Genomic DNA, 56,646 nt, shown 5'->3' with positions numbered 1-56,646 from the left:
CCCGTCATCGAGTCGCCCCACGACGTGATCGTCCGTGTCGAAGGCGCCGGTGTCTGCCGTACAGATCTGCACATCATCGAAGGCCAGTGGGAGCAGAAGAGCAATGTGGCGTTGCCGTACACGATCGGCCACGAGAACGCCGGCACCGTCGTCGAGATCGGTTCCGCGGTCACCAATGTCGCAGTCGGCGACAAGGTGATCCTGCATCCGCTCGCCACCTGCGGTCTGTGTGCCGCATGCCGCAGTGGCGACGACGTGCACTGTGACACCTCCGATTTCCCGGGAGTGGACGCCGACGGCGGGATGGCGGAGAAGCTCCGGACGTCGGCGCGCAGCGTCGTCAAGCTCGATCCGTCACTGGAACCGTCCGACGTCGCCGCGCTCGCCGACGCGGGCCTGACCGCCTACCACGCGGCACGGAAGGCCGCGGTGCTGCTCAGCCCGGGGACGACAGTCGTGATCATCGGCGCGGGCGGGCTCGGTCACATCGGGATCCAGGTGGTCAAGTCGCTGACGGCGGCTCGCATCGTCGTCGTCGACCAGTCGGAGGCGGCGCTCGAACTCGCGAAGAGCATCGGCGCCGACGTCACCGTGCTCGCCGACGGCAGCGAGGTGGAGGCTGTCGCGGAACTGACCGGCGGGGCAGGGGCCGAGGTGGTCCTCGATTTCGTCGGGGAGGGCACCGCGATCGCGGCCGGTATCGGCATGCTGCGGCGGGCCGGCAGCTACTTCGTGATCGGCTACGGCGGCGAACTCGTCGTGCCGACGATCGACGTGATCAGCTCGGAGATCAACTTCGTCGGCAACCTCGTCGGCACCTACAACGACCTCGTGGAGTTGATGGCGTTGGCCGCCGAGAGCAAGGTTCGCCTGCACACGGTCAAGTACGCCTTCTCGGACTTCCAGCGGGCGCTCGACGACCTGCACCATGGCCGTGTGCGGGGGCGAGCAGTCCTGGTGCCCGACGCCGCGCTGGCTGTCTGAGATCCGGTTCGTGCCGATCGGGGGCGACGGTAGTCTGACGGGGTGCGCAGGATGAACACGAGTGACGACCCGGACCGCGTTCCCGAGTCGACCGATCCTGCCGTCGTCGAACTCGACGCGCTCGACCACAGCATCCTGTCGATGCTGCAGGCCGACGGTCGGATGCCCTACCGACAGATCGCCCGTGAGGTCGGGACGTCGGAGGGCACCGTCCGGGCCCGGGTCGGTCGTATGCAGAGTTCCGGTGTTCTCAACATCGTCGCGATCGCCGACCCGTTTCGGCTCGGCTACAACGTTCTCGCATTCGTCCTTCTGCGGTCCCGATCGGCCGACCACGGCCGCATCATCGACGAGCTGACATCGTGGACCGAGACGACCTACGTGTCGTCGTGCGTCGGCAGCGCCGACATCTACATGCAGATCGTCTGCCGCGACAACGCGCACCTCGGGACCCTGCTGCATTCGCGACTTCCCGCCATCGATGGCGTCGAGAGTGTCGAGACGTTTGTCGAGCTGAAGATGCACAAGGTGTCGTACACCTACAACGAAGACTGACTCAGCTCTACTTCATTCACCCATTCACAGGCGCGTCCCGAACACGGGACACGGCTGCGCCAGAACATATCCACGTTCCGGCAATCCCATTCTGAACGGAGGACCGACAATGACCGGTCGCGTAGAAGGAAAAGTCGCATTCATCACCGGTGCTGCGCGTGGGCAGGGCCGCAGCCACGCGGTTCGGCTCGCGGAAGAAGGCGCCGACATCATCGCGTTGGACATCTGCGGAGAAGTCGGCGGCACTGCGAGGTTCTATCCGCCTGCCACGCTCGCCGATCTGGAGCACACCGCGGAACTCGTTCGCGCGGCCGGCCGTCGGGTGGTGACGATCGTCGCCGACGTCCGCGACTACGACGCGATGGAGAAGGGGCTCGCCGCGGCCGTCGCAGAACTCGGCCGGCTCGACATCGTGTTGGCCAATGCGGGTGTCTTCCAGTTCGGTGATCGAGTCGTCGACACGTCGCCCCAAGACTGGAGTGACGTCATGGCAGTGAACGTCACCGGTGTGTTCCACACCTGCAAGGCGGCGATTCCGCATGTCATCGCGGGCGGCCGTGGAGGTACCGTCGTCATGACCGCCTCCGACGCATCTACGAAGGGCTTCGACCGCTTCGGGCACTACGTGGCCTCGAAGCATGCGTTGCTCGGCCTTATGAAGACGCTTCTCATGGAGGTGTCCGAATACTCGATCCGCGTGAACTGTGTATCGCCGACCAACTGCAACACGACGATGATTCAGAACGAAGCCGTGTACAAGCTGTTCCGGCCCGACCTGGAATCGCCGACCCCAGAGGAGTTCGCCGAATCGTCGGGCACCTTGCTGGCACTGCCCGGTCCGTGGGTGGAGCCTGTCGACGTGTCGAACGCCATCGTCTTCCTGGCGTCTGACGAGGCACGCTTCGTCACCGGTCTCAATATGACGGTCGACGGCGGATCGGCCTGGATCTGAACCGAGAGTTCGAACGACTCGGACTCGGTCGGGTGGGGCGCGGTGCTTTCGCGACGGCCGCAGGGTGACCAGCCGCGCAGTCGACGTGCGAAATCGAGTAGTCGACTACGCGGCTGTGTCACTGAAGTCGGTACAGCATGGATTCAGGCCGGGCGTCGGGCCGGCCGGAATCGGAGGACGTCATCATGCGGAGCATCACGAGGAATGCCCTGGCAGTCGCGGCGACGGGAGGCCTGCTGGTGGCCGGGGTCGCAGGCGAGGCGAGTGCATGGAAGGCGGTGGGCGGCCACGTCGGACTATCGGCGACCGCCGTCGACGGGAAGGTCACGGCGAAGGTCATGAGCAATCGAGGCAGCCAGATCCGCTGTTCGATTCGGATCTACGACGAGGCGGAGTACTCCCCATTGAAGGGCGCCGCGGACAAGGTCGCGGACGGGCAGACGAAACAGCGAAGTCAGGATTCGTCGGGAGGGGCCCTCGTGCAGGCAGGCCTCGACGTCGTGACGAACCATCACGCGTTGGCCGGAGAACTCGTCACGATGCCCGCAGGCGGATCGGGAGAGTCGACGATGACCGTCGCGCCCAGTGGTTCGACCTTTGCGGTCATCGCGCTGTGCGACGTGATGCAGGACGGCGCTGAAGCCGATCTGGTGGTCGTCAAGACTCCAGGTTCCGTCCAACGGACGGGCAGCGATGTGAACTCGTCGCCGTGGGGTTCGCTGGGTGGCATCTTCGGTTCGTGACCGAAGGCGGCGTCATAGCGTGACGAGCTGCAACGCGGCCTGCGGTTGGCCGAAGAGCTGAGCGTCGGCCTGTGCTCGTTTGAAGAAGAGCCCGATGTCGTGCTCCCAGGTGATGCCGATGCCGCCGTGCAGTTGGACGGCTTCGCCGGTGATGCTCATGTACTGCTCAGAGCAGTAGACGTGAGCGGTGGCAGCGAGTTCGGCCGCGTCCGCGCGGCCTGCGACGACGGCGTCGATCGCCGCGGCCGAGATCGACCGCATCGCTTCGACACCGACATACATGTCGGCCATCCGATGCTTCAACGCCTGGAACGAGGCGAGGGTGCGCCCGAACTGTTTGCGGGCCGAGGTGTACTCGGCTGTCAGGGCGAGAGCGCGTGCAGCGCCGCCGACCTGTTCCGCCGACAGCAGCGCCCAGGCGAGCGTCCGGATGCGCTCGGCGATGTCGCCGGGCGCGGTGATCGCAGTCGACGGCGTCTCGTCGAACGACACGCGGGCGATCGCGCGAGTCGGGTCGAGCAGTGGCAGCGGCGTGACAGTGACACCCGGCGCGGATGAGTCGACCTCATGGAGTGTCAGGTGCGACGACAGCGCGCCGTCCCGGCCTGCGAGCACGATGAACGTGTCGGCTGTCTCACCGTCGAGAACGTATTCGGCGGTGCCGGACAGAAGTCCGGCTTCGGCGGTCACTCCGGGCACAGCCCATCCGGCGTGCGACGCCCAGCAGAGAGCCCCGATCGTCTCACCGGAAGCGAGACCCGGCAGCAGGCGAGCTGCGGCCTCAGCGTCGCCGGACGCCAGAATGGCGCCCGCGGCGAGGACGCCGGAGGAGAACACCGGCACCGGCGAGAGCGTGGCGCCGAGTTCCTCCACGGCCAGGGCGGCCTCGGCCCACGACGCGCCCGCACCGTCGTATTCTTCGGGAACAGCGAGGGCTGCGACGCCGATCTCGGCGCACAGCGTTCCCCACAGATCGCGGTCGATGCGACCGTCGGCCTGCATGGCCCGACGGACGGCCTCGGAGTCGGAACGCTTCCGCAGCACGTCACGGATCGAGTCGGCCAGTGCCGCGCGGTCTTCCGCGCTGATCGGGGATGTCACAACGTCTCCAGAATCCGTGCGCGGTGGTACGAGGGGGTGCCCCAGGCGGACAACAGCGCACGGGTCTTCGTCAGATAGAGCGAGAGATCGTGCTCGGCGGTGTACCCGATCGCGCCGAGCACCTGAAGCCCGCGGCGCGAGGCCAGGTAGGCGGCTTCGCCCGCTGCGACCTTCGCCGCCGCGATGTCGCGCGCGACGTCGGTGCCCTCGGGCGCCTGGCCGTCGAGGCCGACTGCGGCGCCGTGGACGAGTGGGCGGGCCATCTCGATGGCGATCGCCACGTCGGCGAGATGGTGCTTCACAGCCTGGAACGAACCGATCTCGCGCCCGAACTGCTTGCGCGATTTCGCGTAGTCGGCGGCCATGTCGAGCATGGCCGAACCGAGCCCGAGGAACTGTGCGGCGGTGGCGAGCGCGCCGAGGTCGGCGGCCGCTGTGGTGTCGGCGTCGCCGATGCGGTCGCCCGCGGTCAGTTCGGCCACGCGTCGGGTCGGGTCCACCGACTCGAGGAGCTCACCGTGCGACGCAGTGAACACCGCGCCGTCGGCCAGCACGTACGGCGTCGCGATGTCGGGGTTCGTGGCGCGCGGTGCGACCGGTGCGAGGGCGCACGTCGCGGGCGTTCCGGACAGCAGTGCGTCCAATTGCGGTGAGTTGCCGAGCACCGAGGGCACGACGGCGAAGGTCTCGCTGACCGGGCCCGGCAGTGCAGCGCGTCCGACGCGTTCGAGGGCGACCACCATCTCGGTGGCTCCGGCGCCGCTGCCGCCGAGTTCGTCGGGGACGATCAGGCCGGTGATGCCGGCGTCGGCGAGGTGGCGGTAGACGGCGAGCGCCGGTGCGGTGTCGCCGTTGTCGGCCCACGCGCGTGCGACGGCGATGCCGCCCGCGCGTTCGAGGATGTCGTCGACCGTCTGGGCGAGATCGGTGTGGATGTCGTTGAGCAGGAAGTCCATGACTATCGATCTCCGCGGGGCAGGCCGAGGAGTCGCTCGGCGATCACATTGCGTTGAATCTCGTTGGTGCCGGCGTAGATCGGGCCCGACAGCGAGAAGAGGTATCCGTCCGACCACGATCCGGCGAGTTCGGCGTCGGCGCCGAGCAGATCGAGCGCGGTCTCGTGGGCGGCGATGTCCCACTGCGACCAGAACACCTTGTTGATGGACGATTCGAGGCCGAGTTGTCCGCCCGCGGCCAGTCGGCTCACCGTCTGGTAGGTGGAGAGCTCATAGGCCCGAGCCCCGATCCACGCATCCGCGACAGCTTCGTCGGACGTGGGGACCTCGTCGCGCCGGCTACTCCACAGCGCGACGAGGCGGTCGGTGGCGGCGAGGAAGCGGCCGGGGGAGCGCAGCGAGAGGCCGCGCTCGTTGGCGGCGGTGCTCATCGCCACCTTCCAGCCGTTGTTCACATCGCCGATCACCCCGGACTCGCCGGGGTTGGACGGGTCGTCGGGGACGAACACGTTCTCGAGGAACAGTTCGGCGAAGCCCGCCTCGCCGTCGAGCTGTGCGATCGGCCGGACGGTGACGCCCGGCGCGCGCAGGTCGAACATGAAGTACGTGATGCCCTTGTGGCGCTGGGCGTCCTTGTCCGAACGGAACAGGCCGAAGCCCCAGTCGGCGAAGCTCGACCGCGAGCTCCAGGTCTTCTGGCCGTTGAGCAGCCAGCCGCCTTCGGTGCGGGTGGCAGTCGACCGCAACGACGCGAGGTCGCTGCCCGCTTCGGGCTCGCTCCACGCCTGACCCCAGATGTCTTCCGACCTGGCCATGCGCGGCATGATCCGGGCGAGCTGCTCGGGGCTCGCGTGCTCGAACAGCGTCGGCGCCAGCAGGAAGATGCCGTTCTGGCTCACGCGTCCGGGAGCGCCCGAACGGTAGTACTCCTCTTCGAAGATCAGCCAGTGCAGCAGAGGGACGTCCCGGCCGCCGAACTCCTCCGGCCAGGAGACCACCGACAGTTTGGCGTCGGCCATCTTCTGCTCCCACGCGCGGTGGGCCTCGAAACCTTCCGCGGTGTCCATCGAGGGGAGCGGCTCAGTCGGAACGTTGGCGTCGAGCCACGTCCGGACTTCGGTGCGGAACGCCTGCGCGGCGTCGTCGAACAGCAGATCCATGACGATCAGCCCTTCTTCTCGGCGCTGGCCTTCATGGACTTCGCATCCATGCCGCCGAGCGAGTCGCCGGAGTCGGCGTCGTTTGCGGCGTGAGCGAAGTGATGCCAGCCGAATACGGAGTCCATCGCGTTGCGCATGCCCATCTGGTCTTCGCAGATGTTCACGGCCTTCTTGGACAGGAACAGTCCCTGCATCGGCATCTCGGTCATCTGTGCGCAGACCTCGTCGACCTTTGCCTGCAGTTCGTCGCGCGGGACGACGTGGTTGACCATGCCCCAGTCGAGCGCCTGCGCCGCGGTGAACCGCTGGCCGGTGAAGAGGATCTCCTTGGCGCGGCGGGCGCCGAGGACGTAGGCGTGCGCGAAGTACTCGACACCCGGGATGCCCATGCGGGCGACGGGATCGGAGAAGAACGCGTCGTCGGACGCGACGATGAAGTCGGCGGCCCACGCCAGCATCAGGCCGCCCGCGATGCACGCACCGTGCACCTGGGCGATGACCGGCTTGGGGATGTCCCGCCAGCGGCGGCACATGCCCATGTAGACCTCGATCTCGCGAGCGAGTCGCTGGTTGCTGTCGAGCGCGGCGCCGTCCTGCCGGGTGTGATCCCAGTGCAGCGTCGCAGTGTTCGGGTAGAAGGTGTTGAAGTCGCGTTCCGGCGTGCCGATGTCGTGGCCCGCGGAGAAGTGCTTCCCGTTGGCGCGGAGCACGATCACCTTGACGGACGCGTCGTCGACGGCCTTCCCGAAGGCGGCGTCGAGCGAATACGTCATCACCGAGTTCTGCGCGTTGCGGTAGTCGGGACGATTCAGCGTCACGTAGGCGACGGCCCCGTCGGTCTCGTATGCGACAGGCGACGTGTCGGGGCCGAGGTCGTCGGGCCCGAGGGCGGGAGGAATCACGACGTTGGTCATACCTGCGACTCTAACCTAGCAAGTGCTTGGTTGGTAGTCCGGGTGAGCGATGAGTGATGGCTTCGTGTCGGTGGCCGGGATCAAATGGGGCCGACGGCGCGGAGGGCTATTTGATCTGAGGAGCGCTCTAGATCAAATAGACCGACTGCGCGGCGGTCCATCTGGTGTGATGCCCGTTCGGGAGAGCTCTGCGGGGCGGCACAGTGTGTAGGGCCTGGAGCTCAGGGGCTCGGCGGTGACTCGATCGTCAGGGTCGGTTCGCGGTGGGTGTGGATCGTCAGGTAGCTGAGGCCGTCGTCGCCCGCGGTGATCGATCGGTGTGATCGACGTGGGAGCCACAGGAGATCACCCGCGACGACGTCGAGTTCGCGGTCACCCGAACCGATGCGACCCGATCCGGCGACGACGTGCACGATCACGTCCACCTCGCCGCCGACGTGCCCGCCGATCTCGCCGTGGGCGGGAAGCCGGATCAAATTCGAATCGAGGCCGCGGGGCGCCTCGTCGAGCTTCCATGCAACGGTGTTCGCATCAACGGGTTCGAGGGTCAGGTCGGCGGTGTTGGTGAGTTTGTGCGGCATGTTTTCTCTTATACGCCGACGGACGCGGCCGCCGCGACGGTCTGCGCTCCCCATTCGCGCAGTAGGCGGCCAGACATCGTGGTGTGCGGGCACGACACGATCGCGCCGATCACTCGACCGTCATCGACTATCGGGGCGCCGATGGTGACCGCGCCTACCTCGGCGTCGTCGGTCAACTCGGCGGCCACGTAGTCGATGGCGGACAGTTCGGCGAGTAGGCCGCCGACACGTTCACGCAGGGTGCTCGGCACCGAGTCGAGTCCGGCGAGTGTGTCGATGACGGCCCGATGGCCGTCGGTGATCCGCTCGATCGAGTATCCGCGGTGGCGGATCTCGGCGAGCACCGCACGCAGGCGTGGGCGGTCGGTTTGGGGGGCGCGGGCGATCCATGCCTCCCGGGCTGCGGGTTCCGACCACGCCACGAACTCGCGGCAGATCGGCGGCCGCAGACGGATCGGCCGGTTCGGCTTCATCCACTCGACGTCTGTCGTTGATCCCCGAGCGGCGTCTCCTTCTGATCCCCGAGCGGAGTCGAGGGGCCAGCAGTACTCGACGACGGTGATCGTCTCGTCGTCGATGCGGCGGGCGAGGAAGCAGGGCGCACCGGTCTGAGCGACGAGGCCTTCCATCGCGGGGCGAGCCTCCACGACGAGGCGATCGGCGCCGACGGCGCGGCGGGCGGTGTGCAGGAACGCGGCACCGAGGCCGACTCCGCCGGTGTCGGATCGCCGTGTCAGCCACCCGGCGTCGACCAGTTCAGCGACGATCGCGTGCACGGTTGCGCGCGGCAGGTGTGTGTCGCGCACGATGTCGGCCAGAGTGGGAGGGCGACCCGCATGCGCGACGATGTAGTCGAGCACAACGGTCACCCGCCTGGTCGGTGGGGAAGGTTGACGCGCACTTCCACTTTCGCTTACCGTCGGTGACACATTTGCAACACTAGGTGTCGAATATTCGACACGTCAAGGAGGCTTCTCGCAGTGATCGCCGAACTCGAAGCCGAATCGGTCCACATCTTCCGCGAGGTCGCGGCGCAGTTCGAGCACCCGGTGATGCTGTTCTCCGGCGGCAAAGACTCCGTCGTCATGTTCCACCTCGCACGCAAGGCCTTCTGGCCGGCGCCCGTGCCGTTCCCCCTCATGCACATCGACACCGGTCACAACTTCGACGAGGTCATCGAATTCCGCGACCGCCTCGTCGAGCAGACCGGAGCGCGGCTCGTCGTCAGCAGCGTGCAGGACGACATCGACGCCGGTCGTGTCGTCGAGCAGACCGGCCCCGGCACCTCGCGCAACCGGCTGCAGACCGCGGCGCTGCTGCGCGGCATCCGCGAGGGAAAGTACGACGCGGTGTTCGGCGGCGCCCGGAGAGACGAGGAGAAGGCGCGCGCGAAGGAACGGGTGTTCAGCTTCCGTGACTCGTTCGGCGCGTGGGACCCGCGGAACCAGCGACCTGAACTGTGGAATCTCTACAACGGACGACACGCGCGCGGTGAGCACATCCGCGTGTTCCCGCTGAGCAACTGGACCGAGCACGACATCTGGGAGTACATCGCCGCCGAGCAGATCGAGCTTCCGTCGATCTACTACGCACACGAACGGCCGGTGGTTCCGCGCGACGGCATGCTGCTCGCCGACACGAGGTTTCTCGAGAAGTATCCCGGTGAGACGGCGCATGTGGAGCGGGTGCGTTTCCGAACAGTCGGCGACGCGACGTGCACAGGCTGCGTCGAGAGCGACGCCGACACCCCGGAGAAGGTGATCGAAGAGGTCGCCGCCACCCGCGTGACCGAACGCGGCGCGACCCGCGCCGACGACCGCATCTCCGAAGCAGGCATGGAAGACCGCAAGAAGGAGGGGTACTTCTGATGAGCACCGCCCACAACGCCGAGCGAGGCCGCAACGATCTGCTGCGCATCGCCACCGCAGGCAGCGTCGACGACGGCAAGTCGACGCTCATCGGACGTCTTCTCTACGACTCGAAGTCGATCTTCACCGACCAACTCGAAGCGGTCGAGCGGACCAGTGCGCAGCGAGGCGACGAGACCGCCGACCTCTCCTTGCTCACCGACGGTCTTCGCGCCGAACGTGAGCAGGGCATCACGATCGACGTCGCCTACCGCTACTTCTCGACGCCTGCGCGGAAGTTCATCATCGCCGATTCGCCGGGGCACGTGCAGTACACCCGCAACATGGTCACCGGGGCCTCGACTGCGGACCTCGCGATCATTCTCGTCGACGCACGCAAGGGCGTGCTCGAACAGACACGCCGCCATGCGTTCCTGTCGTCCTTGCTCGGGATCCCGCACTTGACGGTGTGCGTCAACAAGATGGATCTTGTCGACTACTCACAGGACAGGTACGAGGAGATCGTCGACGAGTTCACCGCTTTCGCGGCCAAGCTCAACGTCACCGACGTCATGTTCATCCCGATCTCCGCGCTCCGCGGCGACAACGTCGTCGACAAGTCCGAGGTGATGGACTGGTACACGGGCCGACCGCTCCTCGGACACCTCGAGACGGTGCACATCGCGTCCGACCGCAATCTCATCGACGCGCGTTTCCCCGTTCAGTACGTGATCCGCCCACAGCGCGGCGACGGCTTCGACCACCGCGCGTTCGCCGGAACCGTTGCGGGCGGAGCGCTCGCCGTCGGCGACAAAGTCGTCGCGCTGCCCGGCGGCTTCGGCACCGAGGTGTCGAAGATCTGGGGGCCGGGAGGCCGCGAGATGGCGGAGGCGGTCGCGGGGGCGGCCGTGTCGATCGAACTGGCCGACGAGATCGACATCGTCCGAGGAGACATGCTGGTCCGACCGGGCAACCGGCCGCACGTCGGCCGGGACATGGACGCGATGGTGTGCTGGTTCTCCGAGTCGGCGGCGCTGGCGGAGGGCGACACCTACCTGATGCTGTGCGGCACCCGGCAGACGCGGGTGTCCGTCACCTCGCTGACCTACCGACTCGACGTCAACACCCTGCACCGGGACGCCGACGCCGACCTGATCGAGCTCAACGAGATCGCTCGGGTGGCGCTCCACTGTCAACATCCGATGATGTTCGACGAGTACCGACGCAACCGCCAGACGGGCAGTTTCATTCTGATCGACGAGTCGACCAACGCCACGGTCGCGGCCGGCATGATCGGGGCGCCCGTCAGCCACGACACCAACGTGGTGTGGCAGGCGACGAAGGTGTCCCGCGAGCATCGGTCGTACCGCGGCGCGACGATCTGGCTCACCGGGCTGTCGGGCTCGGGCAAGTCGACGCTGGCGACAGAACTGGAACGACGGTTCGTCGCCGAAGGCCGTCCGGCGTATCTGCTGGACGGTGACAATCTCCGGCACGGCCTCAACGCGGATCTCGGATTCGGCGACGACGACCGGCGCGAGAACATCCGCCGAACAGCGGAGGTCGCATCACTCTTCGCGGACTCGGGCGCAGTTGCACTTGTGTCACTGATCAGCCCGTTCGCCGCCGAACGGCAACGCGCCCGCGAGATCCACGCCGCGCGGGACATCCCGTTCTACGAAGTCTTCGTGGACACTCCGCTCGACGACTGTGAAGCCCGCGATCCCAAGGGGCTCTACGCGCGGGCGCGGGCCGGCGAGATCACGCAGTTCACCGGCATCGACTCGCCGTACGAACGTCCCGTGACGCCGGAACTGGTGATCCGTCCCTCCGACGGCTCCCCGGTCGACATCGCCGACCTCATCCTCGAGAGACTGGGTCTCTAGGGGCGCGCGACACCGGGCAACGGTGGGATACGTCCGAGCTACGGCATGCCGTCCAGTTCGCGAGCTTGGGCGAGAAGACGCGAGCGGCGGCGATAGACAAGGGTTGCCGCGACGACGGGGATGATCACGAAGAGTGCTGCGGCGATCAGGTAACCGGTCAGGTAGGCGGTGCCTCCCGACGCCGGATTCTCGGCGCTTCGGGCGGCCATGCTGAGCCGCGACGCTGCGAAGAAGACGCCGACCGCGCCGATGATCCAGATCCAGACCGTCAACGTCTTCGCCTTGGCCCGAAGTCGCTGAGCCTCGCTGTTTGCGTCATATGTCATGTTCTGACTGTAACGGACCTGGCTAACCGACAGCGACACGTGCGAGGGCGGCTCGAACGTCGGATGCGGTGAGGGTCATGAGGTCGACGGCCGTCAACGAGTCGAGATCGTCCGACGCAGCGAGTCGGTGTTCGCGTTCTTCCTCGGCGGCCTCGATCAGGTTGCGGGCGTGCCTGCCGTTGCCTGCGACGTCGATCGCCGGACGTGATCCGATGTTCGAGGAGCAGAGTGCGTCGAACGACTCCTCGAGGACGCGGACCGCTCCGGGGTCGAGGCGTGAGTCGCGCGACTGCGCGATCGACTCGGCGATCCGCACCAACTCGGCCGGTGTGTACGAGTCGAATCGGAGGCGGCGGGAGAAACGCGACGCGAGGCCCTCGTTGGCGGCGAGAAGGCGATTGATCTCGTCGTCGTACCCGGCGATGATCACCACCAGCCGGTCGCGGTCGTTCTCCATCCGGGCGAGGAGCGTGTCGACGGCCTCACGCCCGAAGGCGTCGCCGCCGGACAGTCCTTCTTGAATCAACGTGTACGCCTCGTCGATCAGCAGGACGCCACCGACTGCAGAGTCGATGACCGCCGACGTCTTGGGCGCCGTCGAACCGAGATGAGTGCCGACGAGGTCTTTCCGACTGACTTCGACGACGGCGTGGGAGTCGAGGACGCCGAGCGCCCGGAACAGTCGGCCCACAAGTCGCGCGACGGTCGTCTTGCCGGTTCCGGGTGGACCGGTGAATGCCAGATGCAGGCTCCGTGACTGCGTGCGCAGTCCCTTCTCCGATCGGACCTGTGCCAGGCGAGCCGCCGACCGGAGTCGGTCCACCTGATCCTTCACCGCCGCCAAACCGATCTGCGCGTCGAGTTCGTCGATGACGGCGAGCGCCGCGGCGTCGTCCGGTGAGGCGTGCGACGCGGAAGGCGTTGTCGTCGTGCCCTCGACGGCCAGTCGATACCGGGGATCGGCGATTGCGCGGGCCGCCTCGGCGAGCGTCGGGTCGACGGCGTACGCCTCTTGGAAGCATGGCAGCGCGGAGTCCTCATCGCCTTTCGTCCGCAGAGTCATGCCCATCATGAACAGCGACTGCGCACGGGCGTTGACCAGGACGGAGTCGCGCACCGACTCCAGGCGGCGCAGGCCTTCGTCGAACAACCCGAGATGGGCGCACGCCGTTCCGGCGAGGAAGTCGCAGGCCGCGCGCAGATACTCGTCCGACGACGTCGTCTCCGACAAGGCTTCGAGGACGTCCCGCCACTGCTGGCGGGTCAACGCGATCAGCGCCCGGCAGTACTGCGTCGACGGTCCGTCGGCGTCGGCGTCGAGGACGTCGGCTGCGCCGTCCGGGTCGCCTCCGGCGAGCAATGACGCCGCGTAGACGACTGCGGCGTCCGACGCCGTCGACACCGGAAGATCGATGAACATGCCTGTCGGCAGATGTCCGACGAGGTGTCCGGCAGGCAGGCCGATACGCCGCTGGTCTGCGCCGATCCGTGTCCGCGAGCGGTACAGGCCGAGCACACATGCTCCCGACCGGTCACCCGCTGCCGCGCGCCCGAGCCAGGCGTCGCCCATCGTCGGGTCGACGTCGGTGGCGAATGTGAACGCGGCCAGCGCCCGATCTCGGTCGGGTGGTGTCTCGGCGACGAGCACGCCGAGAGCTCCGAGGCCCGCTGTGAAATAGTCGCGCGCAGTACCGACATTCATCGTGATCCCCCCGAATCGACTGTCTGATACGACACTAGTGGCGACGCCTCCCCGATGCAGTCGATCGAGCCGTATTGGGTGATGGACCGGAGCGCTCGCCCGCTGACATAGAATGTCTGCTGTGAGCGCCCAGGTAGATACCGTTTCCCACGCCGCCGAGACCCCCGACACACCGCAGCCGTATGCCGAGCTCGGTTTGAAGGACGACGAGTACGCGCGTATCCGCGAGATCCTGGGCCGTCGCCCCACGGACGCGGAACTCGCGATGTACTCGGTGATGTGGTCCGAGCACTGCAGTTACAAGTCGTCGAAGGTGCACCTGCGCTACTTCGGTGAGACCACCACCGACGAGATGCGGTCGAGCATGCTCGCGGGCATCGGTGAGAACGCGGGCGTCGTCGACGTGGGCGACGGCTGGGCGGTGACGTTCAAGGTCGAGTCGCACAATCACCCGAGCTACGTGGAGCCGTACCAGGGCGCGGCCACCGGCGTCGGCGGCATCGTCCGCGACATCATGGCGATGGGCGCCCGCCCGATCGCGGTGATGGACCAGCTGCGTTTCGGTGCGGCCGATCATCCGGACACCCGTCGTGTGGTCGACGGCGTGGTGCGCGGCGTCGGCGGTTACGGCAACTCGCTCGGCCTGCCGAACATCGGCGGCGAGACCGTCTTCGACGCAAGCTACCAGGGCAACCCGCTGGTCAACGCACTGTGCGCCGGCGTCCTCCGCGCCGAAGACCTGCACCTCGCCTTCGCGTCGGGTGCGGGCAACAAGATCATCCTGTTCGGCGCCCGCACCGGCCTCGACGGCATCGGCGGCGTGTCGGTCCTCGCTTCGGAGACTTTCGACGATTCCGAAGAGAACGGCCCGAACCGCAAGAAGCTGCCGAGCGTCCAGGTCGGCGACCCGTTCACCGAGAAGGTCCTCATCGAGTGCTGCCTCGACCTGTACCGCGAAGGGCTCGTCGTCGGCATCCAGGACCTCGGCGGCGCCGGACTGTCGTGCGCCACGAGCGAGCTCGCCGCAGCGGGCGACGGCGGCATGCACATCGACCTCGAGAAGGTCCCGATGCGTGCCGTCGGCATGACGCCGGCCGAGGTGCTCTCGAGCGAGTCGCAGGAGCGCATGTGCGCCGTCGTCACACCCGAGAACGTCGACAAGTTCATGGAGGTGTGCCGCAAGTGGGACGCCCTCGCCACCGTGATCGGCGAGGTCACCGACGGTGAGCACCTCCAGATCACCTGGCACGGCGAGACTGTCGTCGACGTCCTGCCGCGCACCGTCGCCCACGACGGCCCGGTGTACAACCGTCCCGTCGAGCGCCCCGACTGGCAGGACGACGTCATCGCGTCGACCACCGCCGGCCTGAAGCGCCCGGAGACCGGCGACGAACTGCGCGAGACGTTCCTGAAGATGGTCGCCAGCCCCGCGCTGTGCAGCCGCAAGTTCATCACCGAGCAGTACGACCGTTACGTCCGCGGCAACACGGTTCTCGCCGAGCACGCCGACTCCGGCATGGTCCGCATCGACGAGGAGACCGGGCGCGGCGTCGCGATCTCGACCGACGCGTCGGGGCGCTACACGTACCTCGACCCGTACAACGGCGCGCAGCTCGCTCTCGCCGAAGCGTTCCGCAACGTCGCGGTGTCGGGCGCCAAGCCGAGTGCGGTGAGCAACTGCCTCAACTTCGGTTCGCCGGAGGACCCGGCCGTGATGTGGCAGTTCAGCCAGGCCGTCCGCGGTCTCGCCGACGGCTGTGCCGAATTGGGCATCCCGGTGACCGGCGGCAACGTCAGCTTCTACAACCAGACCGGCTCGACCGCGATCCTGCCGACTCCGGTGGTGGCGGTGCTCGGTGTGATCGACGACGTCCGTCGCCGTATCCCGAACGGCATCGGCACCGAGCCGGGCGAGACGCTGATCCTGATGGGCGACACCCTCGACGAGTTCGACGGTTCGATCTGGTCGCAGGTGGAGCACGATCACCTCGGTGGCGTTCCGCCGAAGGTCGACCTCCAGCGTGAGCGCCTGCTCAGCGACATCCTGATCGCCGCGTCGCGTGACGGTCTCGTGTCGGCGGCGCACGACCTCTCCGAAGGCGGCCTGATCCAGGCGGTCGCCGAGGCTGCTCTCGCCGGTGAGACGGGCTGCCGCATCCTGCTGCCGGAAGGTGCGGACCCGTTCGTGTGGCTCTTCTCGGAGTCGACCGGACGTGTGCTCGTCGCCGTTCCGCGGTCGGAGGAGACCCGGTTCACGGGCATGCTGACGGCGCGTCAGATGCCGTGGACTCGCATCGGCGTCGTCGACCAGGGCAGTGACGAGCTGGAGGTCCAGGACCAGTTCTCCGTGAAGCTCACCGAACTGCGGGAAGCACACGAAGGCACACTGCCGGAGCTCTTCGGCTGAGTCTCCTCGATCTTCGCGCGCTTCCTTCGCCTGCTCGTCGCGCGGCAGACTCCATCGGCTCGCTCCTGCGGGTCCCGACAGCGGGGCTCGTGGGGGCGACGCTGTTCTTGTGGATGTCGCTGACGCCGTCCCTCCTGCCGCGTGACTGGATGTTCCAAGGTCTCATCGGCGGGATCAGTGCTGCGATCGGCCACGGAATCGGGATCGTCGTCGCTGCAGCGGCGCGACGCTGGCTGGCTCCGAGACTGGTGTTCTGGCCGCCGTCGACGCTCGTGCAGACGAGGATCCGTTTGGGGATCTACACGATCTGTGCCGTTGGCACGGTGCTCATGCTGGTCGCGGCGGTTCGGTGGCAGAGCCAGATCGCCGACTACATGGGCACTGTCCCGCCCACCGTCCTCGGTTACTCCAGGACGATCGTGTTGAGCGCAGTCATCGGCCTGGGGATTCTGGCGACCGCCCGCGGCCTACGTGACGAGAGCAGGTGGGTCGCCGGGCTGCTGATCAGGCGGTGGCGCTTTCCGCGACGTGCAGCCGTCGCCGTCGGCGTGGTCGTCGTTGCACTCGTCACCTATCTGTTCGTCGCGGGCATCGGCGTCCGCGTGGGCTATGCCGCGTTGAACTGGGCGTTCGGTGCACAGAACGACACCACTCGCGACGGTGCGGTTCGACCGACCCTGCCGGAGAAGTCGGGGAGCCCGGCGTCGAAGGCGTCGTGGGAGTCGCTCGGCTTCGAGGGCCGGAACTTCGTCTCAGGTGGAGTCCGAGCGTCCGAGTTGAGTCGGTTGACAGGCCGCCCGGCGAAGGAGCCGATCCGGGTCTACGCAGGCTTGGAGACCGCTGACGACACCGATGCGCGGATGAGGGTGATCGTCGACGAACTCGAACGTACCGGCGCATTCGACCGGAAGACTCTCGTCGTCATCCCGACGACGGGCACAGGATGGGTCAATCCGACGGCCGCGCAGACGATGGAACTCGTCGCGGACGGCGACTCGGCACTCGTCGCCGCGCAGTATTCGTATCTGCCGAGTTGGCTGTCGTTCGTCGCCGATCGACAGGCCGCGGCCGATGCCGGACGAGCGTTGGTGACGGCCGTCCACGATCGGTGGCTCACCAAACCCGCAGAGCATCGCCCGAAGCTGTTCGTCTACGGCGAGAGCTTGGGAACGCAGGCGGGCGAGGGGGCGTTCGACGGCCTCGCCGAGATCCGGGACACCGTCGACGGCGTTCTGTGGGTGGGCCCGCCGAACTCGAATCCGCTGTGGCGCAGTCTCACCGACAGGCGCGATCCCGGCACGCCGGAGACGGAACCGACGTACGCGGACGGCCTGGTGGTTCGGTTCGCGAACGACGCGGAAGGCATCACACGGAATCCACGAGAGTGGTTGTCGCCGCGGGTCCTGTACATCCAGCATCCGTCCGACCCGGTCGTCTGGTGGTCCACGGATCTGCTGTTCTCCGAACCGGACTGGCTCGCCGAACGGACGGCCGGTGACGCCTCCGCGATGCGGTGGTATCCGATCGTCACGTTCTGGCAGGTCAGCGCCGATCTCGGCAACGCGGCAGGCGTTCCGGACGGCCACGGACACAATTACGGCACACAGATCCTCGACGGATGGGTCGCGGTGACAAATCCCGACGGTTGGACCGCCGCCGACACTCAGCGGATTCGGAACGCGCTGAACGAACTCCGCGGCCACGACGGGCCGGAGAAGTAGGCGCACGCTCGACCGGCGTCCATAGCGTCCTCTGACCAGATGAAGTGTGGCGGAAGTGCAGGTATCGTCACCCTGGCCCGGCCGTGCTCAGACGAGAACGTGTCTCCATGATCCGAACCGAACAGGACGACCATGACTTACCCGCCTCAGAACCCCGGCGATCCGAACGCGCAGCCGGATCCGTTCGGCCAGACCCAGTTCGGCCAGACTCCGAACTTCGACAAGGGTCAGCCGCAGACTCCGCCTCCGGCGTACGGCGCGCCGCAGGGCCAGCCGCAGTACGGCCAGCAGCCGCCTGCATACGGGCAGCCGCCGCAGCCCGAGTTCGGTCAGCAGCCGGGCGGATACGCGCCGCAGCCGCAATACGGTCAGAACCCGTACGGCGCGGCAGGTGTCCCGCAGTCCGGTGACCCCGGAACTCTCAACCTTCCTTGGTATGGAATCGGCTTCGCGGACGCTGCCCGTCGCGTCTTCCAGAAGTACGCACGATTCGACGGGCGAGCGAGCCGTGGCGAGTACTGGTGGTGGGTGCTGGCGAACTTCGCCGTCGTCGCTGTTCTGTACATCCTCGTTCTCATTGGAATCGTCGGCATCGGGGGCACTGTTGGCGATGCCCTCGGCGGCATCGTTGCACTTCTCCTGCTCGTGTGGAGCCTTGGTGTGCTCGTTCCCACCATCGCCGTGGCGGTGCGTCGACTCCATGACGCCGGCTACAGCGGCTGGATGTACCTCATCGGTTTCGTCCCTGTTGTCGGCGGAATCGCTCTGATCGTCTTCCTGTGCATGGACAGCAAGCCGGAAGGTGCTCGCTTCGACGAGAATCGCTGACGAGGCGGCATTGCGCACTGACTTGGCCGCGCCGGGGAGACTCCCCGGCGCGGTTTTGTCGTGTGCGCCGTGGGCGCCCGTATGGGATTGCACCGTGATTCGCGAAGACTGGTTCGCCATTCGTGTCGCTCGACCGAATGACTGTTGCCGCTGTCTTCGAGTGGACGTCACAAACGAGCGCTGGGTACAGGTACCATCACTTCGCCTCGACCCGAATTGCTAAGGACACACCAAATGACGAATCCGCCGGGAAATCCTGGAGACCCGAACGCTCAGCCTGACCCGTACGGTGCGACGCAGTTCGGTCAGACTCCCAATTTCGAGAAGCAGCCGCAGACACCTCCCGCGTCTCCCGACTACGGCCAGCAGCCGCCCGCATACGGTCAGCCGGTGCCGCCGGCGTACGGTCAGCCCGGTCAGCCTGCGTACGGGCAGCAGCCGTACGGCGCTTTCGGCCAGGAGAATGCGGGCTTCGCAGGCCAGCAAGGAGGCGAGTGGAACCGCCAGCCAGACGGGTCGGTCTCCCCGGGCACGGTTCCGGCAGGATTCACTCCTCAGGCCAACACCGGCTATGTCGACATCGTTGGACTGGGGCGCGTGCAGGTCGCGGACATCGGCAAGCGCTTTCTCGCTCGCCTCATCGACGGTGTCATCTACGGCGTGATCTACGGAATCATGTTCGGGGTCGGCGCGGCGTCGATCGTTGCCGATCCCATCGAGTGCAGCACCAACTCGTTCGGGACCACAACGTGTGACGGCGGCGGTGCCGGAGTCATGGGATTCTTCGTCGTCATGCTGCTGGCAATGGCCTTCGGACTGCTCTACGAGTGGTTGATGATCGGAATCAAGGGTGCGACGCTCGGCAAGATGGCGATGCACATCAAGGTCGTCGACCAGTTGTCGGGTCAGCCGATCGGTCTCGGTCGTGCTTTTGTTCGGCAGATCATTCCGTTCGCAGGTGCGATCGCGTGCTACGTCGGCGCGATCGTCGTGTACCTCTCTCCGCTGTTCGACAACTCGGGCCGCATGCAGGGATGGCACGACAAGGCCGCCAATGATCTGGTGATCATCAGCGGCTAGAGGCTCTTCGATTCGACGGCCGCCGAGGGGCACATGACTGTGACTCTTGGCGGCCGTCGCCGTTCTCGGCCGCGGTGGACCAAAACGGTCCCAGGATCGACAGCCTGGCCATAGCGTGGGGTCCATGACATTGCGAGTTGTGGAATGGTCCACCGGAACCGTTGGCCGACATGCGATCACGGGAATCGACGCGCACCCCGATCTCGAACTCGTCGGCGTGTGGGTGTCGGATCCGGTGAAGGTGGGGCAGGACGCGGGGCGTCTCGCCGGACTGGATCGAGACCTCGGCGTCGTCGCGACCAACGACAAGGACGCCCTCCTCGCGCTCAGGCCGGATGCGATCGTTCACACGGCCATGACCGACGATCGAGTGGCCGAGGCGATCGCCGACCTCACGTCTTTCGTCGCGGCCGGAATCAACGTCGTGTCGTCTGGGCCGGTGATCCTGCAGTTCCCGTACGGTGTGCTGCCCGAGTCGATGATCGAGTCCGTCGAGAATGCTGCGCAGACGGGCGGCGCGAGTATTCACGTCAACGGCATCGACCCGGGATTCGCGAACGATGTGCTTCCACTGTCGATGACAAGCCTGTCGCAGGAGATCGACGAAGTCCGCTGCATGGAGATCGCCGACTACTCCACGTATTTCCAACCCGTTGTCATGGCTGAGTTGTTCGGCTTCGGAAAGCCTCTCGACCACACCCCGATGCTCTTGATGCCGGGCGTCCTGTCATTGGCGTGGGGCAGCGTTGTTCGTCAGATCGCGGCGGGGCTCGGTGTGACGCTCGACGAGCCGCTTGTCGAGCGGCATGACAAGGTCGCGGCGTCGGCCGACGTCGACACCGTGTCGGTGCAGATTCCAGCGGGCACGATGGCCGCGCTGCACTTCGAGGTGGTCGGGCAGGTCGACGGCGTCGACCGGATTGTGCTCGAGCATTACACCCGCACACACCGCGACCAGTGTCCAGAGTGGCCACGCCCGGCCGAAGGGGACGGCTGCTACCGCATCGTCATCTCCGGCGAACCCCACATGAATGTCGAGATGACTCACCGCGGCCGCGACGGCGACCACAACGTGTCGGGCATGATTGTGACCGCGCAGCGACTTGTGAACGCAGTGCCGGCTGTCGTCGCCGCCCGTCCGGGACTGGTCACGGCGTTGGATCTGCCGCTCGTGACGGGACGGGGCCTGATCGTCGGTTCCAAGTGACGTGGCCCCGAACGGCAGACGGCGAATATTCAGCTAACTGAACTAGAGTGTGAACATCAGAACTGAGGGGAATATCGAACGGTGATGACTGATCCCGACGGCGTCGAGCCTGACAAAACGAACACGCCCCCTGGTGAGGGCGCGCCCGAGTCGAGTGATTCGAAGGTTCCCGACCCGCAGTTCGGGCAGGGGCAGTTCGGTGCGCCGCAGCAGGGATACGCCCAGCAGGGATACGTTCCGGTTCCAGGGCAGGGCTACGTCCAACCCGGATTCGCGCAGCCGGGTTACCCGGTGGGGCCTCCTCGTGCCGCGCAGCCCGACGACTATCTCGTGTGGGCGATCCTGTCGACCGTGCTCTGCTGCCTGCCGCTCGGGGTTGTCTCGATCGTCAAGTCGACATCGGTCGGCAAGTTGTGGGCCATGGGCGACTACGCAGGCGCTCAACGGGCCTCTGACGATGCGAAGAAGTTTGCGATCTGGAGCGCCGTCGCAACCGCGGTGATCTACGTCGTTGTGATCGTCGTGTACGTCGTGTTTTTCCTCGTCCTGTTCGAGACCGGAAGACGCTCGGGCACGTCGCTTTGAGTGTCATGCCCAACGGGAGTCGGCCGTCCACGCTTCACCGTCGAATGTCGGCGATCGCCAATCATCGAGTGCTCACGCCCGTCCTCGGGGTGGGAGTGGCCGCAGGGGTCTCGGCGCTGGTGATGATCGGCGATCCGACGACAGCCGGTGGGTTTCTGCCTCCGTGTCCGACGAATGCCCTTCTACATGTCAACTGCCCCGGATGTGGATCGACGAGAGCGCTCTACAGCCTGCTGCACGGCGACGTTCCGGCCGCACTGCACTACAACGCGCTCGGAGTGATCGCGATGGTGTTGATCGTCGTGGCCTTCGTGATGCATGTCGTCGGTCTCTGGCGTGGCCGAAAGCTGCGCAGCTGGCAGCATCTGCGATACACGCCGTGGATTGCACTGGCGGCGACGGTCGTCTGGTTCGTCATCCGAAATCTTCCGTTTGCGCCCTTCTCTGACCTGAAAGTATGAACGCACATGACTGAACCGAACCACCCGTTGGACAAAGACGCTGAGAAGCAGCCGGACGACGGCTGGGCCGCATACGACGAGACCCAAGTCGGCAAGCTCTCGCTGGAGAAGAACGAGTCGGCTGACCCCGAGGCATACGCGCAGACCATGTTCAACGAGGTGCCGCCGGTGGCCCCGCCTTACACTCCGGCACCCGACCCGTTCGCCCAACCGGAGAGCGCTGCCCCGCCTCAGTACGGCCAGCCGCAGCCGCAGCCGCAGTACGGCGTTCCCCAACCTCAATTCGCTCAGCCACAGTACGTTCAACCCCAGTTCGTGCAGCAGTATCAGCCGATGGGGTTCGGCCAGCCGATGCCACGCACCGCGCAGACGTCGGCGATTCTCGCCACGGTGTTCGGGGGTCTCCTGGTCGTCGGCTGCTACACGACACTCATCGGGCTCGCCCCGCTGATTCTCGGCATCATCGGGATAACCAAGTCCAGCTCGGTGACGAGCTTGTGGGGCATGGGCCAGTACGACGCCGCGCGCCATGCCGCACTCGAATCAGAGAAGTACGCGCGCTGGGCGTGGATCAGCATGGCGATCGGGTTCGCCGTGGTTGTCCTGATCATCGTCGTCGTCATCGCGATAGCAGCCGCGAACTCCAATTGACCAGGTCGGGTGGCGTCGATCAGTACTGGACGCCGCTGAGATTGCGGGCGTACGCGACCCGGTTGTAGACGTCCATGACGTTCGACGGGTCGAAGACCGGGACTGACGTCGTGTGCATGAATCCGCCGCTGGTCACCGTCACCTGGACGAAACCAGTCGTCCGGCGTTCCTTCGCGAGTAGGAAGAAGAGGCTGAACAGGCAGACCACGAACGCGCCGACGACTGCACAGACGATCGCCCACGTCGGAATCTCCTCCGATGTGTGCGACATGTCGGTCACGTGCCAACTCGCGCCGGCGATCGGCGCGGTCCCGCTCGGCGTGACGATGTGCGTCTGAGTGCACGAGATGTCGCCGATGGCCACCAGCGGAGGAGCCTGCGGAGTCGGCTGCTGGAAGCCGTTGTTCTTCTCCCACGGATTCGGCGGGTACGGGCTGGTCATGGCGGCTATCGTACGGCCTGCGCTCCTCCGGCCGGATGACAACCCGTTCTACAGTGGCCAGTTGTGCACCGGCTCGCCTTCGTGCATCAAGGTCTTGTAGTCGAGCAGCATGCCGTGGAGTGCTTGTCGGCGCGTCTCGCCCGCCTCCTCGCGAGCGAGCACGGCGCGACGCTGCCACACCGAGCCCGTCTGTTTCGTGACGCACCGACCCTCGATGACGCCGAGATAGCGGCGCTTGGCCTTCTCCGACACCCCGAACGACGTCAGGCCCTTCTCGGCGAGCGGGAGGAGGCGGCGCAGCGTCAACTCGTCGGGGCTCACCCACCCGATGTTTGGCCAGTACAACTGGGAGTCGAGGCCCCACTGGGCTCCGGCGGCGAGGTTCTCGCGTGCCGCGTCGAACGACATCTGCGACCAGAGCGGACGGTCCGACTCGACGAGCCCGCGCACCAGACCGTAGTAGAACGCGGAGTTGGCCATGATGTCGACGACCGTCGGGCCGGCCGGCAGCACACGATTCTCGACCCGAAGATGCGCTTGCCCGTCGACGACGTCGTATACCGGCCGGTTCCACCGGTACACGGTTCCGTTGTGCATCCGCAGTTCGTCGAGGGCGGGGATGCGGCCCGCATCGAGTTCGTCGATCGGGTCGATGTCGGTCGACACCGGCAGCAGTGCCGGGAAGTAGCGGGTGTTCTCCTCGAAGAGGTCGAAGATCGTGTTGATCCATCGTTCGCCGAACCACACGCGCGGCCGAACACCCTGGTTGCGGAGCTCGAGTGGTCGGGTGTCGGTGGCCTGTTCGAACACTGGGATACGGGTCTCGTGCCACAGCGCCTTGCCGGAGAGGAACGGAGAATTTCCCGCCAAAGCCACCTGGATCCCCGCGATGGCCTGCGCTGCGTTCCAGTGAGCAGCGAAGTCCTCCGGGGCCACACGCAGGTGCAACTGCAGTGACGTGCACGCCGCTTCCGGCAGGATCGAGTCGGTTGTCGTCAACAGCCTCTCGGCGTTGAACGGCTCCGACAGCGGGACGCCGGTGATGTCGAGTTCGAGGTCCTCGCCGCGAGCGGCGAAGATCTGCTCGTTGAGCAGGCTGTAGCGAGGATTCGTCGAGATCCACTGCCCGGCGAAATGCTCGTGCCGCAATGTCGGCAGCATGCCGATCATCAGCAGGTGATTGCCCGTCGACGCGGCACGTGCCTCAGCGCGGTTCAACGACGTGCGCAACATCTGCTCCAGGCTCACCGTGTCGCCGCCGACAAAAGGTCGAGGCGACACGTTGATCTCGATGTTGAACTGACCCAGCTCGGTCTGGAAGTCGGGGTCGGCGATCGCCTCGAGAACACGGGTGTTCGCCATCGACGGCTCCGCGTTCTCGTCGATCAGATTCAGCTCCACCTCCATACCGAGAAGCGGTTCCGGGGGCCGACCGTGGTCGGTGAACAGGCCGTCGGCCAGCATCCGCGCGATCGCGTCGGTGCCCTTCGACACCTGCGACCGGAACCGCACCCGATCGGCACCGCTGAACTTCTGATGGTCGACTTCCGCACCCATGACGTCATGGTGCCGGAAACGGGGACGCCGACGCGGCCGTTCGCCCTAACCTGTCGTGGGGGGGGGGCACGGGGCACCCCACCACACCGGGGGGGGGGGGCGGGGGGGAATAGCATTCGAGGAATGATGACCGCGGACCTGCACGTGCACACTCACTTCTCCGACGGCACCGACACTCCGGAGGAGTTGTTCGCCGCGGCGCAGGCGGCGGGGCTGACGACGCTCGGGCTCACTGATCACGACACGTCCAAGGGGTGGGAGCCGGTCGCCGCGGCCGTGCCCGCAGGTATGCGAGTCCTGCCCGGAGCGGAGTTCTCCACGAAGCACCCGGCGGCCGACGGGTCGTTGGTGTCCGTCCACCTGCTCGGGTACCTGTTCGATCCGGCATCGCCCGCGATCGTCGCGGAATGGCAGCGGATGAAGGACGACCGACGACTTCGTGGCGAGAGGATCGTCGAGAAGCTGATCGCCGCCGACTACACGATCGACCTCGCTCGGGTTCGTGAGATCGCCGGCCCGAGCAACATCGGACGACCGCACATCGCTCGTGCGCTCGTCGAGGCCGGTGTGATCTCCACGGTCGGGGAGGCGTTCAGCGGACTGCTCGACGACGACGGCGACTTCTACGTCGCTCTGCGCTCCACGACGCTGCTCGAAGGCATCACGATGATCAGCGAGGCCGGGGGAGTCCCCGTCGTCGCGCACCCCCGTGCCCGCGCGGCGGCCGAGGTGTTGACAGCGGAGGTGCTCGAAGAACTCGCCGACCGGGGACTGCAGGGCATCGAAGTCCGCCACCCCGACCACGACGACGCCGCGCGCGCGGAGCTCGGCGGAATCGCAACCGACCTGCGTCTGTTGCAGACCGGATCGAGCGACTATCACGGCGGTAACAAGACGCTCGTCATCGGACAGGAACGCACGTCCGACGACGTCGTCGACGCGATCATCGAACGCGGCGCCGTGGCGCCGTTCGTCGGCTGACGACGATGGGGCCGAGGGACAAGGTCGACGCGGCGCAGACCAGGGCCGCGGTGCTCGCCGTCGCCGACTGGTTGCGCGACGGCACGCTGCCGACTCCGCCGCGTCCCGCGCTCGCCGCAGCCGTTCGAACCACCGCGCGGACCGTGGCGCAGGACGCGCCGGGCAACTCCGTCGAGCTTCGGGTGCCGCCGTTCGTCGCGGTGCAGTGCATCGAAGGCGTCCGCCATACCCGGGGAACACCGCCGAACGTCATCGAGACCACGCCCCGAACGTGGCTGCTCCTGGCGACCGGACTCGCCCGGTTCGACCACGCCGTGGACACCCACGAGGTGAGCGTGTCCGGGCATCGGGCAGGCGACGTCGCAGCATTCCTGCCCGTGGTCCCCCTCAAACCTCAGGTGTGACGTTCCCGGCTGAACTTCTGTGGAACACCGGGTGGAAGGTACCCTTGGGAAACGCCCGTCCAGCCCACGAAACCGGAGCGTCGCATCGTGACTGACCTGTCGATTCATTCTCGCAATCTGCTGGATACGCAGCAGCCTGACGACGTCTCCGAGAACGAACCCCGCGAAGAATGCGGAGTGTTCGGTGTCTGGGCGCCGGGCGAGGACGTCGCAAAGCTCACCTACTACGGGCTGTACGCGCTGCAGCATCGCGGTCAAGAAGCCGCAGGCATCGCCGTCGGCGACGGCTCGCAGGTCCTCGTGTTCAAAGACCTCGGACTCGTCAGCCAGGTGTTCGACGAGCAGACGCTCGCGTCGATGATCGGCCACGTCGCCGTCGGACACTGCCGCTACTCGACCACCGGCTCGACCACGTGGGAGAACTCGCAGCCCATCTTCCGGCACACCGACGCGGGCAGCGGCGTTGCGCTCGGCCACAACGGCAACCTCGTCAACACCGCAGAGCTCGCGTCGCGCGCCCGCGACCTCGGCCTGTACGGCCCGTCCGACCGCGCGGCCGCATCGTCGGACTCCGACGTCGTCGGCGCACTCCTCGCGCACGGCGCGGCGGACAAGACACTCGAGCAGGCCGCCGTCGAACTGCTGCCGACGCTCAAGGGCGCGTTCTGCCTGACGTTCCAGGACGAGACCACGCTGTACGCGGCACGCGATCCGCACGGCATCCGCCCGCTGTCCCTCGGCCGGCTCGATCGCGGTTGGGTCGTCGCGTCGGAGACCGCGGCCTTCGACATCGTCGGCGCGTCGTTCGTACGCGACATCGAACCCGGCGAGCTGCTCGCCATCGACAACAACGGTGTCCGCAGCACTCGTTTCGCCGAGGCCACACCCAAACTGTGCGTCTTCGAGCACGTCTACCTGGCTCGCCCGGACAGCGTGATCCACGGTCGCTCCGTTCACTCGGCGCGCGTCGACATCGGCCGCCGTCTCGCCCGCGAACAGCCTGCTGTCGGAGACCTCGTGATCCCCGTCCCCGAGTCGGGCACCCCGGCCGCGGTCGGATTCGCGCAGGAGTCCGGGATCCCTTACGGCCAGGGCCTGATGAAGAACGCCTACGTGGGTCGCACGTTCATCCAGCCGTCGCAGACCATCCGTCAGCTCGGCATCCGGCTCAAGTTGAATCCGCTCCGCGAAGTGATCCGCGGCCGGCGTCTGGTGGTCGTCGACGACTCGATCGTGCGCGGCAACACCCAGCGAGCTCTCATCCGCATGCTCCGTGAGGCGGGTGCCGCCGAGGTCCACGTCCGCATCGCGTCCGCGCCCGTCCGGTGGCCCTGCTTCTACGGCATCGACTTCGCGTCTCCCGCGGAGCTGATCGCCAACGGCATGGAGTCGGAAGAGCACATGGTCGACGGCGTCCGTCAGGCGATCGGTGCCGACAGCCTCGGCTACATCAGCGTCGACGAGATGATCGCCGCGACCGGCGAGGAGCGTTCCAACCTCTGCGCTGCCTGCTTCGACGGCAAGTACCCGATCGAACTGCCCGGCGAGACCGCGATGGGCAAGGCAGTTCTCGAAACGATGATGTCGAGCGATGCCGCCCCCGCAGATCCGCTGATCGCGCAGAACGACAACGTCAGCGCCGTGATGCGGCCGTGACCGTAGTCGGTCACGACAAGAGATTCCACCGAGCACTCGGGTAGCGTGAGTGCGATGAGCACGGCGGACGGCCTTGACGGTCGGCGTCGAAGAACACGATGTGTAGGAGAAGTACGACGATGACGGACGGGTCTGCCGCCAACCAGGCATCCGGGGGCGGTGCGTCGTACGCGGCCGCCGGTGTGGACATCGATGCGGGTGAGCGCGCAGTCGAGCTGTTCCTGCCGCACGCGAAGCGGGCGACGCGACCCGAGGTCCTCGGCGGCCTCGGCGGATTCGCCGGACTGTTCTCGCTGAAGGGCGACTACCGTGAGCCGGTGCTCGCAGCGTCGAGTGACGGTGTCGGCACCAAGCTGGCCGTCGCACAGGCGATGGGCATCCACCACACCGTGGGCCGCGACCTGGTCGCCATGGTCGTCGACGATCTCGTCGTCTGCGGCGCCGAGCCCCTGTTCCTCCAGGACTACATCGCCGTCGGCAAGGTGATCCCGGAGATGGTCGCCGACATCGTCAAGGGCATCGCCGACGGCTGTGTCGACGCGGGCTGCGCACTCCTCGGCGGAGAGACGGCCGAACACCCGGGCGTCATGGAAGACGGCCACTACGACATCTCGGCGACCGGCGTCGGTGTTGTCGAAGCCGACGACATCCTCGGTCCCGACCGCGTGCGGCCGGGTGACGTCGTGATCGCGATGGGCTCGTCGGGTCTGCACTCGAACGGCTACTCGCTCGCCCGCAACGTGCTCCTCGAACTCGGTCACCTCGACCTCGAGGGCCACGTCGAGGAGTTCGGACGCACGCTCGGTGAAGAGCTCCTCGAACCGACCCGCATCTACGCCAAGGACTGCCTGGCACTCGCCGCAGAAGCCGATGTCCGCACGTTTGCGCACATCACCGGTGGCGGGCTCGCCGACAACCTCGGGCGAGTGCTCCCGGTCGGCCTCGAGGCGGTCCTCGAACGCAACTCGTGGACGCCCGCCCCGATCTTCTCGATGATCGCGCAGCGCGGCCGCGTCGAGCGCCTCGAGATGGAGCGCACGTTCAACATGGGCGTCGGCATGGTCGCGATCGTCGCGCCTGAAGACACCGACCGCGCTCAGGCCGTTCTCACGGCGCGCCACGTCGACAACTGGGTGCTCGGATCGATCACTCGCGGCACCGATGGGGACGCAGGCCGCGCCGAGCTCGTCGGCGACCACGCGCGCTTCTGAGCGTTCGGTCCTACCGGCGCTTCGACTCGCTCCGCGGGTCTTGAGCGAGCTTGCGAGTCGAAAGGCGCTCAACGAGCAGGGGCTTTGACGGAGACGAGAGCGGGCCCGGTCGGAATGACCGGGCCCGCTCTCGTATGCATGACTGTTCCGTTCAGCACTCACCACGGGACGTTCGGGCGCGCGGAAACGAGAATTCTCATCGCGTCAGAAGGTGTGGAACGAGGTGAGGGGAGGAATCGAGTGTGCGCGCCTCAGGCGCGGTGCCACTCGTCTTCGCTGTTCCGGGAGTCGTCGTCCGACCAAGTGTCGGTCGTGTACGACTGCCCTTCACCGTTGGACAACTCGCGCTGCAAGCTGTCGAAGTCGGTGTTCGGAGCAGAGTACTTCAGCTGTCGAGCAACCTTCGTCTGCTTTGCCTTAGCCCGGCCGCGGCCCATATGGGACCCCCTCGCACAATGACGGGGCGGCCATCGTGGTGGCGGCCCCGTTCTATTCGTTAGTAATTCTCGTACCAGCAGTCTAGCGCGTGCTGACGACAAAAGCTCCTCAGGCCCTAGTGCGGGGTGGCGAGAGACGTCACATCTGGGACGAGAGCGAGGTCAGGACCGCCCGCGGAGGCGATCCTGCGCCGCGCGACCTGCCGGAACCGAGTCGTCTGGCACAAACAGGTCGTCGTCGATGCGGACCGCGGTTCCCGATTCCGGGTCGCCTGCGATCAGATCTGCGTCGACCGGGACTGCCCGTTTGACCAGAGCGAGCGCGATCGGGCCGAGCTCGTAGTGATCGATCACGGTGCCGACGCGTCCGACGCTGCGTCCGCCGACAGACACCGGATCGCCTGTCGCGGGCCTGGTGTCGGTGGCGCCGTCGAGATGCAGGAGCACCAGGCGTCGTGGTGCGCGTCCGATGTTCGCAACGCGCGAGACCGTCTCCTGGCCGCGGTAGCAGCCCTTCTCCAGGTGGACGGCGCCCTGTTGGTCGGGTCCGCCGATCCAATCGGCCTCATGCGGAATGGTCCGATCGTCGGTGTCGATGCCGAGCCGCGCACGTCCGGCGGCCACCCGCAGCGCGTCGTGCGCCCACATTCCAGCCGGCCGCGCGCCTGCGCCGGTGATCGCGGTCCACCAGGCCGAGACGTCGTCTCGCGGCACGACGACGTCGACGACGGGGGTGGTGCGTCCTTCGCCGATCGGCGGCATCACGCGCCAGAATCCGAGCGGCTCCTCGTCGTGGTGTCGTTCGGGAAGGTCGCCCGCCGCGTACACGTCGGCGTCGGCCGGGATCTCGAGGAGTTCGGCGACGGCACCGGTGCGTGCTGCCGGTCCGATCAGTGTCAGGACTGCCATGTCGGCGCGTGCTGCGGGTGTGACCTGCGCCCAGAACACCATCTTCGTGAGGAAGTCGGCGAGAGCGGCGCCGCGGAACTGCTCGGTGTCGATCCACGTGACGTCGTTGATGTCGGTGATGACGAAATGGTCCTCGACACGGCCGTTCAGGTCGAGCGACAGGTTTTCTGCGCTACGTCGGTCGGGGAGTGCCGACACGTGCTGGGAGGAGATCGTGTGCAGCCATGTGAGTCGCTCGGGACCCGCGAGTTCGATGACGCTGCGGTCGCTGCGGTCGACGACGACCACTCCGTGCGACGCGGTTCGCTGCTCTCCGAGCGGGTCGCCGTAATGCCAGGCGACCCCGGGGCTGAGGTCCCCGTCCGGTGTGGGGACCGCGTCGGCGGACGCGGTCAGAATCGCAGAGCTCACGGGTCGAGAAGAATCCGCAGACATGCAGCCAGTCTACGGTGGGGGATGTGATCGTGGTGGACGGCGAGGGCCGGGTGCGAGACGCGGACGCTCCGCTGCTGTTCGCGGACGATCTGGCAGCGCTGAGGGGTGACGGAGTATTCGAGACCATCCTCATCCGAGATCGGGAATCGAGGCTGGTCGACGACCACTTGCGCCGGCTGGGCGACGGTGCACGGGCCCTCGACCTGCCTGCCCCCGACGCAGGTGCGCTGCGTCGGGCGATCGCTGTGGCCGAGCGTGAATGGGCGTCGCCGGACGACGCGTGCCTGCGCATTCTGTACTCGCGTGGGCGAGAGTCGGGCGGGCCGCCGACCTGCTACCTCACGGTCACCCCGGTCCCGGAGCGCTCGGCGATCGCCCGGCGTGACGGGGTGCGAGTGACCCTGCTGCCACGTGGCGTCGAACCGTCGTCGGCGCAGCCGTGGGAGCTGGCGGACGCCAAGGCGCTCAGTTATGCGCGGAACGTGGCCGCGCTTCGTCACGTGCAGCGGTCCGGGTTCGACGACGCGATCTACGTCTCCGCGGACGGGCTGATCCTCGAGAGCCCGCGGGCGTCGGTCGTCGCCGTCGTCGACGGGACTCTCACGACCCCGCCTCGTGACCAGGGCATCCTGCCGGGCACAACGCAGCAGGCGCTGTTCCGGGTGGCGGCGTCCTTCGATGTGCCGGTTCGCGAAGCCCGGATGACGTCGTCGGACGTTCTGGCGGCGGACGGCGTCTGGTTGTTGTCGTCGCTGACGCTCGCCGCGAGGGTCGCAGCCGTCGACACCACGGTGCTCCCGGTTCCTTCAGCGGCCGCGCCGGATGTGCCGAATCTGGTGTCTCGGGCCATCTCAGAGCGGATGATGTGACTGTGAATACAGGGCGGATGTCCTGGTAGGGGAGGGTCTTTCGTCTCCTGCGTCACGATGGTCTTGTATTCCAGGCGATCGCTACTACGCTCTGTAGTAACGCTCCGGAACAGAGCTCAACGACGAGCTCGGGACAACACGATTGTGAGGCGAGCGTGAATGTCGTAGACATCTCCAGGTGGCAGTTCGGAATCACGACGGTCTACCACTTCATCCTGGTGCCGCTGACGATCGGACTGGCGCCGCTCATCGCGGTGATGCAGACCGTCTGGCACGTGACTGGCAACGAGCAGTGGCTGCGGGCCACCAAATTCTTCGCGAAGATCTTTCTCATCAACTTCGCGCTCGGTGTCGCGACCGGCATCGTCCAGGAGTTCCAGTTCGGAATGAACTGGAGTGAGTACAGCCGATACGTCGCCGACGTCTTCGGCGCGCCGCTCGCCATGGAAGGCCTTGTCGCGTTCTTCCTGGAGTCGACGTTCATCGGACTCTGGATGTTCGGCTGGGGCAGGCTACCGCGTCGAATACACCTCGCCTGCATCTGGCTGGTCGCGATCGGCGTCAACGCATCCGCGTACTTCATCATCGCCGCCAACTCGTGGATGCAGCATCCGGTCGGAGTCGAATGGGATCCCGTCCGTGAACGCCCACAGATGACGAACTTCGTCGCGCTGATCACCAACAACACAACTCTTGTCGCCTTCCCACACGTCATCGCGGGCGCGTTCCTGACGGCGGCGACGCTCGTCGCGATCGTCGGCATCTGGTGGATGGCACGCAACACCGTGCGTGCGCGCCAACTCGACGAGGCGATCGCGTCCGGCGACCACTCGGGCGTTCCCGAGACCTCGTCGCCGAGTCAGATCGACCGCACACCCGAGCAACTGCGTCACGACAACGCGACGCTGTGGAGACCGGTCACCCGGATGGCTCTGTGGGTGACGATCGCGGCCGGCGCGGCACTGTTCATCACCGGCGACATGCAGGGCCAGCTGATGTTCAAACAGCAGCCGATGAAGATGGCCGCCGCCGAATCGCTGTGTGAGACCGAGACCGGTGCGTCGTTCTCGGTGCTGAGCATCGGGCGGCAGAACAACTGCGATTCGATCGAGCACGTCATCGCCATCCCCAACATGCTCTCGTTCCTGTCCGACCACACCTTCGACAGCGAGGTCAAGGGCGTCAACGAGTTGCAGGAGATTTACCGCGAGAAGCTCAACATGCCGAACCAGAACTTCGCGCCGAACCTGTTCGTCACGTACTGGAGTTTCCGCGCGATGATCACGTGGGCCCTCGGGTCCGTGGTTGTCGCTCTCGGCGGCCTCTGGTTCCTCCGCAAGGGCCGAAGCGAAGTGCCGCACAAGTTCGGCCGCCTCGCGCTGTGGATGCTGCCGACGCCGTTCCTGGCGAATGCGTCCGGCTGGATCTTCACCGAGATGGGGCGACAACCGTGGGTGGTGGTGCCCAACTGGGCCGATGCGGACGGTGACCCGCTGCGCATCCACATGCTCGTCCAAGACGGCGTCTCCAATCACACGCCGCCCATGGTGTGGACCACGCTCATCGGTTTCACACTTCTCTACGGAGCGCTCGGCGTCATCTGGTTCTACCTGGAACGCAAGTACGTCATCGCCGGACCTAGCGAGAAGGACGCCCAGGCACCCGACGTCGGAGCCGACGACGACTCCGACAAACCCCTGTCGTTCGCGTACTGAGGAGGCTGAGAAAGATGACTCTGGAACACTTCTGGTTCGCGACGATCGCGGTCCTGTTCGTCATGTACTTCGTCCTCGAGGGCTTCGACTTCGGCGTCGGAATGCTGCTGCCGTTCCTCGGCCGATCGGCAGAACCCGACGGTGACAAGCGCCGTCGACTCCTCTTGAACACGATCGGGCCGGTGTGGGACGCCAACGAGGTGTGGCTGCTGACCGGCGGCGGCGCGATGTTCGCGGCTTTCGGCGGCTGGTACGCGACGATGTTCTCCGCGTTCTACTTCCCGCTGTTCCTGATCCTGATCGGGCTGATCGTGCGTGTGGTCGCCATCGAATGGCGAGGCAAGATCAACAACCCGCGGTGGCGTGCATGGTGCGACGTCGGCATCGGTATCGGTTCGTGGGTTCCCGCGATCCTCTGGGGTGTCGCGTTCGCCAACGTCGTTCGCGGACTGCCGATCGACGCCGACCACCAGTACACGGGGGGCTTCTTCAACCTGCTCAACCCGTACGCGCTGCTCGGCGGCGCCACGACGTTGCTCGCCTTCTTGACTCACGGTGCGCTGTTCATCGGGCTCAAGACGAGCGGAGTGGTGCGCGACGAAGCGCAGACTCTCGCGTGGCGTCTGTCGATCCCGACGGCGGCGGTTGCCGCGGGCTTCCTGTTGTGGACGCAGATCTCCTACGGCAAGCCGTGGACATGGGCGATCGTCGCTGTCGCGGCCGTCGCCGCAGTGGTGCTCGTCGTGGCTGCCTACGCTCGACGCGAAGGCATCGCGTTCGCCGCGACCTCGGTGGCGATCATCGGCACCGTGTCGATGCTGTTCAGCGTGCTGTTTCCGAACGTCCTGCCGTCGACCACCGACGCCGCGTTCAACCTCACGATCGAGAACACGTCGTCGAGCCATTACACACTCGTCATCATGACGTGGGCAGCAGGCTTCATGACCCCGGTCGTGATCGCCTACCAGGCGTGGAGCTACTGGGTGTTCCGCAAGCGGCTCTCCGTCGATCAGATCCCGCCGTCCATCGGGCTGCCGTTGTGACCCCTCGACTGCGCTCGGGGAGCAGGGAGGAACGCTCGGGGAGCAGGGGAGAACGCTCGGGGAGCAGGGGTGAGTGAGCGCTCGGGGGGCCGCGTGCAGGCGCCGTTCGATCGGCGACTTCTGACCTACTCGCCGTCGGCGCGCAGGTACACGATCGCACTCGCGCTCTTCGCGATCGTCGACGTGATCGCGGTGATCGCGGGGGCCGTCGCGATCGCTGGCCTGCTGTCGGATGTGGTGACCGACCCGTCGGCACGGTCGTTCGGAGCGCAGGGAGTGCACCTCGCGGTGATCGTCGGCGCCTTCGCGACCCGCGCCGCGACGACGTTTCTACGCGACAGGTTCGCGCACCGTGCGGCGCTGCAGACGATCGCCGAACTGCGGTCGGCGGCAGTCGACGCACTGACCGATCCCACGCGCACATCCCCGCATCGGTTGGCGGCCGAGCGGGACCGGGCATCGACGGTGCTTCTTCGTGGCCTCGACGCACTCGTCGACTATCTCGCCGACTACGTTCCCGCGCTGCTGTCGACGGTTGTCATCACGCCGTTGGTGATCGCGGTGGTGTGGTGGGCCGACTGGCCGTCAGCAGTGATCATCGTCGTCACAATGCCGCTGATTCCGGTGTTCATGGTGTTGATCGGCATGCTGACCCGGGACCGGACGCGCCGCAAACTAGACGCGATGAGCAGGCAGAGCGCTCAGCTTCTGGACCTGCTGACCGGCCTGCCGACATTGAAGGCGCTCGGGCGCGCAAACGGCCCGGCGGCGCGCGTCGACTCGCTCGGCGCGAGTCTGACCCGCAGCACGATGTCGTCGCTGCGCATCGCGTTTCTGTCGGGTGCGGTCCTGGAACTACTCGCGACCCTGTGTGTCGCCCTCGTCGCCGTCGGTATCGGTCTCCGCCTCGTGTTCGGTGACATGAGCCTGTACGCGGGTGTACTCGCTCTGGTCCTGGCGCCGGAGGCGTACCTGCCGCTCCGTCGGATCGGCGCAGCGTTCCACGCCGCAGAAGACGGCAAGGAGGCCTCCCACGAAGTGCTCGCGCTCCTGTCATCCGCTGCCGACGCGACCCCGGCCGATCGTCGAGACCACACAGTGGCATCACCGCTCACCGTGACGCTGGACGATCTCGGGGTCCGCGGTCGAGACGGGTGGACGCCACGGCGTCTCTCCGCGATGTTGCGGCCGGGCGAGGTGACCGTCTTGACCGGTGCCAACGGTGCCGGAAAGTCGACTGTGTTGGCGGCGATCCTCGGCCTGGAGACGGCAGATGAGGGCTGCGTCAGAATCAACGATGTCGAGGTCGGCACGCTTGATCTCGACGCCTTCCACAGGCATGTCGCGTGGCTGCCGCAGAATCCGGTGATCGAACCGGGGACGGTCTCGGACAATCTGGCGCTCTTCGGTGACCTCGATCCGGATCTCGTCGCCGAGGTCTCTCGTGCGGTCGCCTTCGACTCCGTTGTCGCGGAGCTTCCCGCCGGACTCGCCACGACTATCGGCGCGGGAGGCAACGGCATCTCAGCGGGACAGCGGCAGCGGCTCGCGTTGGTCCGGACGCTGGCGTCGAACGCGCCACTTGTCCTGCTCGACGAACCGACAGCACACCTCGACGACCAGACCGCCGCCCGCGTCATGGCCACGATCGATCGACGCGCCGCCGCGGGAGCGACAGTGGTGATCGTCTCGCATCGGGCCGATGTGCTCGATGCGGACGCGGGCACACACGGCGTCGTGAACGTGGCAGGCGAGGCGGTGGCGCGATGATGCGCAACGACCCGCTCCTGCGGGCGTTCGACTTCGTCGGTCTGCGTCGGAGTTCCTTGGTGGCCGCGATCTGCCTCGGGGCGGCCGGCGCGTTGTCGGCGCTCGGCCTGGCTGCACTGTCGGCATGGCTGATCACGCGGGCCTGGCAGATGCCGCCCGTCCTGTACCTGTCGGTCGCGGTGACGGCGGTCCGCGCGCTGGGCATCTCGCGGGCGTTGTTCCGCTATCTCGAGCGACTGGCGTCGCACCGCGTCGCACTGGACGCGATGGCGTCCGCCCGCGGCCGCGTGTATCGCGCCCTAGCAGGCGGATCGGGAGTCGGTGCACAGCGATCGGAGTTGCTCGCTCGCACAGCCGACGACGTCGACGAGATCGGCGACGCCCTGGTTCGCGGCGTCGTCCCGATGGCGGTCGGCGCCGTGACGGGAGTGGCCGCAGTCGTGATCATGGCCGTCGTGTCGCCGCTGTCGGCCGTTGTGCTGGCCGGCGCACTGCTGATCAGCGGGGTACTCGCTCCATGGTGGGCGGCGCGAGCGTCGGCGACAGTGATCACCGACGGCGCCGCGGCCCGGCAGCGGACGGGCCACGCGGTGACCACTGCGCTGTGGCACGGCCCGGAACTTGTGGTGGCGCGCCGACGTGGCGTGGCCCTCGAACGACTCCGCGATTCGGAGAACGATCACGCTCAGGCCGTCGATGCGGGAATGGCCCGGCAGGCTGTCGCCGCGTCGATGACCCCCGTGGCGATGCTTGTCAGCGTGGTAGCGGCCGCGGTGATCGCCGTCGACCTCGCGTCGGGGCTGAGCGGCTCGCTCGCCGGTGCGTCGTCGTCCGACTCAGTGATCACGCCGATGCTGTTCGGCGTCCTGATCCTGCTGCCGCTGTCGGCGTTCGAGACGACCGGTCCGCTGACCGATGCCGCGATCGCCTGGCAGCGCGGGCGGCAGGCCGGGGCGCGCGTCATGGCATTGGTCGACGACGAGGGGTCGGCGCTCGACCTCGACAGACAGTCGCACCTCCTGCTCGTCGAGCGAGCGGAGCGAGTCGAAGCGTCGCGAGAAGACCCCGTGTTCAGCCCTGCTCCGCAGACCCTTATCGCGCGCGGCCTGCAATGGGGACACGATCGGCCGCTCGGTCCCGACGGGGGCATCGATCTCGATCTCGCTCCGGGCGCACGGTTGATCGTGGTCGGACGCAGTGGTGCAGGCAAGTCGACGCTGGCTGCCACGATCGCAGGCCAGCTCCGTCCGCTCGCAGGTTCGGTCGATTCTGAGCCTGCCTCCCTGCCGTGCAGCGTGGCCTACTTCGCGGAAGAAGGGCACCTCTTCTCGACGTCGCTCCGAGAGAACCTTCGCGTGGCGCGAGGAGACGCAACTGACGTCGAGTTGATCGAGGCTCTCACGGCCGTCGGGCTGGGGGAGTGGCTCCTCGCACTGCCTGACGGTCTCGACACGGATCTGGTCGGCGGAGGCTCCGCGCTCAGCGGTGGTCAGCGACGGCGGATCCTGCTCGCACGAGCCGTCGTTCATCCGGCGCGGGTCGTTGTCCTCGACGAGCCGACCGAGCACGTGGACTCGAGCGACGCACCTGCTCTGCTACGGCGGATTCTTGATGTCGATGGCCTCTTCGGATCAGAGCGGACGGTTGTTGTCGTCACCCACCAGAATGTCGACGAATTCGATGTGCAAATCGTTTCCGTTGGTGTGTAGCCTTCCCTTTCTCTTATGAAGTTAGGCTGGGCTTTCCGCAGGTAGTCGTCGGTTTAGGCATGCCGAACCTCGCTGGAATCATTCCAGAAAATGGCTATTCTGGATTGAGTCAGAAGCCGTAGGAAATCGTCACACCAGCGAAAGGTAAGGCAATCCAAATGAAGATGAGCGAAGAGCTGGAAGTCGAATTCGCCAAGCAGATCACTCGCGAATACGAGTCGTCGTTCCTCTACCGTCAGCTTGCGATCGAGGTGGAGCTCCGCGACCTGCCCGGTATGGCGTCGTGGCTGCGCGCGCAGTCGGCAGAGGAGCTGACCCACGCCGACCGTCTGATCAAGCACCTCACCGACCGGGACAACCATCCGGTGATCGGTGACATCAGCATTCCGTCGATCAAGGTGGAAGAAGTCGCGGACGTCTTCGAGATCGCACTCGAGGCCGAGCGCGCCGTCTCCGAAGGGATCCGGAACCTCTACATCCAGGCCGAAGCCGAGCACGACCTCGATTCGCGGCCCACGATCGACTGGTTCATCTCCGAGCAGGTGGAGGAGGAAGCGACCGTCAGCGAGATCCTCGGCCGCCTCCGGCTGGTTCACGGCGACGGATCGGGCCTCCTGCGCATCGATGCGGAACTCTCCGCCGCCTGAGGTACCTGGGTAGCAGAACAGCGTCGGCACTCCCGTGGAGTGCCGACGCTGTGTCGTTTCAGAAGGTCAGCCGATGACGCGGCGAAGTTTCGCGGAGAGACGCGGGGTGAGTTCGCCGTCGGCGTCGACGCGCTCCTCGACATAAGCGAGGTCGCCGTCGGGAACGAGGCCGTAGAGACGCTTCGCGCCGCCGGTGTGCACGCCGGTCTCTGTGCGCAGTGTGACGTCGGTGGTGAGGTTCCAGGACGTCTGCGTCAGCGGACGACCGTAGAACAGCTCGATCACACCTTCGGCGTGGGTGAGCAGCAGTTCGATCTCGTCGTCTTCACTGATCCGCCAGAAACCGGACTCGCGCTGGTCGGGCTGCACGTATGCGCCGTCGTCGTCGACGACCCAGGAGCGCGACTGCCACACGAGGTAGTTCCCGCCGTCGTGAGTGACGGTGATCTGCTGGCCGAACTGGTAGTCGTCGCCGGTCAGAGGGTTGTGGCCTTCGCCTGACCCTTCCCAGACGCCGACAAGCGGCAGCAGTGCGAGGAGGCCCGCATGCAGATCGGGGCCTTCGCGGAGGTTGGCGGTGTCGATCGGGAGCGGAAGGTCGCCGATCGTGGGCACGTTGAGGGATGCGGTCTCCTGAGCGCGCTGCTCGGCGTCGGAGATCGCTTCATTGCCCGAACGGGTCATGACTCGTCGTTCACCAGACGGTAGACGGTGTAGAGCGCGAACCACACGATGAGGAGCGACGCCAGACCCAGGAGGATTTCGAAGAAGAGGACCACGACTCGACTTTACCTCGCTGGGGTGGGCGCCGATAACTCTCCCCGGACGAGTGGCTGATAGATCACACCTTCCGACTTGCACGCCCCACTGATCCTTGAGCGGACGGCTCGCCTTTCTGCTCCTTGAGCGAGCGGAGCGAGTCGAAAGGCCGAGACGACGAACCCAGCCCGCCCGCGGGATTGCTCGGGGTGCGGACCTTTCGACTCGCAAGCTCGCTCAAGGAGCAGTGGACGCGCGCGCTCAAGGATCAGTGGAGGGGCGAGGGCGCAGACGACGAAACCCCGGCCCGCTCGAGGCGGACCGGGGTTCCGGCGAAAGACGTTGTCGTATTACTTGGCGACGACCACGTCGTGGTTGTGGACTCCGGGTCCTTCCGGCGAGACCGCGATGTCACCGTTGCCCTGTGCGCTGAGGGCGCGAAGCGTCCAGTTGCCGGGGGCGGCGAAGAAGCGGAAGTCGCCGGTGGCCGAGGCCACGACCTCAGCCGTGAACTCGCCCGTGCCGTCGAGCAGACGCACGAACGCGCCTGCGACAGGATTGCCCGAACCGTCGAGCACCTGGCCCGTCAGGACGGTCTCCTTCTCGACGTCGACGCCTGCGGGAAGGGTCTGTCCCTGCTTGGGTGCACCACACATGATGAAAAGTTCCTCTCAGAAAAGTCTCGCCGGAAAGGCGAATCAGAGCTCGATCGGGGCGCCGACCAGCGAGCCGTACTCGACCCAGCTGCCGTCGTAGTTCTTGACGTTGGTCTTGCCGAGCAGTTCCTGCAGCACGAACCAGGTGTGGCTCGAGCGCTCGCCGATGCGGCAGTACGCGATGGTGTTCTTCGAGTCGTCGAAGCCCTTCTCCGCGTACAGGGCGTTCAGGTCCTCGTCCGACTTGAAGGTGCCGTCTTCGTTCGCGGTGGTCGACCACGGGATGTTGATGGCGCCGGGGACATGGCCGCGCTGCTGAGCCTGCTCCTGCGGGAGGTGTGCGGGTGCGGCGATCTTGCCTGCGAACTCGTCAGGGCTGCGGACGTCGACCAGGTTCACCGAACCGATCGAGTCGATGACCTCGTCGCGGAAAGCACGGATCGAGGTGTCTGCTGCCTGCGCGGTGTAGGTGGTGGCCTCGCGGGTGACGGTGTCCGAGCTGAGCTCACGGCCGTCGAGTTCCCACTTCTTGCGGCCGCCGTCGAGCAGGCGGACGTCCTTGTGGCCGTAGATCTTGAAGTACCAGTATGCGTAGGCGGCGAACCAGTTGTTGTTGCCGCCGTAGAGGACGACGGTGTCGTCGTTCGCGACGCCGCGCTCGGACAGGAGCGCACCGAACTGCTCGGCGTTCAGGAAGTCGCGACGCAGGCCGTCCTGCAGGTCCTTCTTCCAGTCCAGGCGGATGGCGCCCGGGATGTGGTTCAGGTCGTAGATCGAGGTGTCCTCGTCGACCTCGACGAAGACGACCTTGTCGGTGTTCAGGTTCTGCTCAGCCCAATCGGCGCTGACCAGGACGTCGGAGCGTGCCATGTGTGTTCCTTTCACAGGGAGACGTATGCGACACCGACGAGGGATGTCGGGCGCATGCCAGGGTGGAGAAGTGCCGAAATGCCGGGATCGCCGACGCGGCGGAAGGGAGAGTGCCGTTCAGACGGCTAGAGACAGCAACAGTTGGCGGTTCGACACAGGTCGATCGCCAGGCGGCGGGTGAGCATCAGCTCACTGCGGTGTTGCATGGCCACGACCCTACAACACGGGTTTGCTCAGACGGCCGGCCGAACGCGGGCGAAGTCTCTCACCACGAAGGTGCTTCCGCCGGCGTCGCCGATGACGACAAGATCACTTCCCCTGCTCAGGGACCTGTTCGGGGCCACGTTCCACGCTGTCGGCAGCGGTGGGAGCACAGCGGAGAACCGCTTCAGAACGTCTGCGTAAAACTCTTTCGGCACGTCCGCGGAGTAGTGCTCTTCCGGGCCGTCGTAGATCCCGGTGGCCTCGATGTGCACACGGCCCGCGGCGACGAACGTGCGCGCGGAGACGCTGATCTTGACCTTCGGATACGTGTATCCGCTGGCGGACGGTGGGAACCGGCCGTCGTACTCCGGTGAGCCCGGGAGCGGGACCGTGCCGCTGAGCATGATGCCGTCGGTTCGTTCGAGGAGGCCGTCGCCCGGACCGCCCGCACCGACCTTGCCGTCGGGCGCCGGCGTGTTGATGTACAGGTCCGTGATCCCCATCAAACGACCGAGGTTCACCGAGTCGACACGAGTCTCGGCTGTCGCCTGTTGCACCGTGATCGAGGTGTCGGGGCCGACGTCCCAGATGTTCCCGAGGTCGGGCTCGGTGAGTCGGGCGTCGAGTGTCGCGCGGGACGTGCCGCGGCTCCCGCCGTCCAAGACGACTCCGCGTGCACTGATCGTCACTTGTGGAAAGCGGCCGGACGACGCGTTGGCGAGGAACGGGAAGCCGCCTATCGTGACCTCGGGTTCGAAGGCCACACCGGGCGAGGACTCCAGTGCTCGGGCCAGTCGATGCTCCGCGCGAGATGCGGCGACATTGTCGACAAAAAAGCCTGTGACCAGCAGAATCACGACCACGACCGTCAGCCACGCGAGTGCCCGCAGGGGCCGTTTCGGCAGGTGGATTCGGGTTGTCGCGGCCATCGGGTCTATTCTGTCATCACACCTTCACCGAGCTGCGACCAGCGTCGATCGACAGTTCACAAGAGGCCACGACGAGATCGGAGTGGTTAGTGGACCTGTTGTTGTTGACGTCGGAGGCGTCCCCGGACGCCGTCCTCGAGTCTCTCACCCTGTTGCCGCACGACGTGCGTCTGGCGCCTGCCGACACGTCGTCGCTCGTGAACGCCGCCGAATCGGACCTTGTCCTGGTCGATTCGCGTGTCGATCTCGCCGCGGCCCGAAGCCTGTGCCGACTCCTCGATTCGACGGGTGCCCGCGTGGTCGCCGTCGTCGGCGAGGGCAGTCTTGTCGCGGTCAACCCGGACTGGGGGATCGACGACTTCCTCCTCCCCGGTACCGGCCCGGCCGAACTGGACGCCCGACTGCGCCTGATCTCGTCGCGCGGGGTGGAGATCGAGCCGGAGCAGTCCGACAAAGTGACTCTCGGTGAGCTCGTCATCGACGAGAACACTTACACCGCACGCCTGCGTGGCAAACCGATCGACCTCACGTACAAGGAGTTCGAACTCCTCAAGTACCTCGCGCAGAATGCGGGCCGAGTCTTCACCCGCGCCCAGCTGCTGCAGGAGGTGTGGGGTTACGACTTCTTCGGCGGCACCCGCACGGTGGACGTCCACGTCCGTCGCCTGCGCGCCAAACTCGGATCCGACCACGAATCGCTGATCGGGACTGTGCGCAACGTCGGCTACAAGGCAGTCAAGCCCTCCGGCACACGCGCCGCAGACGAGTCAGGCGCGGGCGAGCCCGACTGAACGAAACTCACGACCTGGCAGAAAAGTAACACCGAGGTGCGTTTCGTACGCCACCCCTATGTGACTTTTGCGGCACAGCGCCTCGTCGAGCGCAGGCGCGGCGTCGGCGACTACGCTCGGAACGCATGACGGACATCCGAATCGTGCGTGGACATCTTGCCCCTGACGACGTCGAGCACGCGCTCGCAGCGAACGCCGCGGCCGAGCAGACCGACGGGATCGATGCTCTCAGCGAGCAGCACCGGCATGCTGTGCAGGGCGAGGGTGTGCACGTCGTGACGGCGGGCGGCTACGGCAACGTGATCGGTCCGATGGCAGAGGCTGTTGTGCACCCCGAACACCGTGGGTTCGGGCAGGGGCGGGCCCTGGTCTCGGCCCTTCTCGACGTGGCGTCCGAAGCCGGCGACGATGCTCAGATATGGGCGCACGGTGATCTGCCCGCCGCAGCGCGCGTCGCCGAGGCACTCGGGCTGCGCCGCGAGCGTGAACTGCTGCAACTGCGACGTCGCACGTCCCAGGTCCTGCCTGAGCTGCCGAGCCGCGACGACATCGTGCTGCGGACCTACCGCGAGACCGACGACGCCGAGATCCTCCGCGTCAACAACGCGGCCTTCGACTGGCACCCGGAACAGGGCGGCTGGGCACAGGAGCAGATCACCGAACGCACGACGTCGGACTGGTTCGACCCGGCCGGAGTGTTCCTCGCATTCGATTCAAGCGATCCGGATCGCCTGCTCGGCTTCCATTGGACGAAGGTGGACAAGCCCGGACTCGGCGAGGTGTACATCGTCGGCGTCGACCCGGCCGCGCAGGGGCGCGGCCTCGGCCGGCTGCTGACCCTCACCGGGTTGCACTACCTGGAGGGGCGGGGCATAGACGAGGTCGAGCTGTATGTGGAGGGCGACAACACTGCCGCGCTTCACACGTATGACCGGCTCGGGTTCCGCCGCTACCGCGCCGACATCACTTACCGTCGCCCGTAGCCGACCACCTGCTCGCTGACGTCCCCTGCTCTTCGGTGCGGCGCAACCCCGCTGTTCGTTGACTGTGCGCGACCCGACTGTTCGTTGGCCGTGCGCGACCCCCACTGCTCGTTGAGCGAGCGAAGCGAGTCGAAGCGTCGGGCCGACTGACGCCCCCTGCTACTCGGGCGTCGGGAGCGGGGCCAGCGAGTTCGTCTGGACGACACCTGATGTTCGTCGTCCGGACCCGACTGTTCGGAATTCGGCCACCGACGTGTCGCCGAAAGCTAACCGGGCGTCGATAGCTTCGCTTCGTTACCCCGAAGCAAATCGAAAGGCCATCGACTCCCATGAGCGTCAACCCCAAGCTCGTTCGCAGCGCCGGTGCCGCGGCCGCCACCGTCGTGGCGGCATCCCTCGTCCTCACCGCGTGCGGCGGTTCCGATTCGGACGCCGGGTCCATCACCGGTGAAGGCTCCACCGCGCAGCAGAAGGCGATGACCACGTTCGCCGACGTCCTCACCGACAACGGCGGCGTCAACCTCGATTACACCGGCTCCGGCTCCGGCGCAGGCGTGAAGAAGTTCATCGCAGGCGACGTCGACTTCGCAGGCTCCGACTCGGCTCTAAAGGACGACGAGATCGCTGAAGCCAAGACCCGCTGCGGCGGCAAGGACGCATGGCACATCCCGCTGGTCGCGGGTCCTGTCGCAGTCGCGTTCAACGTCCCCGGCGTCGACAACCTGACCCTGAACGCCTCCACCCTCGCGAAGATCTTCGACTCCAAGATCACCTCGTGGGACGACGCCGCGATCAAGGCGCTCAACCCGGGCGTCGCACTGCCCGCCACGAAGATCATCCCGGTCCACCGCAGCGACAGCTCGGGCACCACCGACAACTTCACCAAGTTCCTCAACGCGAACGTTCCCGCCGACTGGCCGTACGAGCCCAGCAAGGAATGGGCGGGCAAGGGCGGCTCGGGTGCGGCCAAGTCGACCGGCGTCGGCGACACGGTGAAGAAGACCGAAGGCTCGGTCACCTACGTCGAGTGGGGCTTCGCGCAGGAGAACGACCTCGGCATCGCCAAGGTCGACTTCGGCAAGGGCGCGACCGAGCTGACCGCGGCGACCGCTGGCAAGGCACTCGACCTGGCCAAGTTCAAGACCCCGGGCTCCAAGGACCTCGTCGTCGACACCACCGCGCTCTACAAGACTCAGGAAGCCGGAGCCTACCCGCTGGTCCTGACCACGTACGAGATCGTCTGCTCGACCGGCGGCTACTCCGACTCGAAGGTCTCCGAGAGCCTCAAGACGGCATTCACCACGATCCTCGAAAAGGGTCAGGACAAGCTGGCTGACGAGGGCTACGTGCCGCTGCCGGCAGCCTTCCAGACCACCTTGCGTGGGACGATCGACGCGCTGTGACGATGTCTGACACCGCCGCCGTCGGTTCCGTGAAGAACGGGGATTCGACAGCGTCCGAGGCGGGGTGGGTTGCCGGTGGGCAGCCCGCCCCGCCTTCGGGGCGTCGGGACTCCTCCGCGCCCTCGGGCTCGGCGGTGTCTCGAACCGGGGACCGCGTCATGCGGACCCTCGCCACCGGATCGGGCCTGCTCGTCTCCGCCGTCATCGGCCTGATCGCACTGTTCCTGCTGCTGCAGGCGATCCCGGCGCTCGCCAAGAACACCGAGAACTTCTTCACCTTCGAGGGCACCTGGGTGGTGTCCGGCGACGATCTGAAGTTCGGTATCCCGCAGCAGTTCTACGCGACCGTGCTCGTGTCCGTGATCGCACTCGCGATCGCGATGCCCGTTGCGCTTGGCATCGCCCTGTTCATCACCGAGTACGCGCCCAAGCGTGTCGCAGGTCCGATCGCGTTCACGGTCGACCTCCTCGCCGCCGTCCCGTCGATCGTCTACGGTCTCTGGGGCATCCTGGTGCTCGGCCCGGCGATGGTCGGCCCCAACCAGTGGCTCGTCGACAACCTCGGCTTCCTGCCGTTCTTCCAGCAGCCGCAGAACGCGGCGAACATGTCGACCGGCGGCACGATGCTGACTGCCGGCATCGTCCTCGCCGTCATGATCCTGCCGGTCATCACGGCGGTGACGCGTGAAGTGTTCGCGCAGACCCCGCACGGTCACCGTGAAGCCGCACTCGCACTCGGCGCCAGCCAGTGGGAAGTGGTCCGCTTCGCGGTCCTTCCGTTCGGGTTCTCCGGCTACATCTCCGGCGCGATGCTCGGTCTCGGCCGTGCACTCGGCGAGACGATGGCGCTGCTCCTCATCATGTCGACTGCGGGCCCCATCGACTTCAACGTCATGGAGAGCGGTCAGACGTTCGCCACGATCATCGCGAACAACGCCGCCGAGTTCGACAACCCACTGAAGACCGGCGCCTACATCTCGGCGGGCCTGGTGCTGTTCGCCCTCACCTTCATCGTGAACGCGGCAGCGCGCGCGGTGATCGCTCGGAAGGCGTGACATGGAACTGACGAAGACCAAGGAACCCGTCGCCCTGCGTCCGGCGCTGCCGGGTGCCATGTCCACTCGCCGCAAGGTGACCGACCAGACGGCGCGGGTGGCGGTCACTCTGTCCGTGTTGCTCGCCGTCCTGCCGCTCGGCTGGCTCGTGTGGACCCTGGTGTCCCGCGGCATCGGCCCGATCGTGGACATCGACTGGTGGACCAAGTCCGAACGTTACGGCGGAGCATCGAACGCTCTGGTCGGAACCCTGATCCAGACGGCGCTCGCCGCCGTCGTCGCGGTGCCGCTCGGTGTGCTCGTCGCGATCTACCTGGTCGAGTACAGCTCCCGGAAGAGTCTGCTGTCGCGCGTGACGACGTTCATGGTGGACGTCCTCGCCGGCGTCCCGTCGATCGTCGCGGCACTGTTCGTCTACGCCGTCTGGCGGACGACACTCGGCCTGCCCCGCTCGGGCCTGGTCGTCGCGTTGGCGCTGGTGCTGCTGATGGTTCCGCTGGTGGTGCGTGCCACCGAGGAGATGCTGAAGATCGTTCCGCAGGATCTCCGCGAAGCCGCGTACGCGCTCGGCGTTCCCAAGTGGAAGACGATCCTCCGGGTGGTGCTGCCGACGGCGATGTCGGGCATCATCACCGGCGTCATGCTGGCGGTGGCCCGCGTGATCGGCGAATCGGCGCCCGTGCTCATCCTGATGGGCGCAACTCGCGTGATGAACGTGAATCCCTTTGCAGGGGACCAGCAGTCGCTGCCCCTGATGATGCTGCAGAACTACAACAAGGGCCCGAGTGGCTACGAGACGGTGTGGGGAGCTGCGCTCACCCTGGTGATCGCCGTGGCGGTCGTCTACATCCTCGCTCGTGTGCTGTCCACATTCACCGGCCCCAAGACAGGACGCTGACCCATGGCCAAGAGCCTGACCATCGAAGACCTGAACGTCTACTACGGCGATTTCCACGCCGTCCAGAACGTGTCGCTCAAGATCAAGCCGAAGTCGGTGACGGCGTTCATCGGCCCGTCCGGCTGCGGCAAGTCGACCGTTCTGCGGACCCTCAACCGCATGCACGAGGTGACCCCGGGTGCCTACACCACCGGCTCGGTGAAGCTCGACGACCTGGACCTGTACGGCAAGGGCGTCGACCCGGTCGGTGTCCGCACCACCGTCGGCATGGTGTTCCAACGAGCCAACCCGTTCCCCACGATGTCGATCCGCGACAACGTCGTCGCCGGACTCAAGCTCGGCGGCGTGCGAGACAAGGCGAAGCTCGACGAGGTGGCGGAGGCGAGCCTGCGCGGCGCCAACTTGTGGAACGAGGTGAAGGACCGCCTGGACAAGCCGGGTGGCGGACTGTCCGGCGGCCAGCAGCAGCGCCTGTGCATCGCCCGGGCGATCGCAGTCTCTCCGCAGGTGCTCCTGATGGACGAGCCGTGCTCGGCCCTCGACCCGATCTCCACGCTCGCCATCGAAGACCTGGTGTCGGAGTTGAAGAACGACTACACGATCGTCATCGTCACACACAACATGCAGCAGGCCGCGCGCGTCAGCGACCAGACGGCGTTCTTCAACCTGTCCGGCGCAGGCAAGCCCGGCGAGCTCGTCGAGGTCGGCGCCACCGAGAAGGTGTTCTCCAACCCGGACCGCAAAGAGACCGAAGACTACATCTCCGGCCGCTTCGGCTAGCGAACCCGCTCACGAATTAGGGCCCGGCACTGTGTGCCGGGCCCTTGTCGTTCGTCGAGCCTTTCGACTCGCTCCGCTCAGGATCCCCTGCTCCTTGGTCATGCCGAGGTCCCCCTGCTCCTTGAGCGAGCGAAGCGAGTCGAAAGGCTGTTGCCGGTTGTGCTTGTGCGGGAAGACCTTTCGACTCGCTTCGCTCGCTCAAGGAGCAGATAAACCGCTCGCTTGAGGAGCAGGTGGGGCGGAGCGAATGGAGAGCCTTACGAGGCTTCGAGAAGCTGCTCTGGGGTCTTGCCGGTGGCTTGGAAAACGACGCGGCGGGCGATGAGGACGGCGTGGTCGGCGTAGCGCTCGTAGTAGCGGCCGAGCAGAGTGACATCGACGGCGGCGGACACACCGTGAGCCCATTCGCGGTCCATCATGACGGTGAAGAGGTGGCGGTGGAGATCGTCCATGGCGTCGTCGTCGTCCATGAGGCTGAGGGCGTCGTGGTAGTCCTGCGATTCGAGGACGCGGTGCGCATTGTGCGCGAGCTCCACGGCGAGGCGACCCATCTCCTCGAAGTAGCCCGCGACCTCCTCGGGCAGCACGTGTGCGGGGTGTCGGCGTCGTGCGACCTTCGCGACGTGCAGGGCGAGGGCCCCCATTCGGTCGATCTCGGAGACGAGTTGGAATCCGGACACGATGGAACGCAGGTCGCCCGCGACGGGGGCCTGCAGGGCCATCAGTTTGAAGGCGAGGTCCTCTGCTTCGACGGACTGCTCGGCGATCGCGTCGTGATCGGAGATCACGCGTTCGGCGAGTTCGAGATCGGCTTCGAGGAGCGACCGGGTGGCCATCTCCATCGCACGGCCGACCTCTTCGACCATCTGACCGAGGACCGTGTTCAGGGCAGACATCTGCTCCTGGTAGGCGTCACGCATACCGCGAATTCTACTGAACGTGCCGGTCGACGGCTTGCCGGGCAGGGTGAAGTCAGCGTGAACAGTCGGCGGCGTGTCAGCTGCAGGTGGTGTCGCCGGCGTTGGTCACGGCGAGGTCGTTCGGCAGGTTGCTGCTGTTGACGTTCTCGGGGAGATGCTCCACCGACAGCGTCGAACCCGCGGCCGGAACCGACCCCATGGTCTCGACGCCGCCGAAGTCGGAGCCGAGGATCACCTGGACACCCGACTTCACCGACTTGTCGAGCTGGATCTTCGCGCCGGGGAACAGTTTGGCGATGGTGGCGGCGGAATCGCGTTCACCGGTGCCGTAGCGCACCACGGTGTCGGTGCGCTGTTCGGACGCGTCGCCGATGCCCGACACCTCGACGCCCTGGCGGATCAGCTCGTCCATCACGTTCGAGGCCATGCCGGACTGCCCGGTGCCGTTGAGGACACGCGCGGTGATGTTGCTCGCGTGCTGCGCCGTCATCTCGGTGTTGGCCGGGGCTTTTGTCGTCGGAGCAGGCGCATCGGCGGGCCGCTTCTTCTTCTCGCCCGGCAACGGCTGGTCGTCGATGATGGCGTTGAAGATCGCGTCGATGTCGTCGGTACGCGGGATCTCGTTGTTCTGGCCGTCCTCCGACGTTCCGGATGTGGGGATCGTCAAGAATGTGACCGCTCCGGCGTCCATGCCCTGCATGGAGTCGGCGAGGTTGATGAGCGCGTCGGTGTCGACGCGGTCGACGTAGCTGTACTTGATGAACGTCTTGACGATGCCGTTCAGCTTGCTCGGGTTCGACAGCACGTCGCCAGACAGCGTCGACCGGAGCAGCGACGACATGAACAGCTGCTGACGTTTGATGCGGCCGTAGTCGCCGTTGCCCTCGAGTGCGATGTGGCGAGCTCGGACATAGTTCAGCGACTGCTTGGGGGTGAGCTTCTTACGTCCCGGGGTCTTGACGATGTAGCCGATCTCGTCGTCGAACAGCGGCACCTTGGAGCAGACTTCCACACCGCCGACGGCGCGGACCACGTGCTCGAAGCCTGCGAAGTCCATGGCGATGAAGTGATTGATGTTCAGGCCGCTCATCTGGGTGAGCGTCTTGACGATGCACGACGGCCCGCCGTCTGCGAACACGCCGTTCAACTTCACGCTGTCCGCCGCGGGGAGCACACCGTCGTACTCCTTGGTCTCGGAGTTCCAGTTCTGGCACTCGGGCCGGTCGACGGCGAGGTCGCGCGGCCATGACACCGCGACCACACGGCTGCGGTCGGCGGGCACGTTGACCAGGAGGATCGTGTCGGCGCGGGCACCTTCCACGGTGTCGGCCTCACCGGCACCGACCTTGGCGTTCTGTCCGCTGCGCGTATCGGTGCCGACGATCAGGTACGTCTCGTCGCCGTACTGGGCGTCCTTGTTGCGGACGTCCTTGCTGTCTGGGTCGATGGCGAAGACGTTGTTCCAGTTGCCGTTCCAGACCCGGTTCATGTTCCACACGTATCCGGTGCCGACGAGCGACAGGATGCACGCGAGCGCTACCAGGGTGCGTCCGGTGCCGGTCGCGACCTTGCGGGCGCGGGCCTTCTTCGTCAGAGGCGCCTTGCGGGGACGGACTCGTTCGATGACCTGGGTGAGGTCCGGCGTCGGTTCGAGTGGCCTGCGGCGGATCTTCTTCGGGGCGTCGACGACGTCGGTGGCCTGCTGGGCTACTGCCGGTGCATCGTCGGAGGGAGCTTTGGGCGGCGTGGGGCTCTGGGCCCGCGACTCGTCGGACGCGCGTGATGCGGTCGTCGTGTCGGAGAGGTCGACCGGTTCGAACTCGAAGCCTGCGATGGGCGGGATCGCCTGGGTCGCCTCGGATTTGGGAGCTGCCGGGCGCGGCTGCGGTCGTGCTGCAGGCGGGGTCGCCGGGCGGCGCTGCGGAGACGGCGGCGCAGGGTTGGACTCTTGGGGTGCAGACGGTCGTGGTGCCTGTGCCGCGGGGCGGGGCGCCGGAGCTGACGGCGGTGGTGTCGTGGGACGCGGGGGAGTCGGCGGCGGGGTGGCGCGGCGTCGTCCGGTTGCGGGCGGCTCGACCTGCGCGGGCGGGAGCGTGCCCGCCGACTCGTCGACGCCCATCTGATCCATGAGCTGCCGGACCGTGAGACGTCCGCGAGGACGCACGTACTGCTCGCGGCCGGTGGGTTCGCGCAGTCCTTCGGCCCGGGGGTGCCGGCCGGTGTCGCCGAAACGGTCCCGGAAGTCGTACGAGTCAGACGATCGACCGGCACGACGAGATCGCCGAGGTGACGACGGCTGGTCGTCCGGGCTGTCGGCGCCGGGGCGGTCTGAACTCACGATAACCTCACTGGTCAGGGACTTCGGACATGATAGTGGCCGGACCTGAAAGTTTGATGATCGACCAGCTCAGGACGGCGCTGTCAGCCTCCTGAATGCATGATCTCGGCGCCTTCGGGGACGATGTCCTCCTCAGGATCGTCGAGCCACCCTTCGGGCAGCGCGACCGATGCGGGGGACCCCTGACGCCCGCGCGGACCGTGCGCATCGCGCGGGAACGGTGTGTCGGCAGGCAGGGTGTCGATGAGTCGCCGCAGGTCGTCCATGGTTTTCACGAGCGACAGCTGCGAGCGGAGGTCACCGCCCGCCGGGAAGCCGCGGAGATACCAGGCGATGTGCTTGCGCATCTCGCGCATACCCTTGTCCTCGCCGTGGTGTGCGGCGAGCAGGGTTCCGTGGCGGAACATGATCTGGCCCACTTCGCCCAGATTCGGCGCTGTCGGGGCGTCGACGCCGCGGAGTCGGGCCGAGAGTTCAGCGAACAGCCATGGCCGTCCGAGGCAGCCTCGGCCGATCACCACACCGTCGCAGCCCGTCTGCTGCATCATCGCGACGGCGTCGTCGGCCTCGAAGATGTCGCCGTTGCCGAGCACTGGAACCGTCGTCACGTGCTCTTTGAGGCGTGCGATCTCATCCCACACCGCGGTGCCCGAATAGCGCTGGGATGCGGTCCGCGCGTGAAGGGCGACGGCCTGCGCGCCCTCGTCAGCTGCGATGCGCCCGGCGTCGAGGTGCGTGTGGTGCTCGTCGTCGATCCCGATGCGGAACTTGACGGTCACCGGGATGTCGGTGCCTTCGGTGGCGCGGACAGCGGCGGCGACGATGTTGCGGAACAAGCGGCGCTTGTACGGGATCGCCGATCCGCCGCCACGCTTGGTGACCTTGGGGACCGGGCAGCCGAAGTTCATGTCGATGTGGTCGGCGAGGTTCTCGTCGACGATCATCTTCGCGGCCTTGTAGGTGTACTCCGGGTCGACCGTGTACAGCTGCATGGACCGCGGCGTCTCCGTCGGGTCGAACGTCGTCATGTGCATTGTGACGGGATGGCGCTCCACGAGCGCGCGGGCCGTCACCATCTCGCAAACGTACAGGCCGGACACGGTGCCCGTCCGCTCAGCTTCGAGTTCGCGACACAACACACGGAAGGCGACGTTGGTGACGCCTGCCATCGGTGCGAGCACCACTGGGCTGGCGAGTTCGATCGGGCCGATACGCAACGGATCCCGACCGGTCAGGAAGTCCGGTCGGGATGTCGTCGGCAAAGTTGCGGTGCTCAGGATGCTTGCTGCTCCCGCTTGCGGGCCTCACGGGCCAGGGCGCGGTCGCGCATCTCCTCGAAGCGGGTCGCGTCCTTGTCGAGCTGCTCGAGGAACGCTGCGAGCTCTTCGCGGGTCTTCTCGCCCGCGGGCCCGAAGTCGGTGCGATCGAAGACGTTCCACTTGCGCAGGACCGGCTGGATCACCTCTTCGAGGTGCTGACGGAGGTCGTAGATGCCGTGCTTGGCCATCAGGACGCCGTGGCGGCGGAAGTTCGGCATGCCTGCGCCGGGCATCTGGAAGTTGGTGACGATGTCGGACACTGCGCGGAGCGTCTGGTCCGGCGAGATGTCCATGCCCGCACCACAGATGTTGCGGTAGAAGATCATGTGCAGGTTCTCGTCGGCCGCGATGCGCTGCAGCATGCGGTCGGCGACCGGGTCGTTGCAGGCCTTGCCGGTGTTGCGGTGGCTCACGCGAGTAGCGAGCTCCTGGAATGTCACGTAGGCGACGGAGTGCAGGAGGCCGACCTCTTCACCGTTGGCGGCCATTTCGTCGGCGCGATCCGCCGCTGCGAGCATCGGGTCGTAGCCGTTGGTCATGTGGATCATGCGCGCCTCTTCGAGCGCGTTGGGGTCGACGCCGCGCGTCACGACGAGGTAGTCGCGCATCGCGATGCCGTGGCGGTTCTCCTCCGCGGTCCAGCGGCCGACCCAGTGACCCCACGCGGAGTCCATCGAGAAGTTGTCGGCGATCACGCGGTGGTACGAGGGCAGGTTGTCCTCGGTCAGCAGGTTCGTGATCATCGCGGCCTTGGCGACGTCGTCGAGCTTGGAGTCTTCGGGGTCGTAGTCCTTGCCGCCGAGCTCGGCGAAGTTGCGGCCCTCGTCCCACGGCACGTAATCGTGCGGGTTCCAGTCGCGCGCCGTCTTCAGGTGGCGGTTGACGTTGTTCTCGGCGATCGGCTCCAGCTCCCGGAGCAGCTCGAGTTGAGTCAGTTCGCGTGCCATCGGTGATTCCTCCGGTCGGTTCGGTGCGTCGGTCGGGCGGCGGTGCCGCCGCGGGGAGCGTCGACGTGCGCGTATCCCTCCAGGCTACGTCACGGTCGTAACGGTCCCAAGTCCATCTGTCACGGGTTTCATCGCTCAGTGCCGCGTCTATGTTACGGATGAGTAGCTTGCGGTTACGCGATCGTAGGTTCGCGCCCGTCCCGCCTGATCCTTGAGCGGATCTCTCCCGATCCTTGAGCGGAGTCGAAAGGAATCAGTCCTCCGTCAACGCCCGCAGCGGCTCTGGTGTCCACGCAGGCCATGCCGGTGGCGATATCGCGGACCCTTGCGAGAATTCGGCGAGGGGTGCCATCGTGGATTGCGAATTGTCGTAGACGTATGCGGCGTCAGCTCGGCTGATCGCAGTGGCGACGAGTGGCCAGAGCCGCTGGAATCGGGATCGGATCTTCTCTGGTGGCACGCTATGCCCACCTGCTTCGACGCGGGTCACGACTCGCTGAAGCGCCAGGTGTTCAGGAATCACTACAACGTGGACGTGAACTACGAATCCTGCGTCGTGGGCACTTGAGATCAAATCGAGTTTGGACGGATGAGAGAACACCGTCTCGGCGATCAAAGGTCGCCCTGCTGCGATCAGCGCATCACGAGTTCGCTCGGCTATTCGCGCTGCGTCGTACGAGTGCTCTTCGGCCGCATGTGGCCAGCGCTTTTTGGCGATCTCGTCTGCGTTCACGAATACCGATCCGAAGAGGATCGGTTGCAGATGTTTGGCGATCAGTGTCGATTTGCCCGCGCCGTTGCACCCGACCACGAGGTCGAGTCGCGGGCGAGGGTTGTTCATATGTCAGCGGCGAGTAGGGCCTCGGTGCCGTCGGCGCCGAGTTCTATGAGCCGGCCATCGTCGTCGAGGTACACCGACCTGAACCCTGCTTCAGCTCGCTCGGCGGGGACGTTGGTCGAGGCGAGGCTTTCGGCGACGCGTGCTGGAAACTCGGCGTCGAAAGCAATTGCCTCGTCGGCGGTGAGGGACTGCCGTTCGAGTGTCCCTGCCAATGCTGCCTCCACTCGGCTCCGGGACGAGGAGGATGCGGCAGTGAATGAACGGCCGATCTTTGCCCAGTACTCCAACTGTTGCCGTGCAGATCGGTTCTCGGCCTCCCCGACCGCTTGCGCGGACTCGAAGAGCTCCGCGGAGAATCGTGTTGCGCGGTCGGCGGCCTTCTTCTTGGTGTGGCCGGTGGGTGCTGCTGTCATGGCTAGCCTCCGTTGCAGGTTGCAACGCAATGCTACGCCGTCTCTACAGGGCTGTCACCAGTGTGTTCATATCTGTGGACAACTGATTCCGCCCGGCGCGTAGTCCACAGTCAGTCGTTGCCAAGGACAGGTTCGGTCGGGAACGGGAGGTGGTTCCACGGAGAGTTTCGCGAGTCGAGATAGGGGCGGACCCACTCGATGGCGTCGACGACTTCTCGGCCGTACGTGTCGGGATAGGTGACCATCCGCCCTGCCGTGACGCTCAACGCGTACGACCGCCACGACGAGTGATTGGCAAGTACGCTGTCGCGTGCGGCGAGCGCAACGTTCCGAACGACATGCGGCCCGCCCCAGCCGAAGGCGACGCCCCATCGGGCGACGTTGCAGACGCGGACGAGGTCGTAGCCGCTGAGCGCTTCGACTTCCTCGTCGGCAGCGAGCAGTCGCGCTGCACGCAGCTGCTGCTCCGCCACGCGGATGGGGCCGATCGCCTCGATCAGCGCGTCGGCGTAACCGTCCGGGGCCTCCAGTCGGTCGGCTTCGGCGGTGAGTTCGTGCGCCCACGTGTTGTCGTCGAGCGTGTGGACGTCGCGCCGTCGTTTCGCCGCGGTGCGGATGTCAGCCGCGTGATAAGCGATGCTGTCGCCGTACTGTCCTGCGACGAGGCGGTTCAGCACGGTGAACCAGTACTCCTCGTCCTCGATGCCCCAGACCTGAGTCAGGGTCTGCTCCACCTCGCCTGCCGCGGCGAAGTTCCCGAGGTCGGTCAACGAGTTCCATTTGACGTTCTGTGGCGACGCCATCGGTCCGGAGAGAGACAGGCCTTGTGCGACAGGGCCGTACAGGGTTCCTTGCGGATCCACCGGGATGTCGGCAGTGGTGTAGTCGCGGTTCACGGCGGTGGCGATGCGCTCGGGGTTGTCGCGGGATCCCCAGACGAGCGGGTCGGCGTCGTCGCGGCGGCGATTGAACAGTGCCAAGGGTGGTCCTTTCAGCGAGCCGACGAGGCGGTCACAGTGCGAAGTCGAGGTCGGTCGGGAACGTCAGGTTCCGCCACGGGCTGTCGGCCGCGACCAACAGTGTCGCGACGGGCGGCAGACAGGTGGTGATCGCCGCGGTGTGGTCATCGGCCTCGAGTGCGAACCCGGCGATCGTCGACGCCGCGTACTCGTTCCAGTCGACGAAGTGGCGGCCCGCGAGGTCGCGAACCGCGAGGAGGGCTTGACGTACGGCCTGGTAGTCGCCGTAGCCGGAGCTTGAACCCCACCGGGCGACCGACACCGCCCACGACAGGCGGTGGCCTGCGACGGAGCGGATCTTGATTCCGGGTTCGAGCAGGCCTGCGCTGGTGAACATCGTCTCGATGTCGTCGACCGCGGTGATGATCCGGTCGACGGCGTCGTGTGCGTCGTCGGTCTGGTCGGTGTCGTGCAGCCACTCGTGCATCTCGGCGCGCCACCGGCCGGTGGTCGGAGTCTCGCCGGTCCGCATCAGATCCGCGCGGAATCCGAGGACGGAATCGATGTCGTTGCCGCTCGGATTGAGCGCTTCGCCGAGTGCCGCCGTCCAGTCGTCTGCGCTGTTGATGCCGTGCTCGGCGAGGAACACTCGTGCGCTGTAGGTCGACACATCGGCGACATCGAGGGAGTTCCACGGCTGGCGCTCGTCCACGCGGACCACCGCGCCGAGAGCCAGCGCCTGGGCGAGGTCGTCGTACAGGGGACCTGTCGGGTCGACGGTGATGGTCGATGTCGCGTGGGCGCGCAGTACCGCCGGGACATCGGGCAATGGCGTGTGTCTCGGGATCACGGTGCTGAACGTCCGGGGAACCCGATGTTGGTCCACGGGCTCATCGGGCTGGAGAGCAACGTGCGCACGGTGCCGGCGGCGTCGATGTAGTGCGCGTCGGTCGGGTATCCGCCGTACAGGACCGACGACGCCGCGACGTACGCCGCGCCGAACTGCGCCCACGTCTGGAACGCGTCGACGTTCGACGCGTTGTGCCCGAGCGCGTCGAGCATCTGCTCGGCCGTGGTCGGATTCGCGTAACCCAGCCGGGCGCCCGCGTAGACGAGGTAGGAGGCGTTGGCGAGATCGTGGGCGAACAT

Annotated in this window: 56 protein-coding genes (2 of these 56 cut by a window edge); 30 read left to right on the top strand and 26 right to left on the bottom strand. The window is 66.5% G+C overall.

What is annotated here, in order from left to right; genetic code table 11:
* The 4 genes from WFK36_RS18510 to WFK36_RS18495 all read left to right on the top strand — a co-directional run.
* Positions 1-984, top strand: partial view of an NAD(P)-dependent alcohol dehydrogenase gene (locus WFK36_RS18510; RefSeq protein ID WP_336793430.1) — the 3' portion only. Its footprint begins 60 nt before the window's first position; only the last 984 of its 1,044 coding nucleotides appear in the window; its start codon lies beyond the left edge, outside the window; the stop codon is at positions 982-984.
* Positions 985-1,035: 51 nt separating this feature from the next.
* Positions 1,036-1,539 carry an Lrp/AsnC family transcriptional regulator gene (locus WFK36_RS18505; protein ID WP_336793500.1) on the top strand — a complete coding sequence of 168 codons (504 nt, stop codon included), beginning with the start codon at positions 1,036-1,038 and terminating at the stop codon, positions 1,537-1,539.
* A 109-nt stretch (positions 1,540-1,648) separates the two neighbouring features.
* Positions 1,649-2,491, top strand: coding sequence for a mycofactocin-coupled SDR family oxidoreductase (locus WFK36_RS18500; RefSeq protein WP_336793428.1), 843 nt, complete (start codon positions 1,649-1,651; stop codon positions 2,489-2,491).
* Positions 2,492-2,676: 185 nt separating this feature from the next.
* The gene (locus WFK36_RS18495; protein ID WP_336793427.1) at positions 2,677-3,234 is read left to right on the top strand and encodes a hypothetical protein; all 558 of its coding nucleotides are present in this window, start codon (positions 2,677-2,679) and stop codon (positions 3,232-3,234) included.
* Positions 3,235-3,246: 12 nt separating this feature from the next.
* Here the strand turns inward: WFK36_RS18495 and WFK36_RS18490 are convergent, their stop codons facing one another.
* From WFK36_RS18490 to WFK36_RS18465, 6 genes are all read right to left on the bottom strand, one after another.
* The gene (locus WFK36_RS18490; RefSeq protein ID WP_336793426.1) at positions 3,247-4,335 is read right to left on the bottom strand and encodes an acyl-CoA dehydrogenase family protein; all 1,089 of its coding nucleotides are present in this window, start codon (positions 4,333-4,335) and stop codon (positions 3,247-3,249) included.
* Positions 4,332-5,291, bottom strand: a complete 960-nt coding sequence (locus WFK36_RS18485; RefSeq protein WP_336793425.1) for an acyl-CoA dehydrogenase family protein — start codon at positions 5,289-5,291, stop codon at positions 4,332-4,334. Before WFK36_RS18485 ends, WFK36_RS18490 begins: the two co-directional genes overlap by 4 nt.
* Positions 5,292-5,293: 2 nt before the next feature.
* Positions 5,294-6,451 (bottom strand): acyl-CoA dehydrogenase family protein, encoded by a 1,158-nt coding sequence (locus WFK36_RS18480; protein WP_336793424.1) that lies wholly within the window; start codon positions 6,449-6,451, stop codon positions 5,294-5,296.
* Positions 6,452-6,456: 5 nt separating this feature from the next.
* Entirely contained in the window at positions 6,457-7,365 is a 909-nt protein-coding gene (locus tag WFK36_RS18475) for an enoyl-CoA hydratase (protein ID WP_336793422.1), read from the bottom strand.
* Positions 7,366-7,586: 221 nt separating this feature from the next.
* Complete coding sequence (locus tag WFK36_RS18470) at positions 7,587-7,946, bottom strand: cupin domain-containing protein (RefSeq protein WP_008378632.1); 360 nt, start codon at positions 7,944-7,946, stop codon at positions 7,587-7,589.
* Positions 7,947-7,954: 8 nt separating this feature from the next.
* The gene (locus WFK36_RS18465; protein WP_336793419.1) at positions 7,955-8,815 is read right to left on the bottom strand and encodes an IclR family transcriptional regulator; all 861 of its coding nucleotides are present in this window, start codon (positions 8,813-8,815) and stop codon (positions 7,955-7,957) included.
* Between the two features lie 60 nt (positions 8,816-8,875).
* Between WFK36_RS18465 and cysD the strand changes: the two genes are divergently transcribed.
* Entirely contained in the window at positions 8,876-9,814 is a 939-nt protein-coding gene (cysD, locus tag WFK36_RS18460) for a sulfate adenylyltransferase subunit CysD (RefSeq protein WP_052005373.1), read from the top strand.
* A complete protein-coding gene (cysC, locus tag WFK36_RS18455) occupies positions 9,814-11,679 on the top strand; it encodes an adenylyl-sulfate kinase (RefSeq protein ID WP_336793418.1) in 1,866 nt (621 codons plus the stop codon). The genes cysD and cysC overlap by 1 nt, the downstream gene beginning before the upstream one ends.
* 38 nt (positions 11,680-11,717) lie before the next feature.
* On the opposite strand, the gene WFK36_RS18450 is transcribed toward cysC, so the two are convergent.
* Positions 11,718-12,005, bottom strand: a complete 288-nt coding sequence (locus WFK36_RS18450) for a hypothetical protein (RefSeq protein ID WP_336793417.1) — start codon at positions 12,003-12,005, stop codon at positions 11,718-11,720.
* A gap of 22 nt (positions 12,006-12,027) precedes the next feature.
* The gene (gene eccA / locus WFK36_RS18445; protein ID WP_336793416.1) at positions 12,028-13,707 is read right to left on the bottom strand and encodes a type VII secretion AAA-ATPase EccA; all 1,680 of its coding nucleotides are present in this window, start codon (positions 13,705-13,707) and stop codon (positions 12,028-12,030) included.
* 112 nt (positions 13,708-13,819) lie between these two features.
* Between eccA and purL the strand changes: the two genes are divergently transcribed.
* The 8 genes from purL to WFK36_RS18405 all read left to right on the top strand — a co-directional run bounded on the left by purL (position 13,820) and on the right by WFK36_RS18405 (position 22,647).
* Positions 13,820-16,114 (top strand): phosphoribosylformylglycinamidine synthase subunit PurL, encoded by a 2,295-nt coding sequence (gene purL, locus WFK36_RS18440; protein ID WP_336793415.1) that lies wholly within the window; start codon positions 13,820-13,822, stop codon positions 16,112-16,114.
* Positions 16,115-16,227: 113 nt separating this feature from the next.
* On the top strand, positions 16,228-17,835 hold the full coding sequence (locus WFK36_RS18435; protein WP_336793497.1) for an alpha/beta hydrolase: 1,608 nt from the start codon (positions 16,228-16,230) through the stop codon (positions 17,833-17,835).
* A gap of 132 nt (positions 17,836-17,967) precedes the next feature.
* Positions 17,968-18,663 (top strand): DUF805 domain-containing protein, encoded by a 696-nt coding sequence (locus WFK36_RS18430; protein WP_008378648.1) that lies wholly within the window; start codon positions 17,968-17,970, stop codon positions 18,661-18,663.
* Between the two features lie 234 nt (positions 18,664-18,897).
* Positions 18,898-19,743: an RDD family protein gene (locus WFK36_RS18425; protein WP_008378651.1), complete on the top strand. Its 846-nt coding sequence runs from the start codon at positions 18,898-18,900 to the stop codon at positions 19,741-19,743.
* A gap of 124 nt (positions 19,744-19,867) precedes the next feature.
* Positions 19,868-20,950, top strand: a complete 1,083-nt coding sequence (locus tag WFK36_RS18420) for an NAD(P)H-dependent amine dehydrogenase family protein (protein WP_336793414.1) — start codon at positions 19,868-19,870, stop codon at positions 20,948-20,950.
* Between the two features lie 84 nt (positions 20,951-21,034).
* Positions 21,035-21,535: a CD225/dispanin family protein gene (locus WFK36_RS18415; RefSeq protein WP_336793412.1), complete on the top strand. Its 501-nt coding sequence runs from the start codon at positions 21,035-21,037 to the stop codon at positions 21,533-21,535.
* 44 nt (positions 21,536-21,579) lie between these two features.
* On the top strand, positions 21,580-21,996 hold the full coding sequence (locus WFK36_RS18410) for a DUF2752 domain-containing protein (RefSeq protein ID WP_336793411.1): 417 nt from the start codon (positions 21,580-21,582) through the stop codon (positions 21,994-21,996).
* Between the two features lie 6 nt (positions 21,997-22,002).
* Positions 22,003-22,647, top strand: coding sequence for a CD225/dispanin family protein (locus tag WFK36_RS18405; protein ID WP_336793410.1), 645 nt, complete (start codon positions 22,003-22,005; stop codon positions 22,645-22,647).
* 19 nt (positions 22,648-22,666) lie between these two features.
* Here WFK36_RS18405 and WFK36_RS18400 read toward each other — a convergent pair whose 3' ends face one another.
* Positions 22,667-23,089, bottom strand: coding sequence for a hypothetical protein (locus WFK36_RS18400; protein ID WP_008378659.1), 423 nt, complete (start codon positions 23,087-23,089; stop codon positions 22,667-22,669).
* A 48-nt stretch (positions 23,090-23,137) separates the two neighbouring features.
* Positions 23,138-24,646, bottom strand: coding sequence for a glutamate-cysteine ligase family protein (locus WFK36_RS18395; protein WP_336793409.1), 1,509 nt, complete (start codon positions 24,644-24,646; stop codon positions 23,138-23,140).
* Between the two features lie 123 nt (positions 24,647-24,769).
* Here WFK36_RS18395 and WFK36_RS18390 point away from each other — a divergent pair, with 123 nt between their 5' ends.
* From WFK36_RS18390 to purM, 4 genes are all read left to right on the top strand, one after another.
* A complete protein-coding gene (locus WFK36_RS18390) occupies positions 24,770-25,627 on the top strand; it encodes a PHP domain-containing protein (RefSeq protein WP_336793407.1) in 858 nt (285 codons plus the stop codon).
* Positions 25,628-25,632: 5 nt separating this feature from the next.
* A complete protein-coding gene (locus tag WFK36_RS18385) occupies positions 25,633-26,031 on the top strand; it encodes a sterol carrier family protein (protein WP_008378665.1) in 399 nt (132 codons plus the stop codon).
* Positions 26,032-26,118: 87 nt separating this feature from the next.
* Positions 26,119-27,687, top strand: a complete 1,569-nt coding sequence (purF, locus tag WFK36_RS18380) for an amidophosphoribosyltransferase (protein WP_336793405.1) — start codon at positions 26,119-26,121, stop codon at positions 27,685-27,687.
* A 119-nt stretch (positions 27,688-27,806) separates the two neighbouring features.
* A complete protein-coding gene (gene purM / locus WFK36_RS18375; RefSeq protein ID WP_336793403.1) occupies positions 27,807-28,898 on the top strand; it encodes a phosphoribosylformylglycinamidine cyclo-ligase in 1,092 nt (363 codons plus the stop codon).
* Between the two features lie 251 nt (positions 28,899-29,149).
* Here purM and WFK36_RS18370 read toward each other — a convergent pair whose 3' ends face one another.
* Entirely contained in the window at positions 29,150-29,335 is a 186-nt protein-coding gene (locus tag WFK36_RS18370) for a DUF3073 domain-containing protein (protein WP_008378670.1), read from the bottom strand.
* 162 nt (positions 29,336-29,497) lie between these two features.
* Positions 29,498-30,679: a CAF17-like 4Fe-4S cluster assembly/insertion protein YgfZ gene (gene ygfZ / locus WFK36_RS18365; protein WP_336793401.1), complete on the bottom strand. Its 1,182-nt coding sequence runs from the start codon at positions 30,677-30,679 to the stop codon at positions 29,498-29,500.
* A 14-nt stretch (positions 30,680-30,693) separates the two neighbouring features.
* Between ygfZ and WFK36_RS18360 the strand changes: the two genes are divergently transcribed.
* The 6 genes from WFK36_RS18360 (at position 30,694) to WFK36_RS18335 (ending at position 38,432) form a co-directional block, all read left to right on the top strand.
* On the top strand, positions 30,694-31,548 hold the full coding sequence (locus WFK36_RS18360) for an aminodeoxychorismate lyase (protein ID WP_419717510.1): 855 nt from the start codon (positions 30,694-30,696) through the stop codon (positions 31,546-31,548).
* Between the two features lie 155 nt (positions 31,549-31,703).
* Complete coding sequence (locus WFK36_RS18355; protein WP_336793399.1) at positions 31,704-33,263, top strand: cytochrome ubiquinol oxidase subunit I; 1,560 nt, start codon at positions 31,704-31,706, stop codon at positions 33,261-33,263.
* A gap of 14 nt (positions 33,264-33,277) precedes the next feature.
* On the top strand, positions 33,278-34,306 hold the full coding sequence (gene cydB / locus WFK36_RS18350; RefSeq protein WP_008378678.1) for a cytochrome d ubiquinol oxidase subunit II: 1,029 nt from the start codon (positions 33,278-33,280) through the stop codon (positions 34,304-34,306).
* 69 nt (positions 34,307-34,375) lie between these two features.
* Complete coding sequence (cydD, locus tag WFK36_RS18345; RefSeq protein ID WP_336793395.1) at positions 34,376-36,076, top strand: thiol reductant ABC exporter subunit CydD; 1,701 nt, start codon at positions 34,376-34,378, stop codon at positions 36,074-36,076.
* A complete protein-coding gene (gene cydC, locus WFK36_RS18340) occupies positions 36,076-37,785 on the top strand; it encodes a thiol reductant ABC exporter subunit CydC (protein ID WP_336793495.1) in 1,710 nt (569 codons plus the stop codon). Before cydD ends, cydC begins: the two co-directional genes overlap by 1 nt.
* A gap of 158 nt (positions 37,786-37,943) precedes the next feature.
* Positions 37,944-38,432: a ferritin gene (locus WFK36_RS18335; protein ID WP_008378684.1), complete on the top strand. Its 489-nt coding sequence runs from the start codon at positions 37,944-37,946 to the stop codon at positions 38,430-38,432.
* Between the two features lie 66 nt (positions 38,433-38,498).
* Here the strand turns inward: WFK36_RS18335 and WFK36_RS18330 are convergent, their stop codons facing one another.
* The 5 genes from WFK36_RS18330 to WFK36_RS18315 form a co-directional block, all read right to left on the bottom strand.
* Positions 38,499-39,116 carry a heme-binding beta-barrel domain-containing protein gene (locus tag WFK36_RS18330; protein WP_008378686.1) on the bottom strand — a complete coding sequence of 206 codons (618 nt, stop codon included), beginning with the start codon at positions 39,114-39,116 and terminating at the stop codon, positions 38,499-38,501.
* 425 nt (positions 39,117-39,541) lie between these two features.
* The gene (locus WFK36_RS18325) at positions 39,542-39,847 is read right to left on the bottom strand and encodes a DUF1416 domain-containing protein (RefSeq protein ID WP_008378688.1); all 306 of its coding nucleotides are present in this window, start codon (positions 39,845-39,847) and stop codon (positions 39,542-39,544) included.
* Between the two features lie 42 nt (positions 39,848-39,889).
* The gene (locus WFK36_RS18320; protein WP_008378690.1) at positions 39,890-40,717 is read right to left on the bottom strand and encodes a sulfurtransferase; all 828 of its coding nucleotides are present in this window, start codon (positions 40,715-40,717) and stop codon (positions 39,890-39,892) included.
* Between the two features lie 125 nt (positions 40,718-40,842).
* Entirely contained in the window at positions 40,843-40,923 is an 81-nt protein-coding gene (locus tag WFK36_RS22790) for a putative leader peptide (protein WP_353107989.1), read from the bottom strand.
* Positions 40,924-40,950: 27 nt separating this feature from the next.
* Positions 40,951-41,850 (bottom strand): LmeA family phospholipid-binding protein, encoded by a 900-nt coding sequence (locus WFK36_RS18315; RefSeq protein WP_336793392.1) that lies wholly within the window; start codon positions 41,848-41,850, stop codon positions 40,951-40,953.
* An 89-nt stretch (positions 41,851-41,939) separates the two neighbouring features.
* Here WFK36_RS18315 and WFK36_RS18310 point away from each other — a divergent pair, with 89 nt between their 5' ends.
* The 6 genes from WFK36_RS18310 (at position 41,940) to pstB (ending at position 47,760) form a co-directional block, all read left to right on the top strand.
* A complete protein-coding gene (locus tag WFK36_RS18310; protein WP_336793390.1) occupies positions 41,940-42,641 on the top strand; it encodes a winged helix-turn-helix transcriptional regulator in 702 nt (233 codons plus the stop codon).
* Between the two features lie 125 nt (positions 42,642-42,766).
* On the top strand, positions 42,767-43,624 hold the full coding sequence (gene mshD / locus WFK36_RS18305; protein ID WP_336793389.1) for a mycothiol synthase: 858 nt from the start codon (positions 42,767-42,769) through the stop codon (positions 43,622-43,624).
* Positions 43,625-43,953: 329 nt separating this feature from the next.
* Complete coding sequence (gene pstS / locus WFK36_RS18300; RefSeq protein ID WP_008378696.1) at positions 43,954-45,027, top strand: phosphate ABC transporter substrate-binding protein PstS; 1,074 nt, start codon at positions 43,954-43,956, stop codon at positions 45,025-45,027.
* A gap of 2 nt (positions 45,028-45,029) precedes the next feature.
* Positions 45,030-46,082, top strand: coding sequence for a phosphate ABC transporter permease subunit PstC (gene pstC, locus WFK36_RS18295; protein WP_336793387.1), 1,053 nt, complete (start codon positions 45,030-45,032; stop codon positions 46,080-46,082).
* Position 46,083: 1 nt separating this feature from the next.
* A complete protein-coding gene (pstA, locus tag WFK36_RS18290; protein ID WP_336793385.1) occupies positions 46,084-46,980 on the top strand; it encodes a phosphate ABC transporter permease PstA in 897 nt (298 codons plus the stop codon).
* Positions 46,981-46,983: 3 nt separating this feature from the next.
* Positions 46,984-47,760, top strand: coding sequence for a phosphate ABC transporter ATP-binding protein PstB (gene pstB / locus WFK36_RS18285; protein ID WP_008378701.1), 777 nt, complete (start codon positions 46,984-46,986; stop codon positions 47,758-47,760).
* 257 nt (positions 47,761-48,017) lie between these two features.
* Here the strand turns inward: pstB and phoU are convergent, their stop codons facing one another.
* The 9 genes from phoU to WFK36_RS18240 all read right to left on the bottom strand — a co-directional run.
* Entirely contained in the window at positions 48,018-48,680 is a 663-nt protein-coding gene (gene phoU / locus WFK36_RS18280) for a phosphate signaling complex protein PhoU (protein WP_008378703.1), read from the bottom strand.
* 76 nt (positions 48,681-48,756) lie between these two features.
* On the bottom strand, positions 48,757-51,018 hold the full coding sequence (locus tag WFK36_RS18275) for an LCP family protein (protein WP_336793383.1): 2,262 nt from the start codon (positions 51,016-51,018) through the stop codon (positions 48,757-48,759).
* A gap of 83 nt (positions 51,019-51,101) precedes the next feature.
* Positions 51,102-52,187: a tRNA dihydrouridine synthase DusB gene (gene dusB, locus WFK36_RS18270; protein ID WP_244874766.1), complete on the bottom strand. Its 1,086-nt coding sequence runs from the start codon at positions 52,185-52,187 to the stop codon at positions 51,102-51,104.
* Between the two features lie 104 nt (positions 52,188-52,291).
* Positions 52,292-53,284, bottom strand: a complete 993-nt coding sequence (locus WFK36_RS18265; protein ID WP_336793382.1) for an acyl-ACP desaturase — start codon at positions 53,282-53,284, stop codon at positions 52,292-52,294.
* A gap of 253 nt (positions 53,285-53,537) precedes the next feature.
* Positions 53,538-54,125, bottom strand: a complete 588-nt coding sequence (locus WFK36_RS18260; RefSeq protein ID WP_336793381.1) for an ATPase — start codon at positions 54,123-54,125, stop codon at positions 53,538-53,540.
* Entirely contained in the window at positions 54,122-54,538 is a 417-nt protein-coding gene (locus tag WFK36_RS18255) for a TA system antitoxin ParD family protein (protein ID WP_336793380.1), read from the bottom strand. Before WFK36_RS18255 ends, WFK36_RS18260 begins: the two co-directional genes overlap by 4 nt.
* Positions 54,539-54,648: 110 nt before the next feature.
* Positions 54,649-55,518, bottom strand: coding sequence for a DUF1266 domain-containing protein (locus WFK36_RS18250; RefSeq protein WP_336793378.1), 870 nt, complete (start codon positions 55,516-55,518; stop codon positions 54,649-54,651).
* A 31-nt stretch (positions 55,519-55,549) separates the two neighbouring features.
* A complete protein-coding gene (locus tag WFK36_RS18245; RefSeq protein ID WP_336793377.1) occupies positions 55,550-56,347 on the bottom strand; it encodes a DUF1266 domain-containing protein in 798 nt (265 codons plus the stop codon).
* Positions 56,344-56,646, bottom strand: the final stretch of a protein-coding gene (locus WFK36_RS18240; protein ID WP_336793376.1) for a DUF1266 domain-containing protein. It continues 486 nt past the right edge of the window; the window shows 303 of its 789 coding nt (coding positions 487-789); the start codon falls outside the window, past its right edge; it ends in the stop codon at positions 56,344-56,346. The genes WFK36_RS18245 and WFK36_RS18240 overlap by 4 nt, the downstream gene beginning before the upstream one ends.

Origin of the sequence: Gordonia malaquae, from assembly GCF_037148075.1 — a bacterium.
In the GTDB taxonomy this organism is placed as follows: domain Bacteria; phylum Actinomycetota; class Actinomycetes; order Mycobacteriales; family Mycobacteriaceae; genus Gordonia; species Gordonia malaquae.
The sequence above is the reverse complement of the archived record's forward strand: the minus strand, read 5'-3'. Positions and strand labels throughout refer to the sequence as shown.

Coding starts and splice junctions, on each gene's coding strand:
- WFK36_RS18330 (WP_008378686.1), bottom strand. CDS start 39,116: ATGACCCGTTCGGGCAATGAAGCGATCTCCGACGCCGAGCAGCGCGCT.
- purM (WP_336793403.1), top strand. CDS start 27,807: ATGACGGACGGGTCTGCCGCCAACCAGGCATCCGGGGGCGGTGCGTCG.
- WFK36_RS18335 (WP_008378684.1), top strand. CDS start 37,944: ATGAAGATGAGCGAAGAGCTGGAAGTCGAATTCGCCAAGCAGATCACT.
- phoU (WP_008378703.1), bottom strand. CDS start 48,680: ATGCGTGACGCCTACCAGGAGCAGATGTCTGCCCTGAACACGGTCCTC.
- pstC (WP_336793387.1), top strand. CDS start 45,030: ATGTCTGACACCGCCGCCGTCGGTTCCGTGAAGAACGGGGATTCGACA.
- mshD (WP_336793389.1), top strand. CDS start 42,767: ATGACGGACATCCGAATCGTGCGTGGACATCTTGCCCCTGACGACGTC.
- WFK36_RS18265 (WP_336793382.1), bottom strand. CDS start 53,284: ATGGCACGCGAACTGACTCAACTCGAGCTGCTCCGGGAGCTGGAGCCG.
- WFK36_RS18435 (WP_336793497.1), top strand. CDS start 16,228: ATGTCGCTGACGCCGTCCCTCCTGCCGCGTGACTGGATGTTCCAAGGT.
- purL (WP_336793415.1), top strand. CDS start 13,820: ATGTCTGCTGTGAGCGCCCAGGTAGATACCGTTTCCCACGCCGCCGAG.
- WFK36_RS18475 (WP_336793422.1), bottom strand. CDS start 7,365: ATGACCAACGTCGTGATTCCTCCCGCCCTCGGGCCCGACGACCTCGGC.
- pstB (WP_008378701.1), top strand. CDS start 46,984: ATGGCCAAGAGCCTGACCATCGAAGACCTGAACGTCTACTACGGCGAT.
- WFK36_RS18385 (WP_008378665.1), top strand. CDS start 25,633: ATGGGGCCGAGGGACAAGGTCGACGCGGCGCAGACCAGGGCCGCGGTG.
- WFK36_RS18255 (WP_336793380.1), bottom strand. CDS start 54,538: ATGACAGCAGCACCCACCGGCCACACCAAGAAGAAGGCCGCCGACCGC.
- WFK36_RS18495 (WP_336793427.1), top strand. CDS start 2,677: ATGCGGAGCATCACGAGGAATGCCCTGGCAGTCGCGGCGACGGGAGGC.
- WFK36_RS18480 (WP_336793424.1), bottom strand. CDS start 6,451: ATGGATCTGCTGTTCGACGACGCCGCGCAGGCGTTCCGCACCGAAGTC.
- WFK36_RS18470 (WP_008378632.1), bottom strand. CDS start 7,946: ATGCCGCACAAACTCACCAACACCGCCGACCTGACCCTCGAACCCGTT.
- cysC (WP_336793418.1), top strand. CDS start 9,814: ATGAGCACCGCCCACAACGCCGAGCGAGGCCGCAACGATCTGCTGCGC.
- WFK36_RS18390 (WP_336793407.1), top strand. CDS start 24,770: ATGATGACCGCGGACCTGCACGTGCACACTCACTTCTCCGACGGCACC.
- WFK36_RS18500 (WP_336793428.1), top strand. CDS start 1,649: ATGACCGGTCGCGTAGAAGGAAAAGTCGCATTCATCACCGGTGCTGCG.
- WFK36_RS18410 (WP_336793411.1), top strand. CDS start 21,580: ATGTCGGCGATCGCCAATCATCGAGTGCTCACGCCCGTCCTCGGGGTG.
- WFK36_RS18425 (WP_008378651.1), top strand. CDS start 18,898: ATGACGAATCCGCCGGGAAATCCTGGAGACCCGAACGCTCAGCCTGAC.
- WFK36_RS18260 (WP_336793381.1), bottom strand. CDS start 54,125: ATGAACAACCCTCGCCCGCGACTCGACCTCGTGGTCGGGTGCAACGGC.
- WFK36_RS18325 (WP_008378688.1), bottom strand. CDS start 39,847: ATGTGTGGTGCACCCAAGCAGGGACAGACCCTTCCCGCAGGCGTCGAC.
- WFK36_RS18485 (WP_336793425.1), bottom strand. CDS start 5,291: ATGGACTTCCTGCTCAACGACATCCACACCGATCTCGCCCAGACGGTC.
- WFK36_RS18315 (WP_336793392.1), bottom strand. CDS start 41,850: ATGGCCGCGACAACCCGAATCCACCTGCCGAAACGGCCCCTGCGGGCA.
- eccA (WP_336793416.1), bottom strand. CDS start 13,707: ATGAATGTCGGTACTGCGCGCGACTATTTCACAGCGGGCCTCGGAGCT.
- WFK36_RS18320 (WP_008378690.1), bottom strand. CDS start 40,717: ATGGCACGCTCCGACGTCCTGGTCAGCGCCGATTGGGCTGAGCAGAAC.
- WFK36_RS18370 (WP_008378670.1), bottom strand. CDS start 29,335: ATGGGCCGCGGCCGGGCTAAGGCAAAGCAGACGAAGGTTGCTCGACAG.
- WFK36_RS18420 (WP_336793414.1), top strand. CDS start 19,868: ATGACATTGCGAGTTGTGGAATGGTCCACCGGAACCGTTGGCCGACAT.
- WFK36_RS18415 (WP_336793412.1), top strand. CDS start 21,035: ATGACTGATCCCGACGGCGTCGAGCCTGACAAAACGAACACGCCCCCT.
- pstA (WP_336793385.1), top strand. CDS start 46,084: ATGGAACTGACGAAGACCAAGGAACCCGTCGCCCTGCGTCCGGCGCTG.
- WFK36_RS18405 (WP_336793410.1), top strand. CDS start 22,003: ATGACTGAACCGAACCACCCGTTGGACAAAGACGCTGAGAAGCAGCCG.
- ygfZ (WP_336793401.1), bottom strand. CDS start 30,679: ATGTCTGCGGATTCTTCTCGACCCGTGAGCTCTGCGATTCTGACCGCG.
- WFK36_RS18450 (WP_336793417.1), bottom strand. CDS start 12,005: ATGACATATGACGCAAACAGCGAGGCTCAGCGACTTCGGGCCAAGGCG.
- WFK36_RS18400 (WP_008378659.1), bottom strand. CDS start 23,089: ATGACCAGCCCGTACCCGCCGAATCCGTGGGAGAAGAACAACGGCTTC.
- pstS (WP_008378696.1), top strand. CDS start 43,954: ATGAGCGTCAACCCCAAGCTCGTTCGCAGCGCCGGTGCCGCGGCCGCC.
- dusB (WP_244874766.1), bottom strand. CDS start 52,187: ATGGCAGGCGTCACCAACGTCGCCTTCCGTGTGTTGTGTCGCGAACTC.
- WFK36_RS18430 (WP_008378648.1), top strand. CDS start 17,968: ATGACTTACCCGCCTCAGAACCCCGGCGATCCGAACGCGCAGCCGGAT.
- WFK36_RS18505 (WP_336793500.1), top strand. CDS start 1,036: ATGAACACGAGTGACGACCCGGACCGCGTTCCCGAGTCGACCGATCCT.
- cydC (WP_336793495.1), top strand. CDS start 36,076: ATGCGCAACGACCCGCTCCTGCGGGCGTTCGACTTCGTCGGTCTGCGT.
- cydB (WP_008378678.1), top strand. CDS start 33,278: ATGACTCTGGAACACTTCTGGTTCGCGACGATCGCGGTCCTGTTCGTC.
- WFK36_RS22790 (WP_353107989.1), bottom strand. CDS start 40,923: ATGCAACACCGCAGTGAGCTGATGCTCACCCGCCGCCTGGCGATCGAC.
- WFK36_RS18395 (WP_336793409.1), bottom strand. CDS start 24,646: ATGGGTGCGGAAGTCGACCATCAGAAGTTCAGCGGTGCCGATCGGGTG.